Source organism: Porphyromonas sp. oral taxon 279 str. F0450 (assembly GCF_000292995.1).
Lineage (GTDB): Bacteria > Bacteroidota > Bacteroidia > Bacteroidales > Porphyromonadaceae > Porphyromonas > Porphyromonas pasteri.
The window spans coordinates 1-50,539 of record NZ_ALKJ01000037.1 but is presented as its reverse complement, the minus strand read 5'-3'; the positions used below and the strand labels follow the sequence as shown (position 1 = coordinate 50,539).

The 50,539-nt window shown below is 54.8% G+C and carries 37 protein-coding genes, 2 tRNA genes and 1 rRNA gene; 19 read left to right on the top strand and 21 right to left on the bottom strand.

What is annotated here, in order from left to right; genetic code table 11:
* Nucleotides 1–94 (bottom strand): 16S ribosomal RNA (locus tag HMPREF1323_RS07875); the annotation flags it as partial.
* A gap of 1,719 nt (nucleotides 95–1,813) precedes the next feature.
* Here HMPREF1323_RS07875 and HMPREF1323_RS07870 point away from each other — a divergent pair.
* The 12 genes from HMPREF1323_RS07870 (at nucleotide 1,814) to HMPREF1323_RS07815 (ending at nucleotide 17,803) form a co-directional block, all read left to right on the top strand.
* Nucleotides 1,814–2,758: an adenine-specific methyltransferase EcoRI family protein gene (locus HMPREF1323_RS07870; protein WP_009433590.1), complete on the top strand. Its 945-nt coding sequence runs from the start codon at nucleotides 1,814–1,816 to the stop codon at nucleotides 2,756–2,758.
* Nucleotides 2,759–2,769: 11 nt separating this feature from the next.
* Nucleotides 2,770–3,903: an HNH endonuclease family protein gene (locus HMPREF1323_RS07865; protein ID WP_009433613.1), complete on the top strand. Its 1,134-nt coding sequence runs from the start codon at nucleotides 2,770–2,772 to the stop codon at nucleotides 3,901–3,903.
* Between the two features lie 650 nt (nucleotides 3,904–4,553).
* Nucleotides 4,554–7,877: a SusC/RagA family TonB-linked outer membrane protein gene (locus HMPREF1323_RS07860; protein WP_009433624.1), complete on the top strand. Its 3,324-nt coding sequence runs from the start codon at nucleotides 4,554–4,556 to the stop codon at nucleotides 7,875–7,877.
* A gap of 30 nt (nucleotides 7,878–7,907) precedes the next feature.
* Nucleotides 7,908–9,446 (top strand): RagB/SusD family nutrient uptake outer membrane protein, encoded by a 1,539-nt coding sequence (locus HMPREF1323_RS07855; protein ID WP_009433612.1) that lies wholly within the window; start codon nucleotides 7,908–7,910, stop codon nucleotides 9,444–9,446.
* 593 nt (nucleotides 9,447–10,039) lie between these two features.
* A complete protein-coding gene (locus HMPREF1323_RS07850) occupies nucleotides 10,040–10,759 on the top strand; it encodes an energy transducer TonB (protein ID WP_009433620.1) in 720 nt (239 codons plus the stop codon).
* Nucleotides 10,760–10,924: 165 nt separating this feature from the next.
* On the top strand, nucleotides 10,925–11,923 hold the full coding sequence (locus HMPREF1323_RS07845; protein WP_156795235.1) for a polyprenyl synthetase family protein: 999 nt from the start codon (nucleotides 10,925–10,927) through the stop codon (nucleotides 11,921–11,923).
* Between the two features lies 1 nt (nucleotide 11,924).
* Nucleotides 11,925–12,704: a TatD family hydrolase gene (locus HMPREF1323_RS07840; RefSeq protein ID WP_009433589.1), complete on the top strand. Its 780-nt coding sequence runs from the start codon at nucleotides 11,925–11,927 to the stop codon at nucleotides 12,702–12,704.
* Nucleotides 12,705–12,717: 13 nt separating this feature from the next.
* Nucleotides 12,718–13,317: a nitroreductase family protein gene (locus tag HMPREF1323_RS07835; protein ID WP_009433611.1), complete on the top strand. Its 600-nt coding sequence runs from the start codon at nucleotides 12,718–12,720 to the stop codon at nucleotides 13,315–13,317.
* Between the two features lie 40 nt (nucleotides 13,318–13,357).
* Entirely contained in the window at nucleotides 13,358–14,350 is a 993-nt protein-coding gene (locus HMPREF1323_RS07830; protein ID WP_009433591.1) for a M28 family peptidase, read from the top strand.
* Between the two features lie 18 nt (nucleotides 14,351–14,368).
* On the top strand, nucleotides 14,369–14,791 hold the full coding sequence (locus HMPREF1323_RS07825; RefSeq protein ID WP_044115385.1) for a SufE family protein: 423 nt from the start codon (nucleotides 14,369–14,371) through the stop codon (nucleotides 14,789–14,791).
* 21 nt (nucleotides 14,792–14,812) lie between these two features.
* Nucleotides 14,813–17,116, top strand: coding sequence for a GH92 family glycosyl hydrolase (locus tag HMPREF1323_RS07820; protein ID WP_009433593.1), 2,304 nt, complete (start codon nucleotides 14,813–14,815; stop codon nucleotides 17,114–17,116).
* A gap of 105 nt (nucleotides 17,117–17,221) precedes the next feature.
* Entirely contained in the window at nucleotides 17,222–17,803 is a 582-nt protein-coding gene (locus HMPREF1323_RS07815) for a hypothetical protein (RefSeq protein ID WP_009433598.1), read from the top strand.
* 99 nt (nucleotides 17,804–17,902) lie between these two features.
* On the opposite strand, the gene HMPREF1323_RS07810 is transcribed toward HMPREF1323_RS07815, so the two are convergent.
* Nucleotides 17,903–18,766 (bottom strand): alpha/beta hydrolase family protein, encoded by an 864-nt coding sequence (locus tag HMPREF1323_RS07810; RefSeq protein ID WP_009433599.1) that lies wholly within the window; start codon nucleotides 18,764–18,766, stop codon nucleotides 17,903–17,905.
* A 758-nt stretch (nucleotides 18,767–19,524) separates the two neighbouring features.
* Here HMPREF1323_RS07810 and HMPREF1323_RS07805 point away from each other — a divergent pair.
* The 4 genes from HMPREF1323_RS07805 (at nucleotide 19,525) to folD (ending at nucleotide 24,984) form a co-directional block, all read left to right on the top strand.
* Nucleotides 19,525–20,388, top strand: a complete 864-nt coding sequence (locus HMPREF1323_RS07805) for an aldo/keto reductase (protein WP_009433614.1) — start codon at nucleotides 19,525–19,527, stop codon at nucleotides 20,386–20,388.
* A gap of 333 nt (nucleotides 20,389–20,721) precedes the next feature.
* Nucleotides 20,722–21,717 (top strand): class II fructose-bisphosphate aldolase, encoded by a 996-nt coding sequence (locus HMPREF1323_RS07800; protein ID WP_044124235.1) that lies wholly within the window; start codon nucleotides 20,722–20,724, stop codon nucleotides 21,715–21,717.
* A 145-nt stretch (nucleotides 21,718–21,862) separates the two neighbouring features.
* The gene (locus tag HMPREF1323_RS07795) at nucleotides 21,863–23,908 is read left to right on the top strand and encodes a M3 family metallopeptidase (protein ID WP_009433619.1); all 2,046 of its coding nucleotides are present in this window, start codon (nucleotides 21,863–21,865) and stop codon (nucleotides 23,906–23,908) included.
* A gap of 182 nt (nucleotides 23,909–24,090) precedes the next feature.
* Nucleotides 24,091–24,984 carry a bifunctional methylenetetrahydrofolate dehydrogenase/methenyltetrahydrofolate cyclohydrolase FolD gene (gene folD, locus HMPREF1323_RS07790; RefSeq protein WP_009433597.1) on the top strand — a complete coding sequence of 298 codons (894 nt, stop codon included), beginning with the start codon at nucleotides 24,091–24,093 and terminating at the stop codon, nucleotides 24,982–24,984.
* A gap of 206 nt (nucleotides 24,985–25,190) precedes the next feature.
* Here the strand turns inward: folD and HMPREF1323_RS07785 are convergent, their stop codons facing one another.
* Genes HMPREF1323_RS07785 through HMPREF1323_RS07765 form a run of 5 tightly spaced genes read right to left on the bottom strand, consistent with a single transcriptional unit; the run spans nucleotide 25,191 to nucleotide 32,610 of the window.
* Nucleotides 25,191–26,336 (bottom strand): BT_3987 domain-containing protein, encoded by a 1,146-nt coding sequence (locus tag HMPREF1323_RS07785; protein WP_044124233.1) that lies wholly within the window; start codon nucleotides 26,334–26,336, stop codon nucleotides 25,191–25,193.
* Between the two features lie 26 nt (nucleotides 26,337–26,362).
* Nucleotides 26,363–27,559, bottom strand: a complete 1,197-nt coding sequence (locus HMPREF1323_RS07780; RefSeq protein WP_009433601.1) for a glycoside hydrolase family 18 — start codon at nucleotides 27,557–27,559, stop codon at nucleotides 26,363–26,365.
* An 18-nt stretch (nucleotides 27,560–27,577) separates the two neighbouring features.
* A complete protein-coding gene (locus HMPREF1323_RS07775; RefSeq protein ID WP_009433626.1) occupies nucleotides 27,578–29,230 on the bottom strand; it encodes a RagB/SusD family nutrient uptake outer membrane protein in 1,653 nt (550 codons plus the stop codon).
* Nucleotides 29,231–29,267: 37 nt separating this feature from the next.
* Entirely contained in the window at nucleotides 29,268–32,297 is a 3,030-nt protein-coding gene (locus HMPREF1323_RS07770; RefSeq protein WP_156795233.1) for a SusC/RagA family TonB-linked outer membrane protein, read from the bottom strand.
* 43 nt (nucleotides 32,298–32,340) lie between these two features.
* Nucleotides 32,341–32,610 (bottom strand): hypothetical protein, encoded by a 270-nt coding sequence (locus HMPREF1323_RS07765; protein ID WP_009433610.1) that lies wholly within the window; start codon nucleotides 32,608–32,610, stop codon nucleotides 32,341–32,343.
* A gap of 411 nt (nucleotides 32,611–33,021) precedes the next feature.
* Here HMPREF1323_RS07765 and HMPREF1323_RS07760 point away from each other — a divergent pair, with 411 nt between their 5' ends.
* From HMPREF1323_RS07760 to trxA, 3 genes are all read left to right on the top strand, one after another.
* The gene (locus tag HMPREF1323_RS07760) at nucleotides 33,022–34,341 is read left to right on the top strand and encodes a UDP-N-acetylmuramoyl-tripeptide--D-alanyl-D-alanine ligase (protein ID WP_044124239.1); all 1,320 of its coding nucleotides are present in this window, start codon (nucleotides 33,022–33,024) and stop codon (nucleotides 34,339–34,341) included.
* An 812-nt stretch (nucleotides 34,342–35,153) separates the two neighbouring features.
* Entirely contained in the window at nucleotides 35,154–38,843 is a 3,690-nt protein-coding gene (gene dnaE / locus HMPREF1323_RS07755) for a DNA polymerase III subunit alpha (RefSeq protein ID WP_009433594.1), read from the top strand.
* A 42-nt stretch (nucleotides 38,844–38,885) separates the two neighbouring features.
* A complete protein-coding gene (trxA, locus tag HMPREF1323_RS07750; RefSeq protein WP_009433602.1) occupies nucleotides 38,886–39,200 on the top strand; it encodes a thioredoxin in 315 nt (104 codons plus the stop codon).
* A gap of 82 nt (nucleotides 39,201–39,282) precedes the next feature.
* On the opposite strand, the gene HMPREF1323_RS07745 is transcribed toward trxA, so the two are convergent.
* From HMPREF1323_RS07745 to HMPREF1323_RS09245, 14 genes are all read right to left on the bottom strand, one after another.
* Nucleotides 39,283–40,326 carry a GNAT family N-acetyltransferase gene (locus HMPREF1323_RS07745; RefSeq protein ID WP_009433605.1) on the bottom strand — a complete coding sequence of 348 codons (1,044 nt, stop codon included), beginning with the start codon at nucleotides 40,324–40,326 and terminating at the stop codon, nucleotides 39,283–39,285.
* Nucleotides 40,304–41,230 (bottom strand): DUF2156 domain-containing protein, encoded by a 927-nt coding sequence (locus tag HMPREF1323_RS07740; RefSeq protein WP_044124238.1) that lies wholly within the window; start codon nucleotides 41,228–41,230, stop codon nucleotides 40,304–40,306. The genes HMPREF1323_RS07745 and HMPREF1323_RS07740 overlap by 23 nt, the downstream gene beginning before the upstream one ends.
* A gap of 294 nt (nucleotides 41,231–41,524) precedes the next feature.
* On the bottom strand, nucleotides 41,525–42,016 hold the full coding sequence (locus HMPREF1323_RS07735) for a threonine/serine exporter family protein (RefSeq protein WP_009433625.1): 492 nt from the start codon (nucleotides 42,014–42,016) through the stop codon (nucleotides 41,525–41,527).
* Nucleotides 42,017–42,055: 39 nt separating this feature from the next.
* Nucleotides 42,056–42,883 (bottom strand): threonine/serine exporter family protein, encoded by an 828-nt coding sequence (locus HMPREF1323_RS07730; RefSeq protein ID WP_009433592.1) that lies wholly within the window; start codon nucleotides 42,881–42,883, stop codon nucleotides 42,056–42,058.
* 105 nt (nucleotides 42,884–42,988) lie between these two features.
* Nucleotides 42,989–43,060, bottom strand: a tRNA-Met gene (locus HMPREF1323_RS07725).
* Between the two features lie 244 nt (nucleotides 43,061–43,304).
* The gene (locus HMPREF1323_RS07720; protein WP_044124232.1) at nucleotides 43,305–44,201 is read right to left on the bottom strand and encodes an FKBP-type peptidyl-prolyl cis-trans isomerase; all 897 of its coding nucleotides are present in this window, start codon (nucleotides 44,199–44,201) and stop codon (nucleotides 43,305–43,307) included.
* Between the two features lie 36 nt (nucleotides 44,202–44,237).
* Entirely contained in the window at nucleotides 44,238–45,044 is an 807-nt protein-coding gene (locus tag HMPREF1323_RS07715; RefSeq protein WP_009433607.1) for an FKBP-type peptidyl-prolyl cis-trans isomerase, read from the bottom strand.
* A 3-nt stretch (nucleotides 45,045–45,047) separates the two neighbouring features.
* Nucleotides 45,048–45,638, bottom strand: a complete 591-nt coding sequence (locus tag HMPREF1323_RS07710; RefSeq protein WP_009433600.1) for an FKBP-type peptidyl-prolyl cis-trans isomerase — start codon at nucleotides 45,636–45,638, stop codon at nucleotides 45,048–45,050.
* A 452-nt stretch (nucleotides 45,639–46,090) separates the two neighbouring features.
* Entirely contained in the window at nucleotides 46,091–46,357 is a 267-nt protein-coding gene (locus tag HMPREF1323_RS07705; RefSeq protein ID WP_009433621.1) for a SemiSWEET family transporter, read from the bottom strand.
* 209 nt (nucleotides 46,358–46,566) lie between these two features.
* Complete coding sequence (locus HMPREF1323_RS07700; protein ID WP_009433604.1) at nucleotides 46,567–47,019, bottom strand: copper resistance protein NlpE; 453 nt, start codon at nucleotides 47,017–47,019, stop codon at nucleotides 46,567–46,569.
* Nucleotides 47,020–47,137: 118 nt separating this feature from the next.
* Entirely contained in the window at nucleotides 47,138–49,081 is a 1,944-nt protein-coding gene (locus HMPREF1323_RS07695; protein ID WP_009433616.1) for an NAD(+) synthase, read from the bottom strand.
* 102 nt (nucleotides 49,082–49,183) lie between these two features.
* Nucleotides 49,184–49,867, bottom strand: coding sequence for a MarC family protein (locus HMPREF1323_RS07690; protein ID WP_009433609.1), 684 nt, complete (start codon nucleotides 49,865–49,867; stop codon nucleotides 49,184–49,186).
* An 88-nt stretch (nucleotides 49,868–49,955) separates the two neighbouring features.
* A tRNA-Gly gene (locus HMPREF1323_RS07685) sits at nucleotides 49,956–50,028 on the bottom strand.
* Nucleotides 50,029–50,332: 304 nt separating this feature from the next.
* Nucleotides 50,333–50,539, bottom strand: a 207-nt coding sequence (locus HMPREF1323_RS09245; protein ID WP_044124231.1) for a hypothetical protein, incomplete at its 5' end; no start/stop codon positions are given.

Below are 50,539 nucleotides of genomic sequence, written 5' to 3'. Positions count from 1 at the left end.
GTCTTAGCAAGCTAAGACCATGCTGCCCCTCGACTTGCATGTGTTAAGCCTATCGCTAGCGTTCATCCTGAGCCAGGATCAAACTCTTCATTGTCAATATTTTTATTGTACTTTGTTCTGTTTGTCTTGCTCTAAAAATGATTCTTGCTTCAGATTTATTAGTGTATCTCTACCTAAGTAAAGGTCGTAATTGACGGTTAGGTCTTCTTTTCCCTAAACGTTTGTTACTACACTTCTGTTTGTCAATATCAATTATCTCAAAGATCTCTTAAAGTCAAACACCCCGCGTCGCCGCAAGGCCGTTCGTTTCTTTTGCGAGTGCAAAGGTAAAGCAAAGTTTTCACTCCACCAAATCTTGAGTGAAACTTTTTCGTTACCACCCTCGATCTAAACCCTGTCATTCACTGCTCGTCCGCCTGACTTGCGACTGCAAAGATACGGCAATAATACCTGTATTTCCAAATAGAGACTGTCGCCGCGACTCCTGTCCTCTATTTAGAGTGCTAAGGCATCGCACGCCCAACTCCCCGATACGCCTCTCCGAAGTGATACGCAAGCCCTTCGCCTTATCGCAAGTATTCCTCTTATTCAGCGGAGGAAAAAGTGTCCTTCTTGTAAGGAAAAAAGCGCCATTACGTAGTGGTTTTCTTCTGTCTATGTACGTAGTCTTAAAGACCAGGTACGTCAGTCCAAATATCCACGTACGTAGATATTAGAGCTACGTACGTAGCCCAAACATTTCTGCCACTCGTCCACAACTTTTATCCCTACGCAGAGCAACAACCTAAATAGAGGTCGCTTCACAAAGCTATATAGCTTTCTTCGCCATCCTATATAGTTCTACCCACGTACTCATATACCTATTACGAACCCCGCACGCTTACTTCTCCACGCAAGCACTCCACCTTGCGCGCGTACATTATTATATATAGAAGGGGAGCTGAGCATTAGTCCCTCTCCCACACCATCCACATACGACAGAAGCTCCGACTGCGATACCTCACCAGAGCCTCATAGAAGGACATAATATCAACCTATATTGGTCAGTGAGTCGACCTATATTGGTCGTCGTGCGAACCTATATAGGTTGTTGATGCGACCTATATAGGTCAACCCAGCGACCAATATAGGTTCACATCACCCTCTATACGAAGGTCTCGAAAACGCCCCTACAAGAGACCACTTCCCTACCCAACTAATGCGCCTTGTCATTATAGGGGTCACAGATGAAGCTCAATAGATCTATTCACAAACAACTATTGGTCTGCACACGAATGACTATTGGTTTGAGGTGCAAACAACTATTCGTTTCGTATGCGAATAACTATTCGTTTGTACCCCAAACAACTATTGAAGCAGACGCAAACGACTATTGCTTCACTTCACCTCCTCGCGAAGCATGATTTATACGCCTTCACGTAAGCAAAGAAAGTCCAGAGGAAAAGCAGTAGCGCACACACCTACTCCTCACACTCCGATGCAGTCTTCCTACCATTGCGGAGGTATCCGATTATCCATACCTTTGTACTTGGAGTCGGGCAGAAGCGTCTGCCAATAGCGCTCCATCTTCAGTACTAACATAGCGTTTGCTATTTATTCGGAAATGTCTTAGAACCTAGGAAATTCAAAGTACGTCACTCGAATAAGTCAGTGAACGCCTGCGCATAGCGTAGGCGTGACTTATCTCTTGTGACGTGGGCATTCCTAGGGCCTTAAGACAAAGAGTGGGAAGCGTCTACGCTTCTCTTTTGTCTTGGGGCTCTTAGGGGGCTCACGCCGAAGAGATAGCCAGCGCCCAATATGCTATGCGCTTATGACGAATAACTCTCTAACTAAGGCTAAGAGGGCAAAGGTTGATGAGTTCTACACCCAGCTGGAAGACATCGAGGCTGAGCTCAAGCACTATCGTGGGCACTTTGCCGGCAAGACTGTGCTCTGCAACTGTGACGATCCTCGGATGAGTAACTTCTTCTTCTACTTCGTCCTACACTTCCATCGCCTCGGTCTCAAGAAGCTCATCACGACCTGCTACAAGAATCAAAATCCGGATCTCTTTTCTCAAAACACCTCAGGGCAAGCTGTCTATCTTGTGTATGAAGGAGAGGATATCGGCTCACCTCCCAACCCTAATATTGCTGGGTTGGTACACCCCTTGCAAGGAGATGGAGACTTCAGCAGTCCAGAATGCATTGCCTTCCTGCAAGAGGCAGATATCGTCGTTACCAACCCACCCTTCTCTCTTTTTCGTGAGTATGTAGCCTTACTCATTGAGTACGGCAAGCACTTTGTCATCGTAGGAAATACCAACGCTGTCACTTATAAGAACTGCTTTGAACTGATAAGAGAAAATAAGATGTGGCTGGGATATAACTGCCTGCGTTGGTTCTACACACCAGAAGGGACTCTCCACGAAGCAGCTCGCTCCTATTGGTATACGAACTTGGATATACAAAAGCGACACGAGGAACTCACCCTCTACAAAAAGTATAGTCCTGAAGAATACCCTCACTACGACAACTACGATGCCATCAGCGTAGATAAGACCGCTGATATTCCCTGTGACTATGACGGAGCAATGGGAGTACCCATTACCTACCTGGATAAGCACAACCCCGATCAGTTCGAAATCATCGGAGCGACGGAGAGTGAAGGTAAAGGATTTTCTGCTGGGCTCTGGGATGCATCCAGTAAAGTATCCCAACCAGTGGTAAATGGGGAACGTAAATACAAACGTATATTCATCCGCAAACGCAAATAATCAGCACACCTATGACTATTCAACTCGTACACATTAAAGTCCGTGATCTATTCAACGGCTACAAAGACAATGGCGACAATGGTGTCGTCGCCTATGGAGGCAAGCTGGATGTACGCCCTGCCTACCAGCGCGAATTCGTCTACAAGCCCGAGCAACAGCAAGCGGTCATCGATACCCTTAGCAAGGGCTATCCGCTAAACGTCATGTACTGGGCTGATCATGGGAATGGCCGCTATGAGCTCATAGATGGTCAGCAAAGGACGCTATCTATCTGCACCTTCCTCGATGGGGACTTCTCCTGTGCTGGACTCTTTGGCATTAAGCAGCCTCAGGCATTCCACACGCTTCCTGAGGACCGAAGGGAGCAACTTCTTGACTACGAACTCACCGTCTATATCTGCGATGGGACAGAGAGTGAGAAGCTCGAGTGGTTCAAGACCATCAATATCGCAGGCGAAGAGCTTACCGACCAAGAGCTACGTAATGCGGTCTATACAGGACCCTGGGTATCAGATGCGAAGCGCTACTTCAGCAAGACAGGCTGTGTCGCTTACGGGCTTGGAAGCACATACCTCAAGGGAACAGCTAACCGACAGGACTACCTGGAGACCGTGATCTATTGGTATGGTGACCGAGAGACCCCCAAACAGAGCATCGAGGAGTGCATGATCGAGCACCAGCACGACCCTGACTCTCGAGACCTCTGGGACTACTTTGAACGGGTCATCACATGGGTAGAAAAGCTCTTCCCCATCTATCGCAAGGAGATGAAGGGGCTTCCCTGGGGGATCTATTACAATGAATACCATCAGTACACGTATGCCCCACTGGTTCTTGAGAAGGAAGTCTCTCGGCTGATGGCTGATGAAGATGTGACCAAAAAAAGTGGCATCTATAAGTACGTCCTGGAGAAGGCTATCGGGAACGACGACCCGAGCCTGCTCGGCATCCGCGCCTTCAGCGACAGCCAGAAGCGCACCGTCTATACACAGCAAGGCGGGATCTGCACCTGTTGTGGGAAGAAGTACAAGTATGAGGAGATGGAGGGCGATCACATCAAGCCTTGGAGCAAGGGCGGGAAGACCGAGATAGCGAACCTACAGATGCTTTGCCGAGACTGCAACCGCCGCAAGAGCAATAAGTAGCTACGGATAGAGGTAGACAGCACACGGTCTCTTTGTCTCCTTAGGCAAAGGGGTAGTCTACACCTCTATACCATAATAATATAAGGGAGAGCCCCAGCCGAATGATCTGATAGCAGACATTCGGCTGGGGCTCTCCTCTTACTTATCCTCGGTACCACTCAACACAAAGACTTCTCATACACGTGCCAGAAGTAGCGCAATGCGCGGTAGGACACGCACACCCTACATAAAGAAATTAAGTAAGTATCCCTATGGGAATGCGCCATCTTACAGATAATTAAAAAGCTATAAAAGAGAATCATAGCGAACCACAAACGAGGTATTTTCCAGCGGACTTGCTTAGGAAAGAAAGATTGCTACCTTTGCTCATAGAGTCTGATATAGCACACAGACTGCCATGGAGCGAGGGAGATACGAGTACCACCTCCCTTCACATCGACAGACTGCACTACCACCAGACCGCAGGAATGCTTGTGGCGAGCGGCCGCATATCCCCCCCAACAGAGGTCCTCATCTCGCAGTGGCATACACATCAAATATCACACGTCACATCTTTACCACAGCGAGATGACGACCGAGGAATCAACACCCAAGGGTCACACCACCCACAGCAGTCTAACATCCGTTTCACCCTAATCACCACAAGTCTAATGAGAAAGAGTTTACTCTTCGTCCTACTCCTCTGCATCTCTATAGGAGTAGCGTGGGCTCAGAAAAAGCAAGTCACCGTCACTGGTGTCGTCATCGCGGCAGATGACAAGGAGCCCGTGGTCGCCGCATCCGTGACCTGCGTCGAGTTCCCCTCCCACGGGGTCTTGACCGACGTCAACGGGAAGTTCACACTCCGTCTCCCAGCCGAGGCTAAGACACTCAGGGTCTCCAGCATTGGCTTCCTCACCCAGACCGTAGCCATCACGGGGCAAGAGCTCAAGATCACCCTAAAGAATGAGGAAAAGTCGATCGATAAGGTCGTCGTCGTCGCCTATGGTACGCAGACTAAGAACTCCTTCACGGGGTCAGCCGCTCGTATCGACGTCGCCAGCCTAACGAAGAAGACGGGATCTAATATCACCTCGGCTCTCGAAGGGGCTTCTCCTGGGGTCCAGGTCTTCACGACCAGTGGCCAGCCTGGTGCAGCCGCTACGGTACAGATCCGTGGTATCGGCTCTGTGAACTCCAGCACGGCACCTCTCTACGTCATCGACGGGGTACCCTACACCAGCCTCCTCAGCGGCTTCAATATGGCCGACGTCGAGAACCTCACGGTCCTCAAGGATGCTTCGGCTACCGCACTCTACGGGGCACGCGCTGCTAACGGGGTCGTCCTCATCACCACCAAGCAGGGTAAGGCTGGTCGTCTCTCCTTCGACGCCGAGATCAAGAGCGGGATCAACGTCCGCTATCTCCCCCAGTACGATGTCATCGACTCTCCTGAAGAATATATGGAGGTAGCCTACGAGGCTATGAAGAACACCTACGAACGCTTCGGTCTCAAGGATAAGCTCACCCAGCTCTACAACAACCCCAAGGCTAAGTTCGCTGATGGCAAGACCATCGCTGATGCACCTAAGAATGCAGCCGACCTGCTCTTCTTCCCTGGGATCCTCGCAGGTGGCGAAGATGCTACCGGTATCTGGGACCACTACAACCTCTGGAAGGCTGGCTCAGGTCAAATGATCGATGTGAACACAGGTAAGTTCAACAAGAGCTACAAGCGCCTCTACACACCCGAGTCTTGGCGTGATCATATCTTCCGCACCGGTCGCATCACGGAAACGAATGTACGCGTATCAGGTGGATCTGAGAAGGTCAACTTCTCCTCTTCACTGGGGTATCAGGACAACATCGGGTACTACATCAGCTCCGAATTCAATCGCCTGAACCTACGTAACAATGTCACCGTCCGCCCCACTAAGGACTTCAAGGTAAGCCTCGGCCTCGCCTACTCTCGCTCACTCGCTAAGAGCCCAGGCCAGGGGAGCAACTCCAACAACGGCTTCCAGTTCGTCAACCAGATCCCTTCGATCTACCCTGTCTTCGAGCACGACGAAAACGGGAACCTCGTCAATGACCCCAAGATCCCTGGTGGCAAGAGCTACGACTACGGTCAGACCTCCGAAGGTAGCCGTGCCTATGCTGGTGGTATCAACCCTGCTGGTGCTGTCCGTCTCGACCGCGACGAAGACCTCACGAACCTCACTACGGGGAACCTCAACCTCGAGTATCGCTTCCTCAAGGACTTCAAGCTCGCCGTCACCTACGGCTTCCAGTCTACGGCCTCCAAGAATGAAACGCTGGCTAACCCCTACTACGGGGATGCTGCGAAGATCGGCCGCATCTACAATACGAATGAAAACGACTTCAGCTGGACGCTCAACGAGATCCTCTCTTGGGGCAAGACCTTTGGTGACCACACCGTAGATGCCTTCATCGCTCACGAAGCCACAAAGAACGAGCTCGACTTCCACTACTCTGGTAAGAAGAAGCTCATCCTCGGGAACGTGACTACCCTCGATGACGGTCTCATCCGTGGTGATATCTCTGGCTACCGCCTGACCTACGCTATCGAAAGCTACTTCGGTCAAGCTCGCTACGACTACAAGAACAAGTACTACCTGAGTACCTCAGTCCGCCGAGACGGCTCTTCGCGCTTCGCTCCCGACTACCGTTGGGGTACCTTCGGTTCGGTCGGTGCCGCTTGGATCATCAGCAAGGAAAAGTTCCTCTCCTCGGTCAAGTGGATCAACAACCTCAAGCTCAAGGCCAGCTATGGTGTCCTGGGGAACCAATCCCTGAACCTCGCCTATGGTAGTACTACTCCTAACTACTACCTCTACCACGACTTCTACGAAGTAGACAACTTCAATAGCTCTCCCTCGTTCTCCTTCTACGCCAAGGGTAACAGCGCCCTGCAGTGGGAGCGCTCTGGCACCTTCAACGTGGGCTTCGAGTCTCGCCTCTTCAACGCTCTCGAGCTCAACGTCGACTACTTCGTCAAGACGACGGACAACATGCTCTTCAAGAAGCAAGTCGCGCCTTCACTTGGCTATGCCTACTACCCTGTGAGCGAAGGTCGCCTGCGCAACAACGGGCTTGAAGTCGAGCTTAACTGGGAGGCCTACAAGAGCAAGGACATCTCTGTGAACGTCCGCGCTAATGGTGGCTACTACAAGAACAAGATGCTCATTATGCCCGTCGACCCCTTCGGCGTACCCAAGCACTACGAGCTCCATGGCAACTATGCTTACAAGAAGGGTCACTCCGTACTCGACTACTATATGCCTATCTGGAAGGGTGTCAGCAATGAAGGGCTGCCTATGTGGAAGGCCTACACCTACAAGGATGCCAGTGGCAATGATGCCTACGTCACCGACTACGAAAAGTACATCAGCACGGGTGGTGACGCTAAGGCACTCACCGAGACGACGACTTCGGACTACAACAAGGCTGTCAACGAATTCGTCGGCAAGAGCGCTATCCCTGACTTCGTCGGTGGCTTCGGCTTCGATGTACAGATCAAGAACGTCAACATCTCGACGAACTTCAGCTACGGCCTCGGCGGTTGGGGCTATGACGGCGTCTACGCTGAGCTGATGAGCAGCGGTAGCGTCATCGGCACGCGCAACTGGCACAAGGATATCCGCAACTACTGGAGCAGCGACAAGCATACGGACCTGCCTATCCTCACGCACAACGTGGAAGCACTCAAGTTCGCTAACTCGACCTCTACACGCTTCCTCACGAGCCGCTCCTTCCTCACGCTCAGCAATGCTCGTATCAGCTACGACCTGCCCAAGAGCCTGATGAAGCACCTCGGCCTCAACAGCGCCTCCGTCTACGTCAGCGGTGACAACCTCTTCCTCATCTCCGCTCGTAAGGGCTACGCTGCTATGACCAGCCTCAATGGGGGCTCAGGTACGAACCGCTACCTGCCTGTATCGACCTTCGTCGCAGGGGCACGCATCAGCTTCTAATTCGTCTCACCTCTTATACACCTATATACTATGCGTACAAGTATAAGAACCTTCGTCGGGGCTGCACTCACCCTGGTCGCCCTCTCAGCTTGTAAGAAGGACTTCCTCGAGCAAGATCCCTCCCAGCTATTCACGGCCGATCAGCTCAAGAAGGCCAGCCAGTGGAATGATGGTATCAACGAGGGGTACATCAATGGTATCCTCAGTACCTTCTTCAAAGACGGGCAATCCTCCAGCCGTCACGATGACTTCGCACAGAAGGCCTTCGATATCAGCTCCGACCTCATGTCTGGCGATATGGAGCTGCAAGGGGGGCTGGGCTATGGATGGTTCCAAGAGGCAGCACGCCTACTCTCATATAAGCGAGATGGGAACCTCAACTATGCCGTCTGGCGTATCAGCTACCGCACGATATCTATGGCTAACAGCTTCTTCCGCTCAAGCACGGGTGACACGACGCCTCCCGAAGTGACGACGGAGCCGAATCTGAAGGCCAAGAGAATGAAGGACATCTTTGACTGGGGGCAGGTGAAAACGCTTCGCGCCTTAGCCTATCTCAACCTGGTGCACTTCTACGGCAAGCCCTATGCAACCGATACGAAGAGCCTCACCGTAGTACCCATCTATGCTGCTACTGACGATGCCAGCAAGCCACAGAAGCTCGCTACCATCGAAGAGATCTATACCCAGATCGTCAAGGACCTTACTGAGGGTATCGCCGCCATGGACGTCTCTGGCATGCAGCGAGCTGACCGCCAGTACATCGACCAGACAGTAGCTAAGGGCGCCCTGGCTCGTGCCTACATGGACATGGGGAAGTGGAGCGAAGCTTACACGGTAGCCAATGACGTGATCACAAATCAAGCCACCAACTACCCCCTCATCCCAGCCAACGAACTGACGACCAACGGCTTCAACAACTATAAGACTCCTGAATTCATCTGGGCTATCGATATCACAGAGGATATCACGGGCTCACTGAGAAGTTTCTGGGGGCACATGGATATCTACACCTATAGCTATGCTGCCGTCGGTGCCCGCAAGGGTATCAACAAGTACCTCCAGGATCAGATCCCCGAGTACGACCTGCGTAAGAATTGGTTCCACCCCAAGAGCGGGATACCCTGGAACAAGTTCTTCTCCGCTACGGGTAAGCCCATCGGTACGATGGCAGACCGCACTTGGCTAAGCGACATTGTCTTCATGCGTATGGCTGAGATCTACCTCATAGCCTCCGAAGCTGCCGCTCGCAATGGTGACGATGCCTCGGCGAAGACCATCCTGCTGAAGCTCCTCAAGGAGCGTACCGCTGCTGACAAGTACTCCGCTGTAGAGACCGCTATCACGGCTCTCAACCACGATGAGCTGCTGGAAAAGATCTTCTACAACTGGCGCGTCGAGATGTGGGGCGAAGGCCTTGCTCTGACGGTAATCAAGCGCTTCAAGTACGACAACAAGCGCTCGGCTCGCAGTCTCTTCTTCAAGGAAGAGGCCATCAAGTGGGATGACCCTCGCCTCGTCTATGAAATCCCTCAGAACGAGACGACCAACAACCCGCTGATCAAGTAACTAAATCCCACAGGCTCTCATCGGGCCATCCCTAAGTGATAGCGCCCCCGTAGTCCTCTTGCTACGGGGGCGCTATACCTATATAAAATAGGAGTGCTTACCCTTTTCGACGAGCATTCACCACTCCTCATTAGTTTGTCGCTCTGCGTAGGGATAAAAGTTGCGGACGAGTGGCAAATAAGTTTGGACTACGCACGTGGCTCTAATATCTACGTACGTGGATATTTAGATTTACGTGCCTGGTCTTTAAGACTACGTGCATAGATGCAGGAAAACCACTGTGGGAAGGCGCTTTTTTCTTCACGAGAAGGACACTTTTCCCTCCGCTGGATAAGAGGAATACGCGCGATAAGGCGAAGGGCTTGTGTATCACTTCGGAGAGGCATATCGGGGAGCTGGGCGTGCGATGCCTTAGCACTCTAAATAGAGGGCAGGACTCTGCCGCAACAGTCTCCCTCATGCGAAGCTCGCAGATAAATCTTTTGCCTACATATAGTATGTAGACGAATATATTCGTATATTTGTGGTCAAGAAAACAAGTGTACGCAACGTACAGGATCAACATCAACCACTAAAGATACAGTGTAAACGGTATGGAAATCAAGAAGTCACCAGAAGCTGACCTCGAGAAGGGCAAGGGGCTCTCGCTCCTACTGGGTCTCGTCGTAGCACTCTCCCTGACCTTCGTAAGCTTGGAGTGGCGTAGCTCTGTTGCCCAAGCAGGCAACCTTGATGGAGCTGGCCGCAAGACCGAAATGGAAGAAGCGCTCCTCGTCAAGGAAGAGCAACCTGAGGATAAGCCTGAAGAGCCTAAGCCACAGGAGCAGCCCCAGCAGACCGAGATCCAGCTGCCTCAGGAATTCAAGGTCGTGGACAACAACGTAAAGGTCGATAAGCCCACCTTCGTCTCTGCCGATGAAGGCAAGGATCTTCCTCCCGTCAACATCCCCTTCGGCCCCAAGGATGTACCAGGCACGCCTACCGAAGAGCTCTCTGACGAGCCCTTCGAAGTCGTAGAAGAGCAGCCAGAGTTCCCCGGTGGCCTTAACGCTTTCCGTAAGTATCTGCAGGATCACCTCCGCTACCCAGAGAGCGCGCAGGATGCAGGTATCCAGGGTAAGGTTATGATTCGCTTCGTCGTAGAACGCGATGGCTCAGCTACCGCTGTAGAAGTCTACAAGAGCGTAGACCCCGCACTTGACAAGGAAGCTGTCCGCGTGGTCAAATCCATCCCAAAGTGGAAGCCTGGTAAGCAGCAGGGTAAGCCTGTACGTACACGCTACGTCATCCCTATCGTCTTCTCTCTGCAGTAAGATCTCTTCACGCACTCCCCACGGAGGCGACACATACAGCTCGGGCAGATGCTCTCCACAGTGGAGCATCTGCCCGAGTTCCTTTTGCCCCAGACTCAGCGATGGGGCTTATTCGCTGGCTAAGTCGTATCTTTGTAAAAGGCACATCGCCGACAATAGCGTCTTATGACAATGCACCCCGACCAACAGAAGCTCAAGCTCATCCGTGAGGCCGTAGAGGAGCAGCTCGCAGCCCGCTCCCTTGGCACCCGCTCTCCCGAAGGGCTCTTTGCCCCCATCGACTACACCCTGCGCCTCGGAGGCAAGCGCATCCGCCCACTCTTGGCCTGCGCTGCAGCTACCGCCTTCACCGAAGCCTGGCAGCGCGCCCTCCCCGTAGCTGTAGCCCTTGAGATCTTCCACAACTTCACACTCCTTCATGACGACCTCATGGACCGCTCGCCACTTCGCCGTGGGCAAGAGACGGTCTATCGTCGCTGGGGTGACAACACGGCGATCTTATCGGGTGATGCGATGAGTATCGAAGCTTATGCATCCCTTGCAGAGGTCGCAGACAAGTCCCTACTTGCCGAGCTGCTTCCTCGCTTCAGCCAGATGGCTCTCGAGGTATGCGTCGGGCAGCAGTATGACATGGAGTTCGAGACTCGCTCCGAGGTCCGCGTCGAGGAGTACATGGAGATGATCCGCCTGAAGACCTCCGTACTACTCGGCTCATCACTGGAGCTGGGCGCACTCGTCGGAGGTGCCACTGTAGAGCAAGCTCGCGCACTCTACGCCGTGGGGATCCAGCTGGGGCTGGCCTTCCAGATCCAAGACGACCTACTGGACGTCTATGGCGATGAGAAGACCTTCGGTAAGCCTATCGGTGGTGACATCGTCAATGCTAAGAAGACCCTTCTTCTCCTATATACTTTAGAGCAGCTACAGGGCAAAGAACTCAAGCGTCTGCAAGAGATCTTGACCTACACTCCCGAGGAGCGCCGAGCCTACATAGATGAAGTACGTGCACTCTACGATAAGGCAGGCACACGCCTCTACGCCGAGGCTGAGATCGAGCGTCTCACCGCCGAAGCCTATCGCGGAGTCGAACAGCTTCCCCTCCGAGAAGAAGGGCGCGAGCTCCTCCTCGCCCTCTTCCACACCCTCTCTGGTCGCACGAAGTAGCATGCAGCTCATCGACAGCCACACACACATATACGGAGAGGAGTTCGACGAGGACCGTGACGAGATCCTCGCACGCGCCACTGCGGCAGGTGTAGGGCAGATGGTCCTACCTAATGTTGACGCAACGAGCTATCCCCGCGTCCTTGATCTTTGCGCAGCACATCCCGATCGACTTTTCCCTACCATCGGCCTACACCCAACCTATGTCAAGGAGGACTACACCTCCCAGCTTGACTATATGGAAGGGGAACTCTCACAGCGTCCTCACGTAGCTATCGGTGAGATCGGGCTGGATTACTATTGGGATACGACCTATCAGCAGGAGCAGATCGAAGCCTTTGAGCGCCAGCTCCACTGGGCTGCTAAGCTTGATATCCCCGTGATCCTCCATATCCGCGAGGCCTTTGCTGATGCCTTCGAGACGCTACGTCGGGTAAATCCCCCGCAGCTTCGCGGAGTCTTCCACAGCTTTACTGGCACAAGAGAAGAGCTTGAGGAGGCACTATCCTTCCCCTCCTTCTATGTCGGGATCAATGGCGTCGTGACGTTTAAGAACAGCACGCTCAAGGAGTACGTCGCCTCTATCCCCTTGGAGCGCCTCTTGCTGGAGACTGACGCTCCCTATCTTGCGCCTGTCCCCAAGCGAGGCAAGCGCAATGAGCCTGCCTTCCTTCCCCACACGGCAAGCTTCGTAGCCAGCTGCTACGAGCTGACTGACGACACACTGATCGCGCAGACCAGCGAGAATGCACGACGGCTCTTCGCACTACCCAAATACTAAATCTCCACTATCTATGTCTTCGCTCATCGAGACTCTTATCAAGAAGGATCGCACCTACCGCCGCTTTGACGAATCGGTAGCCATTGACCGCCTGCAGATCCTCCGCTGGCTGGACGTCGTCCGCCAGACGCCATCATCACGCAATATCCAGCCCCTGAAGTATATCATCATCACGGACGAAGCCCTCTGTCACGAGATCACAGAGCTCCAGCACTGGGCTGCTATGCTCCCCGAGTGGGATGGTCCTGCAGTAGGAGAGCGCCCGCGTGCTTACCTCCTGCAGCTCATTGACACCGATATTGCTCCTGCTGCTCGCTTTGACGAAGGCATCCAGCTCCAGACGCTGGGCCTGCTGGCTACAGATGCGGGCTATGGCGTCTGTATCTTCGCTGGTCATGGCAAGGGTGAGATCACACGCCGCCTGGATCTACCCACGCACCTATCTATCAATGCGATCGTCGCCATCGGCAAGCCAGCCGAAGAGGTTATCCTCGAGGAAGCACGTAGCCCCGAGGACGTCCGCTACTGGCGCGACGAAGAAGGGCGTCATCACGTACCCAAGCGCCCCTTGAGCGAAATCATCATCGAGCCCAACAAGCCCTCGATCTTCTAAGGTCATCTCATATCCCTCCTCACCCCAGAGCAAGAAGATTATGCCTAAATCCCCTCTTCTCTATCTCTTTATCATAGGCCTCGGCGCAGCTCTCATCAGCTGTGGTGGCACGAAGAGCCAAGCACAGAGTGCCGACAGCACGGGCAGCGAAAGCGCCGAGAGACGCACTGCGGCTCCCTTCAGCGCTGACTCTGCCTACCAGTACATACAGCAGCAAGTAGCCTTTGGTGTGCGCACTCCTGGCAGTGAAGGTCACCGCGCGACGGCAGCCTGGATAGAGCAGAAGCTACGTCAGTGGGGTTACGAAGTGACCTTACAGCGCTTCGAGGGGAAGGACCACTTCGGCAAGCAGGCGGCGGGAACGAATATCATCGCCACCCGCACTCCTGAGGGTGCGGACCGCATCCTCCTTATGGCCCACTGGGATACTCGCCAAGTAGCTGACCACGACCCTGTCGTACAGCGTCAGGGCGAACCCATTCAGGGGGCAGATGACGGCGCCAGCGGTGTCGCCGTCTTACTTGAGCTTGCTCGCCAAGAGAGCCTAAATCCCTCAGGGAAGGCTATGGACTTCATCTTCTTTGACCTCGAAGATGGTGGTCAAAGTGAAGACGAAGACAGCTGGTGCCTCGGCTCACAATACTGGGCACAGCACCCCCACCAGAGTGACTACAAGGCTAAGTGGGGTATCCTCCTCGATATGGTCGGCTCCCAAGGTGCCCGCTTCTACTGGGAGGGTCTCTCGCGAGAATATGCCCGTCCCCTACTCTCCATCCTCTGGCAGACTGCGGCCCAGCTTGGCTGGGGCGACTACTTCGTCCAGGCTAATGGCGGACAGATGACCGATGACCACGGCCCCGTGATCCGCTATCGTGGCATCCCTTGCGTGGACATCATCAACTTCGACCCCAATAGAGCCACGGGCTTTGGGGCTCATTGGCACACCTCAGCAGACAACATGAACGTCATCCACATGGAGACCCTGCGTGCTGTCGGCGAGACCGTAGCCACCACGATCCGAGAGGACATCTAATCACTTCACCCACACTCCATGCCTACAATCAACGAACTACAAGACGAGATCATAGAAGAATTCTCTGCCTTGGACGATTGGATGGACCGCTATGCGCTCATCATCGACCTCGGCAATACCTTAGAGCCACTCCCCGAGAGCGACAAGACCCCGACTAATATCATCGAGGGGTGCCAGAGCCGCGTGTGGATCACCGCCCACTTTGACGGTGAGCGCGTGCACTTCCAGGGTGAGAGCGATGCAATCATTGTGAAGGGTATCGTCAGCCTTCTGCTGCGTGTCCTCAATGATCAGAAGCCACAGGACATCCTCGACTCCGACTTGTACTTCATCAAGGAGATAGGTCTCTCCGAGCACCTCTCCCCTACACGCTCCAATGGGCTCGTCTCGATGCTCCGTCAGATGCGCCTCTTCGCTGCTGCCTTCGCCAGCCAAAGCTAAGTATCTTTCTCACCCTATCTCATGCATCTATTACCCCATGCACTGAGGTCGCTTGCCACGTCCTCAGCAGCCCTCCTTGCGGCCGCCTTCTTCCTGCCGGCCTGCTCCTCGAAGACTACGGGCAGTAGTTCCAGCGAGGATCTTCTGAGTTTCGTCGATCCGTTCATCGGTACGGGTGAGCACGGGCATACCTTCCCAGGGGCTACACGCCCCAATGCGATGGTGCAGTTCAGCCCCGACACCCACCTCATCGGATGGGATGCTAGCAGTGGCTACCATGAGTCCGACAGCGTCATCTATGCCTTCAGCCTCACCCACCTCTCAGGGACGGGGATTGGTGACCTCGGCGATGTAGCGATCCTTCCCTATAGCGGAGCTGACACGCTGCGCCCCATAGCTCAGTTCGACAAGACCGAGGAAGCCGCTTCCCCTGGCTACTACTCGGTGCGTCTGAAGAACTTCGGTATCCAGACCGAGCTGACCTCCACCGACCGCGTCGGGCTCCTACGCGCCACCTACTCTGACAGCACAGACCGCAAGCTCCTCCTTGACCTCGGTCATATCCTCCAGCCCAACTGGGGGCATAAGGTTGTAGGGAATGACTTCCGCCTTGTCAATGACTCGACGATCGTCGGCACCTACTACACCAAGGGCTGGGCAGAGCATCATCAGATGAGCTACATCCTCCGCCTCTCCACGCCTGCCGATAGCATCGCCCTCTATCGTGATGGTGAGCGTCAGCGACTCAGCGCAGGCTTCGCCGTCGAGCGTGACACGGCTGACCTGAAGCTCCACCTTTATCTCCCCAAGGGGAGCGCACCCTACCTCGTGAAGGTCGGTCTCTCGGCCGTCTCGCCCGAGGGGGCTGAGCGCAATATGCAGGCAGAGCTCCCCGACTGGGACTTCGAGGCTGTACGCACCGAGAGCCGCCGTATCTGGGCTGATCTCCTCGGCAAGATCCGCATCGAGACCTCTGACACGGCAGTGCTAAAGAACTTCTATACCGCACTCTACCACTCGCATATCGCCCCCTTCAACTATCAGGATGTAGATGGCAGCTTCCGTGGTATGGACAAAGCTATCCATAAGAATCCCCGCCCGGAAGAAGGTCACTACACCGTCTTCTCTATCTGGGATACCTATCGTGCGCTGCATCCTCTGCTCACCATCATCGACCCCGATCAGGCACTGCGCTATGGTAAGAGCCTCGTCAGCGACTATGATGAAGGGACGATCCTCCCACGCTGGCCACTCGCCTCGAACTATACGGGCTGTATGCCAGCCTACCACTCGGTGAGCATCCTCGCCGACCTCGTCGCTAAGGGTCTGGCTACAAGCGAGGATCTGCGTCACTGGACGGAGGCTGCGCAGCGTAGCTCGATCTATCGAGCTGATCTGGCGGAGAAGTTCGCCGGTACGCGTGAGCTCGACCTCATCACGCGCCATCCTTACTACAAGGAGCGCTACGGCTTCGTACCCTGCGACTCCGTCCCCGAGAGCGTCAGCTGGGGTGTAGAGATGGCTTACGATGACTGGTGTATCGCCCGTATCGCTGAGGCTGCTGGCCTCGACTCCGTAGCTAAGGCTTATGACCAGCGCGGGCTCTACTACCGCCGCTACTGGGATCGTGAGACGAACCTCATGCGCCCCGTCAAGGGTGATGGCTCGTTCCTCACCCCCTTCAACCCCCGCTTCTCCGCTCACGAGAAGAGCGACTACACCGAGGGTAATGCCTATCAGTGGAGCTTCTACGCTCCCCACGATATGGAGGGCTTCCTCAAGCTCATGGGTGGTCGTGAGGTACTGGAGCGCAACCTCGATACGCTCTTCACCACGTCCTCACGTATCGATGGAGCTGAGCAGTCGGGTGACATCACGGGCCTCATCGGGCAGTATGCACACGGCAATGAGCCCAGCCACCACATCGCCTACCTCTACAACTACACCGCTGCACCTCACAAGGGACAGGCTATCCTCGATACCGTCCTGCGCCACTTCTACAAGCCTACACCTGCGGGTATCATTGGCAACGAGGACTGCGGTCAGATGTCAGCTTGGTACGTCCTCAGTGCGCTGGGCTTCTATCAGGTCTGCCCAGGTAAGGCCGAGTACACCATCGGCCGTCCGCTCGTAGATATGGCGAAGATCCAGCTCCCCAAGGGCATCTTCACTATCGAGGTGCGTAACAATAGCAAGGAGAATAAGTACGTGCAGAAGGCCTCTATCAACGGACGTGACATCACGGAAAGCCTCACCTTCACGCACAAGGATATCCATCCCAATAGCAAGCTCACCATCGTCATGGGCCCCAAGCCCCGACGCTAAGGAGCACCAGCTCTCCTAAGCATGTAGCGCCAGCTTCTCCGACAGCAATCCCTTTGCTCTACGTAGAAGCTGGCGCTACGCTTTTTTATTACACACACTCCGTCTATGCGTATACACCATTTCCTATACGCCCTCATCGGGCTCATCCTCTGCTCACTCCCCTTACAAGGGCAGAGCCGCCAAAACATCAGCCTGAAGTTCATGGGCCTCAGCTTCCACCCTCTGAGCGGGAGGCCCAATGCCAAGCTGATGCCGAACCGCCTGGACCCCGAGGCTTACTTCGTAGTTGATCTGGGTGCCCTACTCTCCTACGAGTACTTCATCATCCCCGAGATCCTCTCCGTCAAGGGTATCCAAGGGCTTTATGCTGACTGCACCGCCCAGCTCGCTGGTGTGACGAGTATCGGCCTACGTGCTCGTATCTTCCGCATTGGGCGGCATCGCCTCTACGGCGGTATCGGACCGACATGGATCTACCGACGCAACTGGTACCGCCTCCCTGGGTACGTCGACACGAAGTACTTCGAGGGTAGCCCCACGGACAAGTGGCAGCGTAAGTTCCTCTGGTATGGAGGCGAGCTGGAGTATAAGTATGCCATCAGCCCCAAGCTCGACATAGCGACGACCTTCGTCCCAGGCTACCCCGACCTCATGGCCTTCGCTGTCGGACTCAGCTACAATCTTTAGCCCCCACAAGCGCATCTCATCAAAGAGCTCCGCCCCGATCATCCTCTCTATGTGGACGATCGGGGCGGAGCTTTTTCTATCAGGAAAGGTTGGCCGTAGCTATCGCTTCATGAAGGTCTGGATGTAGCGCTTGACCTGCTGGAAGGCCTCGCCCGAGAAGCCATGTTCGCCACCTGGGATCACATGATACTCGGCATTCTTGTAGATGGTGGCCGCACGATCCGAGACGGACTGCTCTACGATGCGATCTTTATCCCCATGGAGGATCAGCACAGGGCCTTGGAAGCGCCCGATGACGGCATAGGGGTCGATATTCCACACATCTTTGTAGTACTTCTCCCCAAGACGCATACCCCAGAAGGTGTTCACCTGAGGGATTTTCGAATACTCTCCCCACTGCTTACGCGCCATCTCAGGGATACTGAAGGCGGGGTAAATCAAGATGAGCGAAGCGATATCATCGGGGCGCGATGCCGCAGTGAGGGCGGAGACGAGCCCGCCCTGGCTCAAGCCCAAGAGGGTGATATGTCGGGGATCGACGTCGGAGCGACGCTTGAGCTGATCGATGACCGCATTGAGGTCCGCTTGCTCGGTGAGGACAGACATATCTGTCGTCGCACCAGCACTCAGGCTCTCACGTCCACCACCGTTGAAGTCGAAGGTATAGCAGAGGTAGCCCATGCGCGTCAGGAGTTCGGCATAGCCCTCGCCATCACGGTGCGTCACGCCGAAGCCATGACTGAGGATGACCAGCGGTAGGCGCCCCTTGACTCCGACCGGGCGGTACAGGCGACCATAGATACCGAGGTGATCGCGCGAGCTATACACCTCCTCGATACTAATACGCTGCTCGGGTAGCACGTGGCGACGGCTCTGCATCCCAGCGGAGCGGAAGAAGGAGCAGGAGCTCGAGGCCAAGGTTAGCGTCATAAGCGCTAAGAGTAGGCTGAATGTTCTCTTCATGATAGTCTATTTGAATAAGAGTGAAGTCAGGACATACGAGAGTAGCGGCACGGGGAATCCACCTAAATCCACCTTAGCAAAGATAAGGGCTTCACAGGATATCTCCCACTTCACTCATGCCTATGGATAGGCTTCCACTATGCTCCCCTTGAGTGAACCTATATTGGTCGCGGGGGTGAACCTATATTAGGCCGTTGCTCCGCGTAGGGATAAAAGTTATGGATGAGTGGCAGATAAGTTTGGGCTACGTACGTGGATCTAATATCTACGTACGTGGATATTTGGATTTACGCGCCTGGTCTTTAAGACTACGTGCATAGATAGAAGAATATCACTACGGGAAGGTACTTTTTTCTTTGCAAGAAGGACACTTTTTCCTCCACAGGATAAGAGGAATACTCGCGATAAAGCGAAGAGCCTGTATATCTCTTCGGAGAGGGATATCGGGGAGCTGGACATGCAATGCCTTAGCACAATAAATAGAGGGCAGCACTCGCGGCAACAGTCTCATATTGGTCACTGAGCGGACCTATATAGGTCACGAAGCGAAGCAGTATTGGTCAGCCCGGCGACCTATATAGGTCAGCCCAGCGACCAATATAGGTTATCTTTCCCTCCTATATGGGTGGGTATTCTCTCTCCGTACTCGCACATGGGGAAACCTTGCAAGAAGACGAGTTGTTATCACCATAGTGCGGGGACACTCATCGCCCATAAACTCTCATTCTTATCCCGAACAATCAGCCCTTCCCAACAGTATGGAACAGAAGACAATCACACTAAACAACGGCGTCGAGATGCCCCTCTTGGGCTACGGCGTGTATCAGGTCTCTCCCGACGAAGCTGAGCGCTGTGTAGCCGATGCCCTGAGTGTAGGCTATCGCATGATCGACACGGCACAGATCTATCAGAATGAGGCAGGTGTCGGTAGCGCAGTCAAAAAGAGCGGTCTAAGCCGTGATGAAGTCTTCATCGTGGACAAGATCTGGATATCCAACTTCGAGGGTGACGCCCCGAAGCGCAGCCTGGATGAAAGCCTGCGTCTGCTCGGCACCGACTACATCGATCTCATGCTGATTCACCAGCCCTTTGGCGATCGCTACAATGCCTATCGCGCCCTCGAAGATGCCCTCAAGGAGGGTAAGGTAAGAGCTATCGGCGTGAGCAACTTCTACCCCGACCACCTCATTGACCTCTGTCACTTCACGGATATCGTACCCGCTGTGAACCAAGTCGAGACCCACGTCCTCACCCAGCGTATCGAGGAGCGCCGCTATATGGATGAGCTGGGTGTGAAGCTAATGTCGTGGGGTCCCCTTGCCGAAGCAAGTAGTGAGCTCCTCAACAATGAGACCCTGCTCACGATCGGCGCCGCTCATGGCAAGACGGTAGCACAGGTAGCTATGCGCTATCTCCTACAGCGTGGTATCATCATCATACCGAAGTCTACCCGCAAGGAGCGCATGGAACAGAACTTCCAGCTCTTTGACTTCACGCTGACAGAGAGCGAGATGCAGGAGATCCTGAAGCTGGACACGGGGCACTCCTTCGTCATGCCCAGCCATCATGACCCCGAGGTCACGAAGATGTTCATGGGCTTTGCCCCACGTAAGGGGAAGTAAAGGCCTCGACTTCTGAGAAAATTAAAGCTACCTGAGAGCGAATAAGGGGAGCCGATTCTACTGAGTAGAGTCGGCTCTCCGTGCTTTATACACCCTCACATTTCGATACCCACAACCCCATAAAAGTGAGACGAATATGGGGTGAGAGCAGAGGGTAAATCAGGAGATGAATACCCCAATAGTCAGCACCGTTCCCGAGATACAAGCTTTATGAGGGGAGAGGAGTAGCCTCAACTTCCTGAAAAATTTAAGTATATCGAACCGTTTTACATATATTTCCCTTATCTTTGTTGCATAGAACGATAAACGTATCAACTATAAATAGGAACAGTAATGGTTAGTTACAAAGAACTGGGTCTTGTGAACACCCGCGATATGTTCGCAAAGGCTATCAAGGGTGGCTACGCTATCCCCGCTTTCAACTTCAATAACATGGAGCAGCTGCAGGCTATCATCAGCGCTGCAGTAGAGACCAAGTCTCCCGTCATCCTTCAGGTATCCAGCGGCGCACGTAAGTACGCTAACCAGACGCTCCTGCGCTACATGGCTCAGGGTGCTGTAGAATACGCTAAGGAGCTGGGCTGCCCCAATCCTCAGATCGCCCTTCACCTCGACCACGGTGATAGCCTCGAGCTCTGCAAGAGCTGTATCGAAATGGGCTTCTCCTCTGTGATGATCGACGGTTCGCACCTCCCCTACGACGAGAACGTCGCTCTGACACGCTCTGTCGTTGAGTACGCTCACCAGTTCGACGTGACGGTCGAAGGTGAACTCGGTGTCCTCGCTGGTATCGAAGACGATGTCGTAGCTGAGCACCACACCTACACCGAGCCCGAAGAAGTTGTTGACTTCGTCAGCAAGACGGGTGTTGACTCACTCGCTATCTCTATCGGTACGTCACACGGTGCTAACAAGTTCACGCCTGAGCAGTGCCACCGCGACGCTAACGGCATCCTCGTACCTCCCCCCCTCCGCTTCGATATCCTCGCTGAGATCGAAAAGCAGATCCCTGGCTTCCCCATCGTACTCCACGGTTCTTCCAGCGTACCCCAGGACGAAGTCGCTACGATCAACAAGTTCGGTGGTGCCCTCAAGGATGCTGTCGGTATCCCCGAAGAGCAGCTCCGTCAGGCTTCTAAGAGCGCTGTCTGCAAGATCAACATCGACTCTGACGGCCGTCTCGCTATGACCGCTGCTGTACGTAAGGTCTTCGCAGAAAACCCTGCTGAATTCGACCCACGTAAGTACCTCGGTCCAGCTCGTGAGTCTCTCAAGAAGCTCTACGAACACAAGATCATCAACGTCCTCGGCTCTAACGACCGCCTCTAAGACGTCGATCCCTACGTATCCTACCCCTGCGGCCTTCCGCTGGAGGGATACACCATACGGCTACCTGCCTTCGCCTGCCCCTTCGCGTGGCTGCGACGAAGGCAGGTAGCTTTCTTTTCACCCTCTCCCGTGTATCACTGACGACATGAATAGTATTTGTCAGCCCAGCCAGCTCCCCCACGGAGCCTATGCCTTCGACCAATTCAAGACTGAGGACTTCCGCGAGGCTTTCCGTCTGGCTATCGAAGAGAAGCGCCGTGAGGTAGAGGCCATCATCGCCTCGCCCGAAGCCCCCACCTTCGCCAATACCATCCTTGCTCTCGAGCGCTCCGGTGCCCTCCTCGAGTGGGTATCAGGTAGCTTCTACAACCTCCTACACGCTGAGGCTACGGACGAACTGATGCAGATCAGTCAGGAGGTTAGCCCCTCTCTCTCAGCACTCTCCTCCTTCATCACCCTCTCCGAGCCCCTCTTCGAGCGTATCCGTCAGGTATGGGAGGCACGCGAGAGCCTCCAGCTTGATGCTGAAGATCTACGCCTCCTCGAGCGCTGCTACGAAGGCTTCAGCGAAAGCGGTGCCCAGCTCCCTGCCGAGGAGAAGGAGCGACTTCGCGAGGTCAAGCGTGAGCTGAGCGAGCTGAGCCTCACCTTCGGACAAAATAACCTCAAGGACCAGCAGCGCTTCCGCCTCTTCGTTGATGATGCCGCTGCGGTCGAAGGGCTTCCCCTCTCGACACTCGCCGTAGCACGCGAGCTGGCAGAGAAGGAGGGTAAGGGCGAAGGCTGGCTCTTCACCCTCTCAGCCCCCAGCTACTTCCCCTTCATGCAGCACTGCCCCTCGAGCACCCTACGCCAAGAGATGTATCTGGCAAAGATGGCTGTCGGGGCTGCTGGAGACGCATATGACAATAGAGAGCTCATCCGTCGCCTCGTGAACCTGCGTCTGGAGCTAGCCCAGCTCTTAGGCTCCAAGAGCTTTGCTGAGAAGGTCCTCACCCGTCGTATGGCAGGTAGCACGACGGCAGTCTATGGGCTGCTCGACGAGCTCCTCGAGGCTTACAAGCCCTTAGCAGAGAAGGAGCTTGCAGCAGTGGCCGACTTCGCACGCGAGGCAGGCGCTACCCTCCCCCTCCAGCCCTGGGACTGGAGCTACTGGGCAGAGCGCTATAAGCAGGCCTTCTACGAGCTGGATGAAGAGGAGCTACGCCCCTACTTCGAGCTATCGCGCGTCTCGGATGCCATCTTCTCACTGGCAACACGCCTCTACGGCATCCGCTTCACCGAGTGCACGGATCTGCCCGTCTACCACAGCGACGTACACACCTACGAGGTACACGATGCTGATGGGAGCTATCTCGGACTTCTCTACACCGACTTCTTCCCTCGTGAGGGCAAGCAGAGCGGTGCCTGGATGAATAACCTGCAGGAGCAGTATCACACGGCCGAGGGTGAAGATCATCGTCCTCACATCGTGCTGGTGATGAACTTCACCCAGCCCACAGCCGATCGTCCCGCCCTGCTCACGCCAGGTGAGGTACGCACCTTCCTGCATGAATTCGGTCACTCCCTGCATGGCATGCTCTCTACGTGCCGTCACGGCTCGCTCAGCGGGACCAACGTCGTCCGTGACTTCGTCGAGCTACCCAGCCAGCTGATGGAGAACTGGCTGGACGAGCGTGAGTGGCTCCAGAGCTTCGCCGTACACTATCAGACGGGCGAAGCACTACCCGAGGTCCTTATGGAGCGTATGGAGCGTGCCCGCCACTTCCTCGCAGGCTACGCTGCCTGTCGTCAGCTGAGCTTCGGCTACCTCGATATGGCTTGGCACACGATCACCGAGCCACTTGCCGAGGGCCTTGACACGAAGACCTTCGAAGATACGGCATGGCAGAAGGCCCAGCTCCTGCCCGCTACACCTGCACCTTGCCAGATGAGCACCTCCTTCGGACACATCTTCTCAGGTGGCTATGCAGCTGGCTACTACGGCTACAAGTGGGCCGAAGTGCTGGATGCCGATGCCTTCGCTGCCTTCCAAGAAGAAGGGATCTTCTCTACGGCTACAGCTGAGCGCTTCCGCCGTGAGGTACTGAGTCAAGGTGACCGCCGTGATGCCGAGGAGCTCTATCAGAGCTTCCGTGGCAAGAAGGCCACCATTGACGCCCTCCTTCGTCGTGACGGCATCGAGCGCTAAGAGCATACCTTCTACCCCAATAAAGCAGCCCCGCCCCATAGCCTCTCCGCGAGGTCTGTGGGGCGGGGCTTTTTCATAAGTAGACTCTACCTCATAGGCGCTAAACTTTGCCTATCTTTGATAAGCCTTAGGGCTCGCAGCGGAGTCTATCCGCCCACCTACTCATTCATCGTACTACCCCAATGAAAGAACAAACCTACAAGCTCCTCGATGGTAAAGCAACCTCCGCTCAGATCAAGCAGGAGATCGCAGCCGAAGTAGCAGCCCGCGTAGCAGCTGGCAAAAAAGCCCCTCACTTGGTAGCTATCCTCGTCGGCCATGACGGCGGCAGCGAGACCTATGTAGCAGCTAAGATCAAGACCTGTGCCGAGGTGGGCTTCCGCTCCTCACTGATCCGCTTCGAGGACGACGTCACCGAAGAGCGTCTGCTCAGCGAGATCGAGCGCCTGAATAACGACCCCGAGGTGCATGGCTTCATCGTCCAGCTCCCCCTGCCGAAGCACATCAACGAGCAGCGCATCATCGAAGCGGTCAACCCCAGCAAGGACGTCGACGGCTTCCACCCCATCAACGTAGGGCGCATGAGCATCGGCCTTCCCTGCTTCGTGTCAGCTACCCCTCAGGGGATCATTGAGCTCCTTCGCCGCTACGACATTGAGACGCGCGGTAAGCACTGCGTCGTCCTCGGCCGTAGCAACATCGTCGGTAAGCCCATGGCGCAACTCCTCCTGCACAAGGGTACTCCTGGCGACTGCACCGTCACGGTCTGCCACAGCCGTACGCCCAACATCAAGGAGCTCTGTCTGCAGGCAGACATCATCGTCGCAGCCCTCGGCGTGCCTGAGTTCCTCAAGGCCGACATGGTGCGCCCTGGTGCCGTCATCATCGACGTAGGCACGACGCGTGTACCCGATGCTTCGCGTAAGAGTGGCTTCAAGCTCACCGGTGACGTTGCCTTCGACGAAGTTGCACCCCTCGCCTCCTACATTACGCCCGTCCCTGGAGGCGTTGGTCCGATGACCATCATCTCCCTCATGCTGAATACCCTCGCAGCAGCTAAGCAGGCAGAGGCCTAAGTCCTCTTCTTAAAGGGAATAACAAAAAAGTTCAGGGGCTGTATCTCACGATGGAGATACAGCCCCTGAGGCTTTTTATAGTAGGAGGGAGACCTTACTCTACGTAGAAGGTCAGCTCACCGATACCGAAGAAACGAAAAAGAATCCGCCCCTCGAAGGACGGACCTTCGAGGGGCGGATCATAGGGGAGGTATTACCGAAGAGGCTTACTCCGTGACGGGGAAGCGGAAGGGCTTACCTGCATTGTCGACGAAGGTTGCACCCTGGAGGCTGGGGAAGTGGTGTGCACCAGCAGACCAATCCCAGATCTGAGTCTCATCCTCCGTGATCGTACCGGTAGCAGGATCATACTTCTTACCATTCATAGGATAGTATGCTACGAGGTTCGTATCCTTAGGATCAGCCATCTTCCAGACGTTAGCAGCGATCTGAGCTGGGGTACGTGCGACCTTGTAGAATCGCAGTTCGCGCATCAGACCACGCGTGGTGCTGAGCCAGAAGCCACCAAGCTTGTAGTCGCCATCACGTACAGGCTGCGAAAGCACCTGACGGCCGTTGCAGTAGACTGAGACGTTCGCCCCGTCATAGACGAAGGAGAACATGTACCACTTGTTGTCTTCGAGAGGCATGATATCCTTCGAGAGCGAGAGGTCAGTACCACCCGTGCGGAAGAACGAACCATCCTTGCCGACGACAGGGTAGATTTCGCTCTTGTCATCCGAAGCACCGACGAACTTCGTACCAGCAAGTGCACCATTGATATTGCTGCGCTTGACCATGACTTCCATCGTCCACTGGGGCACAAGGATATCTTCTGCGAAGTAAGCAGCGATCTCATTGCCCGTATTGATGCTGAGAGCCTTCGTCTCGGTAGCTTGGTCGACGACGATGATCGCTTCACTTTGACCGCCGATAGCGTGAGGATTGCTCCCCTGCAGCTGGATGGGCAGAGCGAAGACTTCGCCACTTGAGAAGGTAACTGCCTTCAGTTTGACAGGGATCGAAGCTGAGGTCTGACCTGCAGGAATAGTCACCGAAGCAGGAAGCTCATACATCGTCGAAGGAAGGAGCTTGTAGCTCGTCCCGTTCTTAGCGTTATAAGCGTCGAGCTGTGCCTGTGAGCCGACGGAGAAGTTCACCGTGACGGTAGACGTAGCAGGCTTGACAAGGCTTACACGAGGACCATTTGCATCCTGCGATGCACCACTAAGGAGGAAGATCTGCGTCTGCTCCTGACCGTGGATATAGATCCCCTGCTCGCTCTGATGATCCTTTGCGGGATCGTTGTAAAGCTCATTCTGACAGCTACCAAGAAGGCTTGCTGCGAGGAGCGCATATACTATTCTTTTCATCAAACTCTTGTTTTCTCTGTTAGCCATTATTGGAAGTCTGCCTTCTGGGTTTCGCTGACGCGATTACCGGCATTGAGAGCCTGGCGAAGGAAGCGATAGCTGCCACCCTCCGTATCAAGCTCCATGTGATAAGTACCGATACCAGCGATACGCTTACCGTTAGGCATGAGCATCGTAGCATAGTCCATGATCTGACGACCGGCATCCAGCTTCTGAATCTCAGGGTTAGAGCTCGTATAACGAGGGAAACCACCCGTCTTAGAGTACTTCTGGAACTCCAGTGTGAGGAAGGTCTTACCCTCCCAGTTGTCGAGCTTCGAGCCCTGACGGACCTTATTCAGAGCTGCATAAGTCGTAGACTCATCATAAGCCTGATAGACATAGAAGTCAATCATCTTAGAGGCTTCGGTAGAGAGCTTATAAGGCTCACCGTCGAAGAGGATGATTCGGCCCTTGGGGTGAAGACGATCATAGAGCGTCTTGACGAAGGTGTACATACCGATATTGCGCTCCGAAGAGGCATCGATGATATCTGCCTCTGCACCTACATAGTCAGCAGCGGGATACTTCTTCCAGTCATAGTGATAGGTCTCACCACCATCTTCATAAGACTGAAGAGCAGTAGCCAGATTACCAGAACCACCATAATAGGGTTCGTAGTCGATATCGAAGCCGTCGAGGTTGTACTTCTCGATGGTATCACAGATAGCGTTAGCATAAGCCTTGACACCTTCGAGGAAGTCACCACCACCCTTCTCCGTGATCCAATAGTCCGTAGCGGTCTTACCCTTAGGAGTAAGCTGGTCACCGACATTAGAAACAATCCAGCAAAGGAGGACCTTACCCCCCTTGACGTCTTGGAAGAGCTTGAGGTCAGTCTTCTGATCCTCGGTCAGCTCGCCATGCGTACCCCAGAGAGATACGATATCGACGCTATCGGGAAGCATACGGAGGTACTTCTGTGGATCGGTACCCTTAGCCGTCCAGCCACCGAACCAGCCGAAGCCACGTACGTGAGGCGTCTGCTTCCATGCACGGAGCTCGCTGTAATACTTCTGCTGCTCGGCGGTGAGCTGATCGGCACTCGTCAACTCAATGAAGGGAATGGCTCGCTTGAGGTCCTTCTGATTGTCGAAGGTCAAGCGCTCATCATCAGTCCACTTGCTACAAGCGACAGAGGCGAGGGCCATAGCTGCGACAAGCGCATATTTAAGCATCTTCATAGATGATTCGTTTTAGAGTTACTGATTAGGACGATTGTCACGCACCCACCACAGCGGAGTCTTACCGAGGTCTACACCACCAAGGAGAGAGGGGATGACTTTGAGGTTGGGGTTGCTATCGTAAGCTGATGCAGGGAAGGAGAAGCGCTCAGGAGCACGCATGCTGGCATCTCCACCGATACGCGAAGGAGCTCCGGTATCAGCTGGCTTCATGATGAAGGGATAGCCCGTACGACGATATTCCGTCCATGCTTCATAAGCATTGGGGAAGAGAGCAAGGTACTTCTGCGTGATGATCTTCTGAAGCTGTACTTCCTGCTGGTTACGAGTAGCATCTACATCATTCCAGTTAGGAGAGACATTACCAGAGGAGATGTTATCGCTATATCGACTCGAAAGGTAAGGGTTGTAAGCTACAGTAGTCGCAGCAGGCAATACCCCCCTCTGAGCCAGATAAGCCGTAGCATCTCCAGCACCAGCCTCAGCGAAGGACTGACGGACACCCTGCTCATAATAAGATTGTGCCGTCCCCGTAGAGATCAGACCGTAAAGAGCAGCCTCAGCCTTGAGGAAGAACGTCTCCGAAGCACGGAACCAGTAGAGAGGCGTTTCCGTAGAGAAGTTAGGCTTCGAAGCGTACTGCGCAGTATTAGCACCTTCCTTCTTCGACTCATTGTTGGTCGGAGGGAGGAAGTAGTAGCCCGGAATATTACGATAAGTACCCTTCGTAAAGTACTTCTCAAGACGTGGGTCATTGTAGCCCTGGAGATAAGACCAGATGGTAGCCCCCATACGCGTCTCATTGTACTGATCTACAGAGATGAGTGCTGGGTGTGCCAGAGGCTGCTTATCGGAGTTACCGATCTTAGCCTCGTCAGCCGTAGTCTCAATAACGCCACCATTGGAAGCATCCAAAGCCTTTGCGATGTATTCCTTAGCCAGTGCAGCATCCTTGAAGTGGACACGGACAGCCATACGCAGCATCAGGGAGTTCGCAAGCTTAACCCACTTGCTGGCATCACCGTTATAGACGAGGTCATTACGGGAGAGGACGGACTCACGAGCTTCGCGCAGGACTGCTGCACTCTTCTCCAGATCCGCAAGCATCCCCTTATAGACCTCCTGCTGAGAGTCAGGAGTAGGCGTGATGTCACCGCTACCAGCCTTCGTATATACGATAGGGCCGAAGGCATCGGTAGCACGTAGCCAACCCACAACCTTCACGATATTGGCCATCGCCAGGACCTGCTGAGCCTGGAGGTTATCCTTAGCACGGCTTGCCTGGATGTGGATGGGGAGCCAAGACTTCGCTACATCCCCGTAGAGGAGACCGTAGAGGATGCTCATACGTCCATTGGTGAACGTCCAGGTACCTTCCGTGTTAAAGTTCCAGTTGTTATTATTCCCGTAGTAGCCTACATAGTTACCCGTAGAGATAAGCTCGAGGACCTGCATGCTATTACCAGGCCCCGTTTCGCCAGCGACGCCGATAGGCATGACCGAGCGCTGAAGGCTCATCATAGCCAGGCCATAGGCAAGACCGCCCTGGTTGAGCTCCTCATCGGTGACACCGACACGGCTGGTATTGATATCTTCCTGATTGCAGGAGGCGAAGACCAGCGCTGAGGCCATCGCCAAAGCGGGAAGGACTAATTTCTTGAAGTTCTTCATTTCGTTTCTTCTTTATCTGATAAGATAAGTACTCGACTTAGATGCCGACCTTGATGCTGGCACCGATAGTGCGCTGGCTGGGGAGCATGAAGTAGTCATAGCCCTGACCAAACGTACCCGTAGACCCCGTGAGTTCAGGATCATAAGGAGCCTTATTATAGATCATCCAAAGGTTCGTAGCGTAGACAGAGAGAGCTACATTCTTAAAGGTCTTGCCAAGGAAGTTCTTAGGCAGGCTGTAAGAGAGGCTCAGCTCCTGCAGACGAACGTTCGTAGCCGAGTAGACGTAGTAGGAGTCGAGGTTGTAGACAGCATCGTAGAACTGCTGTGGTGCGATGGTAAGACCTTCGCCGATGTTGATACCACCAGCATCACGTGCATCAGCAGAAGCCTGAGAAACCCCAAACTTGTCGAGAGCAGCCTGCGTCTTCGAGATGACGATACCACCAAGACGAGCCGTGAAGAGCATATTCAGGTCGAAGCCCTTATAAGAGAAGCCGTGCTTCCAGCCGAGGTTCCACTTAGCATTGACCGAACCGAGCTTATAAGGAGTCGTGGGCTCCGTGACCAGAGACTGACCTGGAGTATAGTCTACATAGCCATTAGCATCACGCTTAATGCGCTCGCTAGCGTAAACGTCACCGAGCTCACCACCTTCACGCAGACGGAAGCGACCCTTGACGATATCCTTCAGGTCAAAGACCTCGTGCGTGATAGGATTCGTGACACCAGAAGCCAGCTTGAGGATCTTATTGCGGTTAGCCGTAGCCGTAACACTTGAGTTGTACTCAAAGCCACCAAACTTCTTATTGAAGCCAAGCGTCATTTCGATACCACGGTTACGGACATTACCAGCCTGTACATAGAGCTTCTTATAGCCCGTACCTGGATCGAGGTCGGTCTCAAGGAGCTGGTTGAGCGTATTTGACTGATAGACCGTAGCACCAAAGGTCAGAGCACCACCGAACCAACGGGAGTCGACCCCGAGCTCGATAGAGCGCGTACGCTCAGCCTTCAGGTCAGGCAGAGGATAGTAGTCGAAGGGCTCGACCTTACCGCTGCTCATCGAGTGCGTGATAGTACCTGGGGTCAGACCAGTGAAGGGGATAGGAGAACCCACCTCCGTATAAGAGGTACGTACCTTCAGATAAGAGAGCGTAGGACGGAGCTTAGCGCGCAGGTCCTCAGAGATAAGGTCGGTGACGACGGCAGAGAGACCGATCGAGGGATAGAAGATCCAGGGATCTACGCTACCGACGAGCTGCGAAGGCTTGTCCGTACGACCCGTAAGCGTCAGATAGAGCGCGTTGCGCCAAGCAAGTTCAGCAGAAGCGAAGACTGCGAAGTTACTCTTACGCGTAGAGGACTGCGAGCCACCGCTCTGGAGCTGATTGGTATTGGGGAAGATGAACTTATTAGGGATAAGGAAGAGGTGTCCACCAAAGCCCTGACCCTTATTGTCATACTCTTCATACGACGTACCGAGGGTAGCCGTCAGATTGATGTCCTGAGCAATAGGGGAATTGTAGTTCGCCATGAAGTCCACATACTTCTGCTTGAAGTAGCTGACATCAGAAGAGAAGTAACCGAGAGGCTTAGAGAATACGCTAGAGGTAGAAGCATAGAGCTTCGTCTCACGCTCAGTGAAGGTGTTATCCAGACGAGCACGACCCGTGAAGTTGATCTTCTTGTTCAGCTCATACTTCAGAGAGCCGAAGAGCATGTAGCGGTCATTGACCTCGGGGTGCAGATTGCGGTATGCCACCCAGTAAGGGTTCTGCACGTCCATACCCATGCTACCGGGCTTCCACTGCTGTACATTGTACCCTAGCTCTGCGTCGTAGCGCTCGAAGTACTTCTCTTGGTCGAAGTTCTCACCACGAGGATAGAGATAAGCACCTACGATAGGATTGAAGTATGCCCCGTAGGAGATCATGTTGTTCGCATAGTCACGGATGTAGTTAGCCGAGACGTCCAGCGTCAGCTTATCATTGAGGAACTTCGACGTATTGCGAATCGAAGCATTGTAGCGATGGTACTTATTGTTAGGTACGATCCCCTTAGCATTGATAGCAGAGGCAGAGAAATAGGTCTGATTCTTATCCGTACCAACAGAGAAGTTGAACGAGTTGTTGAACGTCACACCACGGTTGTAGAAGTCGCGTACCTTATAGGTGGAAGGAGTAGCGAGCTTATCACCCCAAGAGGTGTACTGACCAGCCTGATTGCCATAGGTATTCTGGAACTTAGGCAGGATGAAGGGCGAAGCCGTCTCTACCGAAGAAGAGAAGTTCACGCGCAGCTGACCTGCAGCACCCTTCTTCGTATTGATGAGGATAACCCCATTAGCAGCACTTGCACCATAGAGAGCAGCAGCCGAAGGACCCGTCAGGACGCTAATAGATTCGATATCATCAGGGTTAATGTTCGAGATACCTTCACCCGAAGCACGACCTGCACCGAAGCCAGAGCCATCACCACCACGGTCAGCGCTGTTACCGACAGGAACCCCGTCGATCACGTAGAGCACGTTATTATCCCCAGAGATCGACTTGTTACCACGCATGACCACACGCGTGCTACCACCGACACCCGAGGCACTGCGCTGGATGTTCACACCAGCGACCTTACCGTTGAGGCTGTTCATGAAGTTGGCATCCTTCACCGTCGTCAGAGCATCGTTCTTGATCTCCTGGACATTATAGCTCAGAGCCTTCTGCGAGCGCTTGATACCGAGAGCGGTGACGACGACCCCTTGGAGCTGGTTGTCTTCACCGGAGAGCTCGATCTTCAGCTCTGTCTGGTTACCGACAGGGACCTCCTTCTTCGCGTAGCCGATAGACGACACGACGAGGATGGCACCTGACTTCACGTTCTTCAAGGTGAACTTCCCGTTGATGTCCGTGGAAGCACCTTGACCTTGTACGCCCTTGACCAGGACGGAAGCCCCGATCACAGGCTCATGATTCGTGGCATCGAGCACGACACCACTGATGCTCTTGCCTTGCGCCATCGCAGTAGCGACCGTAAGGAAGAGGATCATGAGGATAGATAGTACTTTCTTCATATCTGAAACATTAAAAAATAAGCAGCACACAGGTGTCCCTCATCTATACTCGTGGAGCACGGAGCTGAGGGGCACACAAAAGAAAAGCCCCAAAGAGCTCACGGCCATAGCCGAGCATCTTCTGGGCTCTATTATTATATAGGTAGGAGGTATAGGTCTGACGCGTCGACCAAATGGAGCTGTCCATCTGTGTCGCCATCTCCTCAATGAGGGGCATAGTCACCGACCACTCGCGCATATCGCAAGCCATGCGACACACACGTGCAGAGTCATTTGAGAGTAAAAGGGGCATCACGCCCGAATGCTTGTCCATGTACCTTCCGTTACAATCTGGGGGACAAAGATAGGGATAAATAACATGCAGAGTATAAAGCTTTTCAACCCCTCACTTAATAAAAAATTTAAGGAAGTATAGTGGTTTGCGCCCCCTCTTCCGCAAGTCAGAAAGAAGGGGCAAGGGAAGGGCGAGCTGCGAAGGTGGGGCAATCATACCATACACCTATATAATAGCGTACCACACCCCTATTCAATAAGGTGCCATACACCTAATAATATAGGTAGGGAAAGGACGGAGGTAGCTACTCTTCACAGCAGTCCCCGAGATGAATCCCAGCCTATCTACGCGGTATTGAGGCTATGTAGTACCTTTGTGACACCATATAATAATAGTAGTGTCACCGTAGGGCGCTTCCCACTCCCCTACTCCCTTATGACCCGACTCATGATCACGATAGAAGACCTCTACTCCATCTACCTCGCCCATCCCGTGGTGAGCACCGATACCCGCCAGCGACCCGAGGGCTGCATCTTCTTCGCCCTGCGCGGAGCGCGCTTCGACGGCAATCAGTATGCCCGTGCCGCACTGGAGGCTGGTGCTGCCTACGCTATCATCGACGACCCCACCGCACAGATCGACGAGCGCACGATCCTCGTCGAGGACAGCCTGAAGGCCCTACAGCTGCTCGCCTGCCACCACCGTCAGCAGCTGGGTATCCCTGTCATCGCGATCACTGGGACGAATGGTAAGACGACTACCAAGGAGCTCACGGCCGCCGTCCTCTCGACGACCTACCGCCTCCTCTATACCGAGGGCAACCTCAATAATCATATCGGTGTCCCCCTGACCCTCCTGCGCCTCACTCCCGAGCATCAGCTTGCTCTCATCGAGATGGGCGCCAGCAAGCCTGGGGACATCGCCGAGCTCTGCGCCATCGCCGAGCCCAACTACGGACTCATCACCAACATTGGCCGGGCACACCTCGAGGGCTTCGGCTCCATCGAAGGAGTACGCCGCACTAAGGGTGAGCTCTATGATAGCCTCCGCGCACGCAAGGGTATCGTCTTCTTCCGTGCCGAAGACAAGACGCTCGAGGAGATGAGCGAAGGTATCGACCGTATCGACTACGGCACCGACCCCGAGGCACGTATCGTCGGGCAAGCTACCCCAAGCACGGGTGATCAGCTCTTCCTACACTTCTCTTGGGCCTGCCCCACCCTCGGCATCGAGCAGCACGCCGTACAGACTCACCTAGTCGGGGACTACAACCTCGCTAACGCTCTTGCAGCGATCACCATCGGCCTTTACTTCGACGTAGCTCCCGAGCGTATCGACGAAGCCCTCACCAGCTACACCCCCAGCAACAGCCGCTCCCAGCTCATCACCTCCGCCCGTGGCAACCAAATCATCGCGGATGCCTACAATGCCAACCCCTCGAGCATGCACACGGCGCTGGACAACTTCCTCCACATCGAGCCTCTGGATCGCCCCCGCACCGTCATCCTCGGCGACATGAACGAGCTGGGCGAATCGAGCCACGAAGCCCATCAGGAGCTGTATACCCGCCTCAAGGCACACACGGCCTCGCCACTGACGATCTACCTCTGCGGTCCGCATTGGGTAGAGGAGCTCGGAGCATCGGATCACGTCCTCCCCTCGGTCGAGGAGCTCATCGCACGCATCGAGGCAACGCCCATCACGGACAGCCTCATCCTCGTCAAGGGCTCGAACGGCATCCACCTCGGCCGTCTCCTCCCCTCGCTATAAGCAAAGAGCGCATGGATCTACCGTATTGACGAGATCCGAACAAATGCTTATCTTTGTAGTAGAACAAAAGAAAAGAGCCACGTTGTCGATTGGGAAACTCATCGTACTAAGTTGAAAACCGAGGCAACCCTCTCCTCCAATGGCGGGCTACCGAGGCCTTCGGGTCTCCTCGCCTATGGCGAGCAGAGTAGATTACAAAGGGGGCGGGGATCTCAAATCCTGTTTTTCGGAGTTTTCACTTAATCTGCTCGTGGCTCCCCCAAGCGTAGGTCACTCACCGATACTCACCGAGTATCATGTGAGTGACCTACTTCTTTTATCGTCACTCTCCCGTTTCAGTCGCGAGGCACTTCGTAGAGGGGCTTCTACAGCCCGAGTACTGCTGCTCCGACAGACTACCACACCTGTTTCGTGCACGCTATTTGCAAATAATCGCCGACCACTGGTATTATTCGCTCGTGCTTAGGGTGCTATTTCTCCGAAGTCATACAGCTATACCTTCGTCTACGTACGTGGACGTAAGGACTACGCACGTAAATCCTAAAGTCTACGTACGTAGATTTTAAGACTACGTGCGTGGATGGAAGTTTAGGACTACTGGATGATGGCTTTTAGTCGCGGAGAAACAAGGTTTTCCTCCGCGAAGCGTAAGTTTTCCGCGTATTGATTTAGCCCTCAAAGCACTACAATGATCGAGCTCTCGGGAGGGACATTTTTCTCCTTTCGAGGCACAGAATTTTGAGCTATTTGCGGTAACTTTGCACCACACTGCAGAGGAAGCCGCCCTTGCAATCCATTCATTTTCAGTCATTATGCAGCCTTTCGTACATCTCCACGTACACTCACAGTTCTCCCTCCTTGACGGCCAGGCCTCGATCAAAGGCCTTGTCGACAAAGCTATGGCCGACGGCATGCCTGGCATCGCCCTCACGGACCACGGAGCAATGTTCGGCATCAAGGAGTTCTTCGACTATGTCAATAAGAAGAACGGCCCCCTACTTCGCGAGCGCAAGGATCTCAAGAAGCAGATCAAGGCCCTCGAGGAGCAGGAGGGGCGTAGTGCAGAGGACGAAGCCAAGCTGAGCGAACTGCGGGAGCAGCTTCAGGCGGCCGAAGCCAAGCCTCTCTTCAAGCCCATCCTCGGCTGCGAAGTCTATTGCGCCCGTCGCTCGCGCTTCAAGAAGGACGCCAACGTCCCCAACCCCTATCGCCCCAACCAATCCGTGGACAATAGTGGCTGGCACTTAGTCCTCCTAGCGAAGGACCTCACGGGCTACAAGAACCTCATCAAGATGGTCTCGCGCTCATGGATCGACGGCTACTACTACCGCCCACGTATCGACAAGGAGCTGCTGGAGGCGCATCATGAGGGCATCATTGCCTCCTCGGCCTGCCTCGGTGGGGAGATCCCACAGCACATCATGTACGGCAATATCGATGAGGCGGAAAAGAGTATCGAGTGGTTCAAGGGGATCTTCGGTGATGACTTCTACCTTGAGCTGCAGCGTCACAAGACCGACAACCCGCTCGGCAACCAAGAGACCTACGAGAAGCAGCAGCAGGTCAATGCTGTCCTCCTCGAGCTGGGTAAGAAGCATGGTGTGAAGGTCATCGCTACCAACGACGTCCACTTCCTCAACGAAGAGGATGCCGAGGCGCACGACCGCCTCATCTGTCTCAGCACGGGTAAGGACCTCAACGACCCCCGACGCATGCGCTACAGCAAGCAGGAGTGGCTGAAGACGACGGCAGAGATGAACGAGCTCTTCGCCGACCTACCCGAGGTGCTCGCCACCACGCAGGAGATCTGCGACAAGGTCGAGCTCTACAGCATCGAGAATGATCCACTGATGCCGGACTTCCCGATCCCCGAGCAGTTCGCCAATGCCGACGAATACCTCCGTCATCTGACCTACGAGGGTGCCCGCCGTAAGTACGGCGAAGAGGGTATCACCGAGGAGGTACGTGAGCGTATCGACTTCGAGCTGGGCGTCATCTCCGGCATGGGCTTCCCTGGGTACTTCCTCATCGTGCAGGACTTCATCGCTGCCGCCCGTGATATGGGCGTCTTCGTGGGCCCTGGACGTGGATCGGCCGCAGGATCTGCCGTAGCCTACTGCCTGGGCATCACCGACATCGACCCCATCCGCTATGACCTCCTCTTCGAGCGCTTCCTCAACCCCGACCGTATCTCCATGCCTGATATCGACGTGGACTTTGACGATGACGGGCGTGCGGACGTGCTCCACTGGGTCACGGAGAAGTACGGCTACGAGCGTGTAGCCCATATCGTCACCTATGGCACGATGGCCGCCAAGAGTGCCATCAAGGACGTCGCACGAGTCCAGCGCCTCCCTCTCTCGGAGAGTGACCGCCTCACGAAGCTCATCCCCGACAAGATCCCCAACGTGAAGAACGTCACCATCGGCGCTTCTCTCGAATACGTCCCCGAGCTCAAGCAGGCTTCCCTTAGCCCCGACCCCCTACTCCACGATACGCTGAAGTACGCTCAGATGCTCGAGGGGAATATCCGCAGTACGGGCGTACATGCCTGTGGTATCATCATCGGGAAGATGGATATCAGCGACGTCGTCCCCTTGAGCACCGCCGAGGATAAGGCCACGGGTGAGAGCATGCTCGTGACGCAGTACGAAGGCTCGGTCATCGAGTCTACGGGGCTGATCAAGATGGACTTCCTCGGGCTCAAGACCCTCTCGGTCATCAAGGAAGCCCTGCTGAACATCAAGAAGAGCCGCGGCATCGAGATCGACATCGACAAGATCCCCATCGACGACGCCAAGACCTACGAGCTCTACACCGGGGGGAAGACCGTCGGGACCTTCCAGTTCGAATCCGCTGGGATGCAGAAGTACCTGCGCGAGCTGAAGCCCTCGACCTTCGAGGACCTCATCGCTATGAACGCCCTCTATCGCCCAGGGCCTATGGACTACATCCCCGACTTCATCGACCGTAAGCACGGCCGTAAGCCCATCACTTATGACTTGCCCTGCATGGAGCGCTACCTCAAGGACACCTATGGCATCACCGTCTATCAGGAGCAGGTGATGCTACTCTCCCGTGAGATCGCCGACTTCACGCGTGGGGAGTCCGACGGCTTGCGTAAGGCGATGGGTAAGAAGCTTGCCGACAAGATGGCCGAGCTGAAGGTGAAGTTCCTCGCTGGTGGCACGAAGAAGGGCTACAAGGAGGACACGCTGGAGAAGATCTGGGCTGACTGGGCAAAGTTTGCCAGCTACGCCTTCAATAAGAGCCATGCTACCTGCTACAGCTGGGTCGCCTATCAGACAGCGTACCTCAAGGCAAACTACCCCGCAGAGTACATGGCTGGTGCGCTGAGCCGTAACCTCAACAACATCTCCGAAATCATCAAGCTCATGGACGAGTGTCGTACCATGGGCATCCGCGTACTCACGCCAGATATCAATGAGTCGGACTTCAAGTTCTCCGTGAACCAAGACGGCAACATCCGCTTCGGGCTCAATGCCATCAAGGGCGTAGGTAGCTCAGCGGTCGAGATGATTATCCGTGAGCGCGAGGAGAATGGCCCCTTTGAGAATGTCTATGACTTCTTCGAGCGCGTGCCCATGAGCATCGTCAATAAGAAGACACTCGAAAGCTTGATCTTCTCCGGTGCCTTCGATAGCTTCGGCCTACAGCGTGAGGTCTACAGCGCTCCGATGGATACGGGGAACGATGATTCCTTCCTCTCCGCCCTGGTGCGCTTCGCCCAGGTCAGCCAAGCCGAGCAGAGCCTCAATGAATCTTCCCTCTTCGGAGGCGATGACGAAGCCTTGCAAATCCCCCGCCCCACGCCTCCGACGCACTTCGTCGAACTCTCGGATATGGAGCGCCTCAATAAGGAGCGTGAGCTGGTCGGGCTCTACCTCTCAGGCAATCCGCTTGACCCCTACCGCGTACTCCTCGAGTGCTACTGCCCTGTCAATGCACAGATGATGAATGACCCAGAGGCTCTCGGCGAAGGCCGTCAAGTCTCCTTCGGCGGTATGGTGTCAAACGTCTTTATCGGCACGACCAAGCGTGGCGACCCCTATGCTCGCATCACGATCGAGGATACACAAGGCTCGTGTACGATCCCGCTGTTTAGTGGGAACTATGTGAGCTACTCGCAGTACTGCCAAAAGGGGCTCTTCGTCTTTGTCGAAGGCGTCATCCAGAAGCGCCGCTACGGCGAAGAGCTGGAGCTGAATATCCAGCGCGTGAGCCTGCTGAGTGATGTCATCGACCGAATCATCTCCAGCATCCATCTGAATATCGATGTACGCATCGTCAATCAGAGCATCATCAGCGAGCTCGGAGATATCATATCGAACAATAGCGGATCTGCTATGTTATCAATAAGACTCTCGGATGGTACGGGGCGCAATGATGTCGAGCTCACCTATGATCAGGGTACAGTAGCTCCGACACCTATCCTCCTCGACTTCTGCCGTCAGTACGGCATCGAGATGACAGCTAAGTAGCAAGTAATAATATTAGTCTCACCTATAAGAAAGGAAACAATTATGGCATTAGAAATCAACAGCCAGAACTTCGACACGCTCATCGCCGGCGACCAGCCCGTAGTCCTCGACTTCGGTGCCACTTGGTGCGGCCCCTGCCAGATGGTGGCTCCCATCATAGAAGAGCTCGCAAAGGAATACGAAGGCAAGGTCGTCATCGGTAAGTGCGACGTCGACCAGGATCCCGAGCTTCCCAGCCGCTTCGGTGTACGCAACATCCCTACGATCATCTTCGTCAAGGGCGGTGAAGTCGTAGAGAAGAAGGTCGGCGCTCAGAGCAAGGACGCTCTGAAGAAGTCTATCGAAGGGCTGCTCTAAGCTCCATATCCGATAGCCGGAAATAGCATAAGGGCTGTACCACCTGCTGGGTGGTACAGCCCTTATCTCTTTTATAGCCGAATTATACTGCCTCGAAGAAGAGGCGTAGCGAATAGCTCAGCTCCTCGCCAAGGGACTTCCCAAGCTGAGCAAATAGCTCCGCCGTCGTACGGCACTTAGGATAGGCGTCCGAAGTAGGGTAAGGCATGCGATGCACTGCCCCACCCTCGACTGTATATAGCCCATCCAGCGCAGGGAAGAGCTCGTCACTATAAGCCCAAGCACCTCTAAGGTCGGGGTGAAGCGTAGCGAGATGCTGCAGGAAGCGTAGTGGATCGAGGAGGCGAATCATTCCCCGTCGCTCCTCCCCTACCCCTCGTCCTCCCTCGGGACGAAGATAATAGCTCACCTTCTTCACCGAATGGGATAGCTCTTGAAGCAAGACTTCTCGCACTGCTGAGCTTCCGTAGACAGCTTGTACAACGACTTCGTCCTCACGCTCTACGTAGAAGAGTGCGCCATTGATCTTGCCCTCTGCCGTGCGATGCTCGCGAAGCACATAGCCCTCTATTGTCGGATAATCTTCGGTCACTACACGCCAGAGCGCAGGACTATGCAGGAGCTGTGGCACCTTGCTTGCGCGCTCCACGGCAGTGAGGTATTCGACGAGCGTAGCCCCTTCACATTCGGGGTCAGACTCGGAGAGCACAGCTTCGAGGGAGGTTGTCGTCACGGCGACAGGAATGGGAGCATAGCCCACCGCCTTCGTATAATAGTCGAAGAGCCAATCTTCAGCAGGCAAGAGAAGTGAAGCGACATCGCCACGCTCTTGCGATAGACTGAGGGCAGTCTTCAGCTCTTCCTTCATCAAGCCACGTCCAGCGTAGTCGGGATGCGTACATACCGCCACGACATAGCTCACGGGTAGGCGCTCGCCACCCGAAGAAAGCTCTACGGGGAGATACTGCAGGTGCGTCGTCGCTACGCTCGCGGTGTAGCCGATGAGCGTACTATCGTCGCGGTAGACCTCGCTAAAGTAGGCTGAGAGGAAGGCATCCGTATCCCCGAAGCAGAGCTGCCAAAGGCGATAGGCATCCCGTGCCTTAGGGCTCAGTGGGGCATTCATGGCGCAGGACTGCAGCGATCTTCTGCAGGATGATATCAGGCTTGTAGGAGAGCTTGGCCTTACGGAGCCCCTCAATACCTAAGTCTTCCTCACGATTCACATAGGTGTAGCACTCGGGGATCGTTGAGGCGAAGAGCTTATTGATCACCGTGAAGGCACCATCATAGTCACGATTGGCCTTCTCGATGTGCACACCGAAGGTCGTCTCATTGATGGGCGAACCGATAGTGAAGGCGACGATCTGCCCACCGACACGCAGGATGCCGCCCGAGAGCTGTAGTTCGTCGAAGGAAGAGAGGAGGCGCAGGATGACCTCCTGCTCCTTGTCCTCGCCTTGGTCTTCGTTGCCGTGCTGTTGTAGCCAGGCTTTCTCGACCTCAAGACACTCCAGCGCGTTGGCTCCCGTGATGGGCTCATAGCTGAAATCAGGGTAGAGCTTCTCGAACTTATTGACGTGATTGCGCTTCGACTGCAGCGCCTTCCCCGAGAGACTGACCAGACGCTCTCGGAGATAGATATAGTCCGCCGCTCCTTCGTCTTCGAGGAAGGTGAAGGCGCCAGGGCAAAGCTCCTCGAGATGCTCCCGACAATGCGCCGTAATCCCCATTACGACGAGCGGATAACCACCTGCATCGGCCTCGTGACGTAACCGATCCAGCGCATCCGAGCCACAGCCCCCACCCCGACGAATAGGGATAAGGTACGCTGGATGTGGACGTGCGGGCGAGGTGAAGCGAATGAAGAGCGTGTCGTCAGCTATGGCGTAGCTCGTCTCATACTTCACAGCCCAGCCGAAGAGATTGGCGAACGCGAGATCGCAGATACGCGACTGGCTGGCGAGCGTATAAGCCGTTATCTCCGCTCTCGAGGCTACTGTGATGGGGGTAAAGTGCAATAAATCCATATACATCGAATAGCTTGGGACCACCGATTCAGCATGCTCTCGGGCGCGCTTCCAGACGATGGTCCCAAATGTTATATTACTTTCAGCCGAATGTTATATTACTTTCACTCAAAAGTAATATTACTTTTCGGCAAAAGTTATATTACTTTTCCTCGGAAGTTATATAACTTCTGACCCGAGGTTATATTACTTCCGGCAGAAGGGTATATACCCTTCGATAAAAAGGTATATACCTTTCTCGCTGTACTTATATAGGTGAGTGAAGAAGGGCTTCGAAAAAGCCGTGCCTTCTCGCTACTTCGCCTCACCGCGCGTCATGCGGAAGGAGGCCTTGTAGCACATGAATAGCGGGATGGCGACGCCCACGCCGAGGGCGAACATCGTCAGCAGTGCCGTGATCATATTCGAGATGATGCCCGGCAGATACTGCTCCTGCGCCACCTCCTGCGTCGACTCCATAAAGCGAATCGTACCCAAGATAGAGCGGTAGGCAAACTGACCTGGGATCATAGGCAGAAGGGCGGGGAAGGCAAAGACTTCGATCGGGTAGCGGGCATGATAGGCAAAGCCCACAGCGATGAAGCCAGCAAAGACCGCCGCGAAGAAAGTCGCGATAGCGATATTCATACCCGCATACGTCATCAGCGAGAAGCGCAGGGCATTCCCACAGAAAGCGATGATCGGGACATATCGGAAGGCAGCCTTAGAAGGATTACCAACGGCGGCGAAGCCCAAGGCAGCGATGGCGGCGAAAAAGCCTTTCTCAAGGATAAGGAGGAAGTCCATAGTAGCGTAGTCCTATACGATTGCGACGGTGATGAGAGGTTAGAGGAGCGAGAGGCCAAGGGACATCAGCGTGACAGAGAGGCCTACGGTGATGCTCACGACGATCATCACCGCTGTCAGGAAGCGCGAGATGCCGTTGAGGACATAGCCATCGAGGATATCCATCATACCATTGATGAAGGGGACGCCAGGGATAAGGTAAAGCACACTGGCGCTTAGGGCAATCTTAGGAAACTCTTCGTAGCCGAACTTCGCACCGAGACCGACGACGAAGGAAGCGACGAAGGCCGAGAGGACTACCGTCAGATAGTGATAGACGTGACGGCGATTCAGCTCCTGACGCAGGAGGAAGCCGCAGAATGTGCCGAGGAAGACGAAGAGGGCTGAGACCAGATCCCCACCGAAGAGCAAGCAGAACGCCATGTTCGCTTGGCTGATCAGATAGAGCACGAGCCAGCGATTCATCGGCGGCGTGTTGAGGATCTTCTGGAAGCGCTCTTCGAGTTCGTCGAGACTTGGGTGATTGTCGTAGGTGTACCAAGACAGACGGCTCAGCTCGGCATTGAAGAAGAAGTTCAGGGGGCCATGTCTATGCTGCAGCATCCCAGATACAGGATGCGCATCCAGTGGACGATAGGAGTGACGACCATCGCCCAGGACAGGGCTAAGTGTCATCGTCATATTGCGCTGGAAGGTCATGATCGTCGGCTCGTAACCATAGGCATGGGCAATTCTCGTTGTATTGACCACGATACGATTGGTCTGCACGCCGACACTCGTCTGCGTCGTCGCGTAGCGCAATAAGAAGTCCAAGAGACGCTCCTTGTCGATATCCTCACGCAGAGGACAAGGTTTCGATTGGGCCATAATTACCGTGAGAGGTGAAGAAAATAGTAAGTGTAGTATGAATAAGAAGAGCCTCCACTGGGATTCAGGGGAGGCTCTGGTATCAGCTCGGGCTGATCATCTTTGTTGCGGAGGCAGGATTCGAACCTACGACCTTTGGGTTATGAGCCCAACGAGCTACCACTGCTCCACTCCGCGCTATCTTTTTGCACTGCAAAGGTAGTACTTATTTTCTTAACGACCAAAACAACGTAAAAAGCTACCGCGGTATCCCCCTCGGAAACACCCCTATTTCGGGGCGCCAACAAGGCATATCCCCACAGCTAATACCGCTATCATCCGCAGGATAAAGTGGCATAAAAAGCCATGTGGCTACACACCTCGAGCGAGGAGTGCAGCCACATGGGGAGATAAGTCATTAGCGCGGGGACGCGCCGATAGCTTAGAGAGAGTCGGGCTGTGCAGCGCTAGCAGCAGAGACCTTCAGCAGCTCGATTTCGAAGACCAGCGTGCTGAAAGGAGGGATCTTTTCGCCAGCGAAGCGAGCACCATAAGCCAGCTCCTGTGGGATGACGACCTTAACCTTCTCACCGACCTTCATCAGCTGAAGCATTTCCGTCCAACCCTTGATGACCTGGTCAACACGGAACTCAGCAGGCGTACCCTTTGATTCGTCGAAGACCGTACCATCGATGAGCTTACCGACATAGTTCACCTGGACCATATCCGTAGCCTTAGGCGTAGCACCGTTACCTTCCTTGAGGACCTGGTAAGCCAGACCAGAAGCAGTCGTCTTCACGCCAGCTTCCTTCTTGAAGTTAGCGATGAATTCAGCACCCTTCTTCTTGTTCTCACCGTACTGCTCTTCCATCTGCTTTTCCATTTCAGCTTCGTACTTAGCGCGCTCTACTTCCTGCTTCTTTTCGTAGTAGGACTGAGCGATAGCGCCGAGGCTGTCAGCCTGCTTAGCACGAGCAGTGGAGTCGAGGCCGAGAGCCTTCTTGAAGCCAGCCATGAAGGCAGCCTTCTTCAGCGTAGAGTCGTCCTTGAAGCGCATAGCAGCCTGGACGCCCTGCATCTGACCGACGTAGTACCACAGCTTGGTCGTGTCGCTGTTGAAGCCTTCTTCGAAGCCCTTGAAGAAGAGTGCAGAGTCTACGTTTTCACCCTGAGCCTTTGCGCCCTGGATAGCGTTGACGAGCTCGGTAGCATTACCGAAACCGACAGCGAAAGATACGCTATCAGCACCATCCTTAAGGTCAGCAGAGCCACTCTTAGAGCAAGAGAAGATACCGAGAGCCATGGCCGAAGCAGCCAGGAGCATTGAGATCTTTTTCATTTTTCTTTTGATAGATATTGGATTGATATTCTGTTGTTACTTCTTACGCTTGACTGCCTTGCGAGGCTTAGCAGCCTTGGGGGTAGTAGAGGAGGAAGCCTCTGAGACGTGCTCTTCGCTCGAGGGAGCAGCCTTGAAGGGACGCACGTCGATCAGCTCGACCTCGAAGAAGAGGGGCGAGCCAGCTGGGATGACACCGCTGACACCACGATCGCCATAGGCGAGGGAGGCAGGGATGAGGAACTCATACTTCGAGCCCTTCGTCATCAGACAGATACCTTCCGTCCACCCAGCGATGACCTGAGAGAGGGGGAAGACGGCGGGCTCACCACGCTTGTAGGAGCTGTCGAACTCCTTCCCCGAGGGGAGCGTCCCCTTGTAGTGGACGACGACCGTATCCTGCGCCATGGGGCGCGTGCCCTGTGCGGCACGGAGCACGCGGTACTGCAGACCGCTCTCGGTGACCTTCACACCCTCCTTAGCCTTGTTGGCTGCGAGGACGGAGTCAGCCGAAGCTGCCGTGCGACGCGTCTCAGCCTGCTGCAGATCCGCAGCATACTCGTCGAAGATCGCCTTAGCAGCAGATGCTGAGACCTTCGTCGAGCGCCCGAGGAGGACGTCACCGAAGGCAGCGAGGATCTGCTGACGGCTCAGCGTGTCGCCAGGCATACGGGAGAGGACTTCGGAGAAGGCCTGCCCATTGAGGACACCGAAGGCATAGGCGACACTATCCTGACGGGTAGTGAGAGCAGCGCTCTTCTGCTTGCTCAGCTTGGGCGAGCAGGAGGCGAATGCTACGAGAAGGCCTGCCGACAGGGCGAGGTGCTTGGTAAGCTGCTTCATCCCTTACTTACCGACGATAGCGATGAGCTCGATGATGAAGATGAGCGTGCTACCGGGCTGGATCATCTCACCAGCACCGCGGTCGCCGTAAGCAAGATCCGAGGGGATCGTGACCTTCCACTTCGAGCCTACGGGCATGAGCTGGAGGATCTCCGTCCAACCCTTGATGACGCCCTGCAGGGGGAACTTAGCCGTCTGGCCACGATCCATCGAGCTGTCGAAGACCTGACCATTGATCAGCGTACCGTGGTAGTGGCACTCGACCGTATCGGTGAGCTCGGGCTTGGGACCGTCACCCATCTTGATGACCTCATACTGCAGGCCGCTGGGTAGGGTGACGACACCCGTCTTGTGGCCGTTGATCTTGAGGAATTCTTCGCCTGCTTCCTTGTTCTGCTCGACGGCCTTGCGACGTACTTCCTGGAAGTAGTCGTTGATGACGACCTTAGCTTCGTCGTAGGTCATCTGAGGCTCAGCGCCTTCGAGTACGTCACGTACACCAGCGAGGAAGTCTTCCAGATTGATCTCATCGAAGCCAGAGGCGCGGAAGTTCTGGCCGATGCTCAGCCCGAGGGCATAGCTTACTTTATTCATTGTACTTAATAGTTGTTGTCTGTGATGTGGGGAGTGCATCTCGTAGCGAGATACAAATGCATATCAGAGGACAAAGTTAGTCATTTTTGTATGGTTGCAAAGCAGGCAGAGAGCTGGAGGAAGCAGGGGGATGAAGCAAGCTCTACGGCAGTCTCCAGCACAAGGTCATACGGCACGCTCCCGAGCGACTACACGAAGCGGGCAAATCAACCTATATAGGTCACTGCTCGGACCAATATATGTTCCCCTATGTGACCTATACTGCTTCGCTTCGTGACCTATATTGGTCAACCCGTCGACCAATATAGGTCGCCACACCTCCCTATATCCCCCACTCTACCCCGCCCTATACAGAAGCACTTCGGCCCCGCCACATACTACGCCATAGAGCGGTAGATATGTGGCGGGGCCGAAGGCTATATCGGGGAAGTCTTTATCCCAAGAGAGTCGGACTACATCAGTGCCGTGATGGCAGCTGCCAGACCGAAGACAATACCGGGAGCATTAGCGACCACGATAGGCCAGTCGCGCTTAGGTTGCTGGAGCAGACCGTAGAAGACCCAGAGGGTACAGTTGATCGCTGCGACGAGAGGCTGGATCCAGTCCCCCTTTTGACCATTGAGGTTGCCCTGGATCGTGCTGATATAAGAGACATACATAAGGATAGCGGTCACCGAAGCGACGGTACCCAGGATGGTGAGGAACTTACTCTTTGCCATATACTTCTTAGGATTAATGAATACAATCTTATCGGGTGCAAAAGTATAAAAACTCTTAAAAACTCACATCCACCCGCTCTGCTAAGCCGCTTCTCTCGTGACATCACCTACAATAGAACACAAAGAGCAGGGGCTACGCCCACACAGCTTGCGCTGTAGGCATAGCCCCTAGGGTCATTCCCGCCCGAGGGCGGGTATCGGTTGGTGACTTACTTCTTTACGAGGTCGTACTGGGCAGCGAGCTCACCTTCGGGGAGCTGCTTGGTCGTCTGGTCGAGCAGCGTGATCTTGCCTTCACCTACCTTGTAGTAGGTTTCGAGGTTGGACGAAGGCGTGATGAGCGTCAGCAGACCATCAGCAGCGAGCTTGTAGGTCCCGTTCTCATCGATAGGCTCAGCGCCTGCCTTCGAGAACTCTTCGTGCTTGCTGTACGTGCCGTCTGCGTTGAGGACGATGGTCGTCTTCACCGAGCCGTCAGCACCTGGGATCGTACCTTCGTAGGTACCCAGTGCAGCTTCGTTAGCTACGTTAGCGGTAGAGTCTACTACTGCAGCAGCTACAGAGTCCTGATTCAGGCTATCGCTCTGCGAAGCCTCCGTGTTACCTTGGCAAGAGGCAAGAGCCAGTGCCAGTACTGCGAATGAAACAAATACTTTCTTCATAATCGTACTATGTGTGTTGTTTAGTCAAGCGCCCCGCCAGCACCATGCTGACATATCAGGAACTCGAACTGGCTACAAACGTACAAAAAAATACTATTCGATGTACAATGCCCTCTGACTACTCTTCGGACAAAGCATCGACCTCAGCGAGCCAAGCATTAGAAGACACGTCACTGGGCATACGCCAGTAGCCACGTGGCGAGAGGCTCACAGCCGTCACCTTAGGCCCATCAGGCAGGCAGTTGCGCTTGTACTGCTGGGCGAAGAAGCGGCGATAGAACTCACGGAGCCAGCGCTTGATGGACTTCGCATCGTACTTATCCTTGAAGGCCACCTTCGCCATATAGAAGATCTTCTGAGGTGGATAGCCGTAGCCGAGGAAGTTGTAGAGGAAGAAGTCATGCAGCTCATAGGGGCCGACGACATCCTCGGTCTTCTGATCAATATCACCCTTAGCATTCGTAGGCTTCAGCTCGGGAGAGATAGGCGTATCGACGACGGAGCGCAGGACCTTCGAGAGCTCAGCACCGAACTTCCCGATCTCAGCCATACGCGAGACGATGATCTGGATAGCCGTCTTAGGGATACCCGCATTCACCGAGTACATCGACATGTGGTCACCGTTGAAGGTACACCATCCGAGAGCCAGCTCGGATAGGTCACCCGTACCGATGACGGGAGCGTTGTACTTATTCGCCAGATCCATGAGGATCTGCGTGCGCTCACGAGCCTGCGTATTCTCGAAGACGACGTCCTGCACCTCGGGATCGTGCCCGATAGCAGCGAAGTGCTGCATACAGGCCTCGGTGATATCGATGGTGCGTGACGTGACGCCGAGGCCCTGCATCAGCTCGATAGCATTGTTCTTCGTGTGGTCGCTCGTACCCAGCCCAGGCATCGTCACAGCGATGATACCCTCACGGGGAAGGCCCAGCGCATCGAAGGCTGCCACGGTGACCAGAAGCGCCAGCGTCGAGTCAAGGCCGCCCGAGATACCGAGGACGGCGTGGCGTGCCCCGATGAAGCGCAGGCGCTGTGAGAGGCCACAGACCTGAATGTCGAACATCTCTTCGGCGCGCTCATCACGCTTGCGGCTCTCGGGGAGGAAGGGATTCTGCTCGATCTGACGGTCTACATCGTGTGACTCCTCGTGGGTACGCAGACGGAAGGGAATCTCCGTCAGGAGACCACGCTCCGTGTGGTCGACGATCGAGTCATTGAAGCTATTGGTCGTCAGGCGATCGTTGTCGATACGCATCACATCGATATCGCTGATGATCAGGCGCTCTTCGTAGGTGAAGCGCGGAGTCTCGACGAGGAGCTTACCGACCTCGGCGATGAAGCCCTTACCCGTGAAGACGGTATCCGTGGAGCTCTCACCATAGCCAGCGGAGGCGTAGACATAGCCGCAGAGGTTCTGTGAGGAGAGCCCGCTGATGAGGCTACGCAGGTAGGTATTCTTCCCTGCCAGCTCGTTACTCGCCGAGAGGTTGAAGATGATCTGTGCTCCGTAGAGAGCCAGGCGCGTCCCTGGGGTATAGGGCGTCCACATATCTTCGCAGATCTCGATACCGATGGCGAGCTTGCCTGAGCGGAAGAGGACGTTGTGCCCGATAGGCACCTGGAAGCGGCCGATCTGTATGTGCGCCAGCTTGAGGTCACGCGCAGCAGCGAACCAACGTGCTTCCTGGAACTCACGGTAGTTCGGCAGATAAGTCTTGGGGATAGCCCCGAGGATCTGCCCCGACTGAAGGGCGACAGCCGCATTGAAGAGCTGTGACTGGATGCGGATAGGCATACCTACGATGATGAGCACCGAGGTATGTGCCGTACGCTCTGCAAGGCGAAGCAGTGCTGCCTCAGCCTGATCGTTGAGGAAAGGGCGGAGGAAAAGGTCTCCACACGTATAGCCCGTGATGGAGAGCTCTGGGAAGGTGATGATCTCTACGCCCTTGGCGTCAGCCTCCAGTACCAGAGCCTCTATTCGCTCGACATTGTACTCGCAGTCAGCGACCCGCACGAAGGGGACAGCGGCTGCGACCTTGACAAATCCATGCTTCATATTACATTGCTTTTATAGAGACGATATGCGTGCAGCCCCTTATCGAGGATACACGCATGTCGCCTATGGGGCCTCCCCACTTGCGCGGGGAGGATGTGATTACTATTGTCCGAGAGCGGCCACCCCATGCTGTACCATGGCGATGACTTCGATCAGATTCTTTGTGATGAACTTCACCGAGATCGCCAGGAGGACAACCCCGAAGAACTTACGTAGGATGTAGACCCCGTTCTTACCGAGGATACGGTCGAGGAGCGAGACATAGCGCAGGACGAGGTAGACGAGGACCATGTTCAGCACGATACTCAGCGCCAGATTGATCATCGCAATCCCAGCCGAGCGTAGCGTCAGGAGCGTCGTGAACGAGGCAGCCCCCGCAAAGAGCGGGAAGACCAGCGGTACGAAGGTCGTATTGCCGCTCGAGTCGTCCTCGGACTTGAAGATCTCAATGCCGAAGATCATCTCGACGGCCATCACAAAGAGCACAATCCCCCCTGCGACCCCGAAGGTCGAGATATCCGCGCCGAAAGACCCTAAGAGCGGCTCCCCTACGAGCAGGAAGGCGATCAGGATAATCCCCGAATAGATGCCGACCTGTGCGGAGTGGTAGGTCTTCCCCTTGGCCTTGAGCGAAAGGATAATGGGGATAGCCCCGATGATGTCGATGGTGACGAAGAGCGTGAAGAACGCTTTGTAGAGCTCGTCGAGGCTGAAGAGGGTAAACTCATGCCCTATCGCTGAGGCGATCTGACCGAGGTCTACCCCGAGAAGTGGAGTAGTCATCATTACGTGAATGAGCTTAGAGAGTAGTGTATGTAGCAAATAGCGAGGGGATATCCCTCCTCTGGAAAGAAGGATACCCCCTCACATGGTGAGCGGTAGGCGAGGCTCGAACTCGTGACCCTCAGCTTGGGAAGCTGATGCTCTACCAACTGAGCTACTACCGCAGGGTTAAGACCCCTCAAGGGGTTTTCTTGTCCGCAAAGATAGGAAGAACTTTTGATTCTGCAAGAGGATTTCACCTGTGCTCCCGCCTCCAAATCCGAGGCTCATACTGAGGCAACATCCACCCTCTTTCTGTAAGACAGCCCCCAGCCAAGAGCCCTTGTAGCCTTACCTCTGCCCCCTACAGCACGCAACTTCATAATTAGAGTCCGTCATGGGTGAAGCTCAGGGAGTCCGACTACTCGTTATTTCCTTGTCTTCTACCGCTTCGCTCCGCACCCTCGGAGAGAGGCAGAAGAGAGATCGCTATTCGCGCTCCAGTGGATTGTACGAGCGAGGCTTCATCCGACGAAGCGTCTCCTTGGAGTAAATCACCCCAGGGATTTGTCGCATATAAGCAGCTGGATCACGGGCATAGGCTGCCTTGCCCTTGAGATAATCCAGTCGGCTCACCCGCTGCTCGCTGGAGCGGGGACTGAGGTAAATCAGTTCGCCCGCCTTAGCATACTCCAG

Coding starts and splice junctions, on each gene's coding strand:
- HMPREF1323_RS07810 (WP_009433599.1), bottom strand. CDS start 18,766: ATGAAGAGAACATTCAGCCTACTCTTAGCGCTTATGACGCTAACCTTG.
- HMPREF1323_RS07715 (WP_009433607.1), bottom strand. CDS start 45,044: ATGAAGCAGCTTACCAAGCACCTCGCCCTGTCGGCAGGCCTTCTCGTA.
- HMPREF1323_RS07700 (WP_009433604.1), bottom strand. CDS start 47,019: ATGAAGAAAGTATTTGTTTCATTCGCAGTACTGGCACTGGCTCTTGCC.
- HMPREF1323_RS07860 (WP_009433624.1), top strand. CDS start 4,554: ATGAGAAAGAGTTTACTCTTCGTCCTACTCCTCTGCATCTCTATAGGA.
- HMPREF1323_RS07740 (WP_044124238.1), bottom strand. CDS start 41,230: ATGGATTTATTGCACTTTACCCCCATCACAGTAGCCTCGAGAGCGGAG.
- HMPREF1323_RS07830 (WP_009433591.1), top strand. CDS start 13,358: ATGCCTAAATCCCCTCTTCTCTATCTCTTTATCATAGGCCTCGGCGCA.
- HMPREF1323_RS07775 (WP_009433626.1), bottom strand. CDS start 29,230: ATGAAGAACTTCAAGAAATTAGTCCTTCCCGCTTTGGCGATGGCCTCA.
- HMPREF1323_RS07705 (WP_009433621.1), bottom strand. CDS start 46,357: ATGGCAAAGAGTAAGTTCCTCACCATCCTGGGTACCGTCGCTTCGGTG.
- HMPREF1323_RS07780 (WP_009433601.1), bottom strand. CDS start 27,559: ATGAAGATGCTTAAATATGCGCTTGTCGCAGCTATGGCCCTCGCCTCT.
- HMPREF1323_RS07690 (WP_009433609.1), bottom strand. CDS start 49,867: ATGATGACTACTCCACTTCTCGGGGTAGACCTCGGTCAGATCGCCTCA.
- HMPREF1323_RS07745 (WP_009433605.1), bottom strand. CDS start 40,326: ATGAATGCCCCACTGAGCCCTAAGGCACGGGATGCCTATCGCCTTTGG.
- HMPREF1323_RS07795 (WP_009433619.1), top strand. CDS start 21,863: ATGAATAGTATTTGTCAGCCCAGCCAGCTCCCCCACGGAGCCTATGCC.
- HMPREF1323_RS07840 (WP_009433589.1), top strand. CDS start 11,925: ATGCAGCTCATCGACAGCCACACACACATATACGGAGAGGAGTTCGAC.
- HMPREF1323_RS07855 (WP_009433612.1), top strand. CDS start 7,908: ATGCGTACAAGTATAAGAACCTTCGTCGGGGCTGCACTCACCCTGGTC.
- HMPREF1323_RS07695 (WP_009433616.1), bottom strand. CDS start 49,081: ATGAAGCATGGATTTGTCAAGGTCGCAGCCGCTGTCCCCTTCGTGCGG.
- HMPREF1323_RS07815 (WP_009433598.1), top strand. CDS start 17,222: ATGCGTATACACCATTTCCTATACGCCCTCATCGGGCTCATCCTCTGC.
- HMPREF1323_RS07800 (WP_044124235.1), top strand. CDS start 20,722: ATGGTTAGTTACAAAGAACTGGGTCTTGTGAACACCCGCGATATGTTC.
- HMPREF1323_RS07770 (WP_156795233.1), bottom strand. CDS start 32,297: ATGAAGAAAGTACTATCTATCCTCATGATCCTCTTCCTTACGGTCGCT.
- HMPREF1323_RS07825 (WP_044115385.1), top strand. CDS start 14,369: ATGCCTACAATCAACGAACTACAAGACGAGATCATAGAAGAATTCTCT.
- HMPREF1323_RS07805 (WP_009433614.1), top strand. CDS start 19,525: ATGGAACAGAAGACAATCACACTAAACAACGGCGTCGAGATGCCCCTC.
- HMPREF1323_RS07785 (WP_044124233.1), bottom strand. CDS start 26,336: ATGAAAAGAATAGTATATGCGCTCCTCGCAGCAAGCCTTCTTGGTAGC.
- HMPREF1323_RS07710 (WP_009433600.1), bottom strand. CDS start 45,638: ATGAATAAAGTAAGCTATGCCCTCGGGCTGAGCATCGGCCAGAACTTC.
- HMPREF1323_RS07720 (WP_044124232.1), bottom strand. CDS start 44,201: ATGAAAAAGATCTCAATGCTCCTGGCTGCTTCGGCCATGGCTCTCGGT.
- HMPREF1323_RS07835 (WP_009433611.1), top strand. CDS start 12,718: ATGTCTTCGCTCATCGAGACTCTTATCAAGAAGGATCGCACCTACCGC.
- HMPREF1323_RS07845 (WP_156795235.1), top strand. CDS start 10,925: ATGACAATGCACCCCGACCAACAGAAGCTCAAGCTCATCCGTGAGGCC.
- HMPREF1323_RS07865 (WP_009433613.1), top strand. CDS start 2,770: ATGACTATTCAACTCGTACACATTAAAGTCCGTGATCTATTCAACGGC.
- folD (WP_009433597.1), top strand. CDS start 24,091: ATGAAAGAACAAACCTACAAGCTCCTCGATGGTAAAGCAACCTCCGCT.
- HMPREF1323_RS07735 (WP_009433625.1), bottom strand. CDS start 42,016: ATGGACTTCCTCCTTATCCTTGAGAAAGGCTTTTTCGCCGCCATCGCT.
- HMPREF1323_RS07850 (WP_009433620.1), top strand. CDS start 10,040: ATGGAAATCAAGAAGTCACCAGAAGCTGACCTCGAGAAGGGCAAGGGG.
- HMPREF1323_RS07820 (WP_009433593.1), top strand. CDS start 14,813: ATGCATCTATTACCCCATGCACTGAGGTCGCTTGCCACGTCCTCAGCA.
- dnaE (WP_009433594.1), top strand. CDS start 35,154: ATGCAGCCTTTCGTACATCTCCACGTACACTCACAGTTCTCCCTCCTT.
- trxA (WP_009433602.1), top strand. CDS start 38,886: ATGGCATTAGAAATCAACAGCCAGAACTTCGACACGCTCATCGCCGGC.
- HMPREF1323_RS07870 (WP_009433590.1), top strand. CDS start 1,814: ATGACGAATAACTCTCTAACTAAGGCTAAGAGGGCAAAGGTTGATGAG.
- HMPREF1323_RS07730 (WP_009433592.1), bottom strand. CDS start 42,883: ATGGCCCAATCGAAACCTTGTCCTCTGCGTGAGGATATCGACAAGGAG.
- HMPREF1323_RS07765 (WP_009433610.1), bottom strand. CDS start 32,610: ATGGACAAGCATTCGGGCGTGATGCCCCTTTTACTCTCAAATGACTCT.